We start from the raw sequence: 56,258 nt of genomic DNA, 5'->3' as shown, positions 1-56,258 counted from the left end.
CGCTGGTAATGGCTTTAGTGATTGCCCGTTGGTTGCGACTGGACTATACCACTGCACACCTGATCGGCTCGGGTAGCGCGATTTGTGGCGGTAGCGCCATTGCTGCTGTGGGTCCGGCAATGCGGGCCCGCGCCGATCAGATGGCCATAGCACTGGCTTGTGTGTTTGCGCTCAATGCTGTCGCCTTACTGGTGTTTCCGGTAATTGGCCGCTGGCTGACCCTGGACAGTTACACTTTTGGGGTGTGGGCAGCAATTGCCATTCATGACACCTCCTCGGTGGTCGGCGCCGCCCAGGCATACAGTGATGATGCGCTGGTTACTGCCACCACGGTGAAGCTGGCGCGGGCACTGCTGATTGTGCCCCTGGTATTGCTGACCAGCATGATCGCCCTGCGGCGTGATCCGGTCCAGGGCGCGAGCTCGGGCTTGCCTGGCATTCCACTTTTTATTTTCGGCTACCTGGCGGCCATAGCGATAGCAACGCTGTTTCCAGCTGGCGCGCCGCTCTATGACTTGCTATTCAGCGGTGGGAAACAGTTGCTGGTGCTCTGTTTGTTCCTGGTCGGCTGCAGCATCACACCCGCCCGGCTGCGCGCGGCCGGAGCTAAACCTATGCTGCTGGCAGTGCTGCTGTGGCTGTTCATTAGCATCGGTTCCCTGCTATGGTTACTCAACCGGTAGTCGGCAGGGGTCAGAAAGTTTCTATAAAGCTTTTCTTGAAGTAGCCGATAACTCGCTATTACGGGATTATTTCTAAAGGTACAGGTTGATATGGATTTTCCGGAATCGGTAAAGATGCAGACATGCCAGGACTGCCTGAGTGGCCAGGATCTTGGTTTCGAAATTAGGATGGCATTTCAGCCCATCGTCGATATTGAAAAGCAATGCATAATCGCCTATGAGGCGCTGGTGCGCGGGCCGGAAGGCCAGGGCGCCGGTTGGGTATTTGAACGTATAAATGATGATAACCGCTATTACTTTGACCAGGCCTGCCGGGTAAAAGCGATCGAAACAGCAACGCGGCTGCGCTGCGATACCCTGCTGAGCATCAACTTCCTGCCTAACGCTGTGTATAATCCGGAAACCTGTATTCAGGCGACTATCGAGGCTGCAGACCTCTATGGTTTTGATCTGACCAAAATAATCTTTGAAGTGACTGAGGGAGAGCAGATTCCCGATAAAGCTCATCTGCAGAATATCTTCCAGACCTATTCTAAGCGCGGCTTCTATACCGCTATTGATGATTTTGGTGCAGGTTTTGCGACCATGGACTGGCTGACCGACCTGCGGCCTGATTTTCTCAAGCTTGATATGGCATTGATCCGCAATATTGAGCAGCACCCGGGCCAACAACATGAGGTGCAGCAAGCGCTGGCGCAATGCCTTTTGCAAGGAACCCATGTGCTGGCAGAGGGTATCGAGTCGAAGGCTGAACTGGATTATCTGGCCGGCCTTGGCATCCGCTATTTTCAGGGCTACTACTTCGCCCGCCCCGCACTGGAAGAACTGGTTGGAGTTAATTTCAATTAAACGCAAACTTCCTTTGTAATTTGCCCTTAAAACACGTAGATTAGCGCGCTCAATTTTTATGCAATTCGTTTAGGTGTTGACTACGTGATTTCTGCTGCAAATATCACCATGCAATTTGGTGCTAAGCCTTTATTTGAAAATATCTCCGTGAAGTTTGGCCAGGGTAACCGTTACGGTTTAATTGGTGCGAATGGCTGCGGAAAATCTACCTTTATGCGCATTCTCAGTGGCGAACAGGAGCCATCCTCCGGCAACGTTTCGGTTGAGCCGAATATGCGCGTGGGTAAACTGCGCCAGGATCAGTTTGCCTATGAGAATTTCTCGGTGGTCGATACCGTGATCATGGGCCATGAAGAACTATGGGCTGTTAAGGAAGAGCGGGATCGCATTTACAGCAGCGCTGAGATGAGCGATGAAGACGGCATGCGGGTGGCAGACCTGGAAGTCCAGTTTGCCGAAATGGACGGCTACACCGCAGAATCGCGCGCCGGCGAATTGCTGCTTGGCGTCGGTATTCCGGTTGAACAGCATTTTGGGCCGATGTCAGCGCTGGCTCCGGGTCTAAAACTGCGGGTATTGCTGTCGCAGGTACTGTTCTCAGACCCCGACATCATGCTGCTGGACGAGCCGACCAACAACCTGGATATCAACACCATCCGCTGGCTGGAAAATGTGCTGTCTGAGCGCAACAGCACCATGATTATTATTTCGCACGACCGCCACTTCCTGAATAGTGTGTGCTCACATATGGCGGACATCGATTACGGTGAGCTGCGTGTGTATCCGGGCAACTACGATCAGTACATGTTTGCCGCCACCCAGGCGCGCGAGCAACTGCTGAACGATAACGCCAAGAAGAAAGACAAGATCGCTGAGCTGCAAAGCTTCGTCAGCCGTTTTTCTGCGAATGCGTCAAAAGCCAAGCAGGCCACCTCGCGCGCCAAGCAGATTGAAAAGATCCAGCTGGCCGAAGTCAAAGCATCAAGCCGGGTCAGCCCCTACATTCGTTTTGACCAGACCAAACAGCTATACCGGCTGGCGCTGGAAACCGTCGACGTGCGCAAGAGCTTTGGCGACAATCAGGTACTCAAAGGCCTGACTGCAACCATCGAAGTGGGCGAGAAAGTCGCTATTCTGGGTGCTAACGGTATCGGTAAAACCACCTTGCTGAAGTGTCTGATGGGCGAGTACACCCCCGACTCTGGCCTGGTTAAATGGTCGGAAAACGTCAACATCGGCTACTACGCGCAGGATCACGCTTACCTGTTTACCCAGAAGATCTCGGTGTTTGACTGGATGATGCAGTGGAAGCAACCGCAGGATGATGAGCAGGCGGTGCGCGGTGTACTGGGCCGTATGCTGTTCTCAGCGGACGATATCAGCAAGCCGGTGTCGATTTTGTCAGGTGGTGAGAAAGGCCGCATGGTGTTTGGCAAACTGATTTTACAGCGCCCGAACATTCTGGTGATGGATGAACCGACGAACCACCTTGATATGGAATCGATTGAAGCACTGAACCTGGCGCTTGAACAGTTTAAGGGTACCTTGTTGTTTGTCAGCCATGACCGTGAGTTTGTGTCCTCGCTGGCGACCCGGATTCTGGAAATCACCGAACGCGGCCTCAATAACTTTGACGGCTCGTACGATGACTACCTGCGCCTGCAACTGGAACAACAGAAAGATTGTGCATAACATCAGCCAGCGATAAGGATATACTGGCCTGATGATGACTTTTACCACTGACCTGCAGACGCTGTTACCGCAGCTCAGCCCCTGGCTGAGCGAAACGGAAGCGGCCCATGCACTTACCTACCAGCATCCCGCCCGGCAGCAGCAATACCAGGGCGGACGGGCACTGTTGCGTCAGCTGGTGTGCGAAACCCATGGTTATGCCCCGGAACAAGTTCATATCCGTCGTCAGCCCAACGGGGCGCCGCTGTTGCAGATAGCTGGCGTCAGTTGGTTCTGTTCGATCAGCCATACCGCCAACGCCGTTGCGGTAGCCGCCAGCCCCACCCAACCACTCGGCATTGATATTGAGCAGCTTAAGCCGCGCCGCCGGCAGGATGCCATTATTAAGCAATACCAGAATGGCTTCTTTGTGGACATTGGTCCCAATGATCTTGAAGGCTTTTATCAGCGCTGGACGCTGGCCGAAGCCGTGACCAAACTCGAGCAGGGTTTGTTACTGAAAACCCTTCGTCGCGACCCATCAAATTACCTTAAAAAGGCCGAATTTCAGCACCAGGATCACTGTCTCACCTGTCTGTATCGCCCCTGAACGCTATTTTAAAGCGCAATAAACTCCTTTTATGTCAACTGTTTAAGAATATTTAAGAAGCCTTCAGCCGGGCTTCAGGATCTTTAATAACGAATCGCCCATAGTTGCTGTCACTGCCGCCCCTGAAGGGCTGCGATGGGAGGAAACACAATGAACCTGATTCGTTTAAGTCACCACAACCCGGCCGCCACTGTCGTGGCCTTTCTGATTATCGGGCTATTAGGATTCGCCGGCCTGATGAAGATGCCAGTGCAGTTAACACCGGATCTTAATCGGCCCGTCATTACTATTCTTAATTTCTGGCGCGCTGCCGCTCCTGCGGAACTTGAAGCCGAAATCGTCGAACCCCAGGAGTATGTGATTCGTGCCGTTTCCGGCGTCGAGGAGGTTCGCTCGTCGGTGCGGGCCGGTATGAGCATTACTATCGTCGAGTTTGGTATTGGCGAAAATATGCAGCAAGCCTTCATCAATGTGATTAATGCGCTTAACCAGGCGCCGCCACGGCCCCGCGAAGCCGGTGAGCCCATAGTTGAACTCGGTGGGTTGGAAGAGAGCGTGGCGACCTTGCTGATACGCAAGACGGATCCCATGGCCGATGCTGACTTCACGAAACATCAGCAGTTGATTCGGGATTACGTTGAGCCGGAGCTGCGCAAAATTCCCGGCATTGCCGCGGTGACTCTGAACAGCGAGCAGGAACAACAGCTCCATATCACTATAGACCCCTATCGTATGGCGGCACTGGGCATCAATCTGGACACCATTACCCGGGCGGTTCAGCGCTCAGCCAATATGTCCGGCGGCTTTGCTGAAGTGGGCCGGCGTGAATATACAGTGCGCTTTAACGGTCAGTACACCCCTGAAACTTACGGCGACATGATAGTGGCCTATAACGATGGGCGCCCGGTTTATCTGAAGGAAGTAGCCGATATCAGTATTGGTCATGATAAGGCCCGCAGTTTCGCTTACCGCAACGGCTCGCCGGCATATTTCATTACCCTGTCGCGGGCGAATGAGTCGAATACCGTGACTATCATGGAAGAGCTGAAGAAAATAATCGATCAGCTAAACACAACCGTTTTAGCTGAAAACGGTTTACAGATGGATCTTAGCTTCGATTCTTCCGAGCATATTAAACGGGCGATCGAACTGGTCAAAGGTAACCTGGGTATCGGTATTATTCTGGCTATGGCGCTGTTGTACTGGATGGTTCGCGGGTTGCGCGCCACCTTGCTCATTGGCCTCACAATTCCGGTAAGTCTGCTGGCGGCGCTATTTGTTCTTAATGCCCTGGATCGCAGCATCAACATCATCTCCCTGGCCGGGCTGGCCTTTGCGGTTGGCCTGGTGATGGATGCGGCTATCGTGGTGCAGGAAAACTTTTTGCGTTGGCGCCAGCAGGGCTTATCGGTCAAAGAAGCAGCTATCAAGGGCACCACTGAGGTTGCTCCCGCGCTGTTTGCCTCCACCGCGACCACAGTCGCCATCTTCGCGCCGGTGCTCTTTATGGTCGGTGTTGAGGGGCAGCTATTTTTTGACCTGGCAGTCAGTATGGCCGTTGCCGTGGTGATGTCCATGTTAAGTGCGCTCTTCTTGTTGCCGGTAATTGCCACCATTGTGTTGCGTCATGCGAGCTCAACGCCCGCGCCACAACCGTTATGGGAAAAGCTTGGGCGCGGGTACGAGAAAGTCAGCCTGGCGCCGCGGCGCGCGCTGTTCTGGGTTGTGCTGCTGGTACCCGGAGCCATGGTGCTTATTCTACTGTTGATGCCACGCACCGACTTCCTGCCGGAGGCAAAATGGGAAGGTATAATGTCTATCTTCGTGGTGCCACCCGGCGCCAATTACAACGTGCTTGAACGCGAAGTCGGCCAGACGCTCAAACGCCGCCTGCAACCTTACCTTGATGGCAGCAAGCAGCCACAGATTGGCAGCTATAACATCGCCATGAGTGCCGGTGGCAATATTCTCTTCGTTTACCCCGAAGATCCAAAAGACGCAGCGGCAGTGCTGAACCTGTTGCGCACAGAAATCCTCGTCGATTTACCCGATACCCAAGCCTTTGCCTTCCAGGCGAGCCTGCTAAATATGGGGCTGAGTGCTGGTCGCAGCGTGTACATGAACTTCAACGGCAATATGGATGATGCCTCGCGGTTAATTGTTGAGCGCACCATGGACCGGATCCGTGATGAGCTTCCGGGTGCCGTGATCCGGCCGCTGCCCGGGGTGCGCGATGCCCGCCCCGAGCTGACCATGACCCCTAACAACTACAGCCTGGCGCAGGCCGGCGTGGATCGCGGTCAAATTGGCAGCATGATCCGAGCGATAACGAATGGGCTTTACGCTGGCGAGTATTTCGACGGTCATGAGCGTATGGACATTATTGTGCGCTCGCCTCAATGGGCCAATCCCGAGCAACTGCAAGCCACTCCACTATTTACGCCAAAGGCCGGGGTACAGACCATGGGCCAGCTGACCCATCTGAGTCGGGCGACCGGACCGACGCAACTGCGCCGCATCAACGGCAAACGCACTTTAACCCTGGCGATTACCCCGCCAGATAATGTCAGTCTGGATGAAACCATTGAGATTCTTGACAGCGTGATGGCGGAAACGCGCCCACAGCTTGGTAGCGGGATGTCCATCGAACTGAGTGGCGGCTCCGATGACCTGCAAAAAGCGATTGATGTGATGAAAGACAATTTCATTTTTGCGGTGGCAATTCTGTTCCTGTTGTTGACTGCGCTATTCCGCTCAGCGACGGACAGCATTCTGGTGCTGCTGTCGATGCCGGTCGCCATCGCTGGTGGCGTGCTGGGGCTGCAGGCGCTGAATCTGGTGACCTTCCAGTCGCTGGATCTGCTGACCATGATCGGCTTTGTGATTCTGCTGGGGCTGGTGGTGAATAACGCGATCCTGCTAGTCGATCAGACCCGGCGCGGGCAACGCTCAGGCATGAACATTGAAGAGGCCATCCGTCACGCCATTCAGACCCGGGTACGCCCGGTTTATATGAGTTCGCTGACTTCAGTAGTCGGCATGCTGCCACTGGTGGTTATTCCGGGCGTCGGCAGCGAAATATACCGGGGGCTGGCAGTGGTAATCGTCGGCGGTATGACGCTGAGTACAGTATTTATGTTGGTTTATATGCCGGCCGCGCTGCGGCTCGCTGACTACCTGCGCATTCTACCGCAGAAGGAGAAAAGTTATGCTTAATCGTTATCTTACAATTGGTGTAGTGGCCATAATACTTTGTGCACAAACTGGCGCCGCGCGCGCTCAACAGGAACCTGTGGTATCCGTCGTCCCGGTGGAGCGCGATATACTCGCGCCCACGGTGATGGTGACCGGTCAGGTTATCAGCCGCAATGACAGTTCGGTTAGCGCCGGTATCAAGGGAAAACTTGAGTGGATTCTCGAGCCCGGTATTCAGGTAGAAGAGGGCGATATTATTGCCCGGCTTGATGCCCGCCCTTACCAGTTAACCGTGCGTCAACTGGATGCCAAATTACGGCGTAAGACTATCGAAATTGAAACCCTGCGCCGAAACCTGGAGCGCTTTGAAACGCTTCATAGCCAGAACGCAGTATCAGGTCGTGATCTTGACGATCTGCGAGCAGAACTGGCGCTGGCGGAGACAGATTATGAGTTGCTGCAAATCCAGCTTGAAGAAGCGCAGGATAATCTGGATCGGACTGCGGTGGTTGCGCCGTTCACGGGCATCGTGGTCGAGCGTTTCCATCAACGCGGTGAGGATGTAAATGCCAATCAGTCACTGGTCAAGCTGGTGGATCCAGAGCAACTGGAAATTCGTTTCCACGGGCCGCTACAATACAGCGCGTTTACCGCGCAGGCGGAAGTGCTCGAGGTCTATGACAATAGCGGCAGCTCCAGCATGACGCTGCGGTCACTGATTCCCATGAGCGATGCCAATTCGCAAACTTTTACCGGCCATTTAGTAATACCTGAGCAGTCCCGAGTAAACTTTCAGGTCGGTGAGTTCGTCAGTATAGCTGTGCCAGCCGCATTCCCGGACGAACGCTTCGTGGTGCCGCGCGATGCCATTGTGCTGACGGAAAATGGCGCACAGCTGTTCGTACTCGACGCCGACAATAAAGCGTCATCGATACGCGTACATATTGATGGCGGGCAGGGCGATTATGTCAACGTGAAAGGCAACTTGAACAACGGGCAACGGGTTATCGTTCGTGGCGCTGACACGCTTCGCAACGGGCAGACGGTGCGCGTACTGTCGGCAGCTGAATTCCCGCTGGCAACCCTTATCCGTTAGATGCAGTCAGAGGAAAAACCAATAATGAAGGTGCTCATCATTTTGTTATCGCTAGGGATTTTGGTGGCCCAGGCCGCCGAACCCGTCCATTACAAAAACGGTTACTGGTACCAGAACGGAACATTCAGACCCATGGACTGGTACGTCAAAGATGGAATACTTGTGGAATCTGTGCAGGAACCGGTAGCTGAAGTTGTGGACCTGGCAGGTGGGTATGTGATCCCGCCTTATGCTGAGGCGCACAATCACAACCTGCAAAGCCCATGGCTAGCGGAGAACTTTGCGCCTGCATATCACCAAAAAGGGATCTTCTATGGCGCTATGTTGTGCGGCAATCACGGTACCGCTGGAAAAACCCGGCAAACATTAGAGGATTCTGCGTTGGTCGATGTGGTGCTGGCGGGTGCTTGTATCTCCAGCTCCGATGGTCATCCGCTGCGAATGGCGATAAATTCGCGTCGCACAGATGGTTATGAGCCGAATCCAGAAGACCTCTATGACCGCAGTTATATTGTGATCGACAGTCCGGACGAGATAGAGCAAAAATGGGAGTTAATTAAATCAGGTAGCGACGATCTGGTAAAGATTATGCTGGTCCATCATGAGCTCAATGAGCGCCGCAATAATCCGGAATTTTTTGGCGTAAATGGCTTAACTCCAGAAACGGTAAAAGCGCTGGTACCCTTTTTGCAGGAGCGAGGTCGCCGGGTTGCTGCGCACACCGAATCGGCGGCTGATTTTGCCCTGGCTGTAGCTGCCGGAGTGGACTGGATTGCCCATTTACCTGGTTATACCTGGTGGGAGGGGCGCACCGCAGCCGATTATCGTCTTAGCGATCAGGCAATTGCGTTGGCGGCGAAAAAAAATATCGCGGTGATTCCAACTGCTGGAGTGGTGGCTTTGATGGGTAGTCAGCCACCCGAGCGTCAACAAGCCATTGCTGCATTGCAGCGTGACAACTTGCAGCGGCTTCGCAACGCTGGAGTAACCCTGTTGACCGGATCCGACCGCTTTGACGCGGACGTTCTGAGCGAAGTCGATTATCTGGTAAAGCTGGATATGTTCACCCGGCTGGAACTACTGGATATGCTGGTGCGCATTACACCGCAGGCCTTATTCCCCAAACGTCATATTGGAAGACTCACCACTGGCTACGAGGCCAGTTTTCTGGTGCTTGAGGGAAATCCATTGGTGGACTTTAAACACTTAAAAAATATCCGGTCGCGGGTCAAGAAGGGTATTCGCACCGTGGTCCCCTAATTCATTAGCATTGTTTTAATGCGGTATTTTAGCCAGCAACGCCTGGAAGCCGGGGTGGTTGCGAATGGGGTCGTAGTGGGGGTCAACATGGGTAAACAGGACCATTGCCTGGCGCTCGGCAACCCCTTGTTCCAGCCAGTGCACCGCTTCTTCAGTGCGACCTGCCACCACGGCATAGCGCGCCCATGAAATTGGTGGCACATACTGGCCAAGATTGAGTTCTGTCTTTTCATCAAGTAACTGGCTGTAGAGGGCTTTGATGCCGCCACGCTGAAAAGTATTTTGATAGCCGGCTACAGTTTCCGGCGCCAGATCCTGCTGTCGGGCAATAATCAAAAAGTGCTCCATGGCCAGATCGTCATCGCCCATAATTACGCCAAGGCGCTGCAATGAGTAATTATGAGTATCTGAAGCTATTTCCGAGTTGATCAGGCGCTGCGTTTCAGCCACAGCCCGCTCCGGTTCACCGCGCATCATATAAATCAGGGCAAGGTTGAGGTACCGGTAGTAGTCAGGTTGACGGCGGCGTAATTCCTGTAGCAGAGCCTCGGCATCGTCAAAGCGGCCTCGCGCGATCAAAAACTCAGTGTAGCCCAGGTATAGTGATGCGTTGTCAGGCATGGCTTCGAGCGCGCGGGCGTAGTAACGCTCGGCTTCGTCGAGTTCCCAGCGGGTACTGAATAAGGTTTTCGCCTTCAGTATCAGTGCCCGGCCGTGGGTTGGTTCGCGCTCCAGAATATAGTCGGCAATAGAAAGGATTTCGTCATCGTGCTGTGACAGTACCCGGTATCCTGAAGCAACCCCGATATTATATTTGGCTTCGGCAATGCCGAGGTGGGCATCAATCGTGTCCGGATATTCTTTCAGAATGTCGCGATAGATTGCGATGGCCTGTAGGTAGTCATCTTCTTTGGTGCCAGACCCTGGGCCAGGTTCGGGTGACGTCAGCAAGGTACTCGCTTTGAGTAATTGCCCCCTGGCGTCAGGGCTTAACAATTCATTTGGGTTCACAGCAAAAAGGCCGGCGTCGCGGCCGTAGGTAAACCAACCCGTTAAACCGAAAACCACGATGACGATGGCCAGCATTGTCGCCCGCAGGTATTCCTGTTCCAGCCAACCTTTTTTACGCTGGGTAATGACGGGATGTTCCTCTTTACAGTCTACTTTTTCCACTTGCGGCAGCCACTGATAGCCAACGCCGGGGATGGTTTTGATGTAGTGCGGATCACTGCGGTTGTCGCCAAGAATCTTGCGGAGTTTACTTACCGCCACCGACAGGCTGTCCTCATTCACTACGCGACCCGCCCAGACTTCCTGCAATAAGGTTTCTTTGGTAAGTGGCTGTTGCGGGTGTCGGCAAAAATAGTCTAGCAGGGTGGCAATACGATATTCGAGGACACGATCGCCGTCGGGCCGGCAAAGCTGGCTCTGAACCGGATTAAATAAATAATCATTAAATTGGTAGCTACAGTCCGTCACTGTGGTTCTGATAGGTTGCGATTAACACTAAAATACTAACGGCTGCGGAGGCGATTGTAAAATTAGCGGGCGATTAAAGAATGTGTAAAGAGCTTACTTTGTTAGGTCTAATAAATAAGTTAATGTGCTGGGGGCACCGTATTATGACTATAGTTGGCCTTGCCTGCTATTCACTCTCCTAAAGCCACCAACATCGGGCCCGCTGCTCCCCTAGGTCAGGTTTTTGACGGGATCTGTTATCTCCAAAGGGCTAACGACCGTTTCCGGACCTCAAAAGTATAGTCTGTGTTTCTAATCAGGTGGGGATGAGTTGACTATGTAGGCTTTTCTTTTCTTATGTCTTTTTCCATAGCCACTTCACGGGTACGTTTTTCGAGTTGCCCTAATCCTGAGCTGATCGGCCGTGATCGGTGTCGCTTTGGGGCTCTCCCCACCGAGCTCCAGCCGAAGCTGGCGAACCCATTTATTCATAGTCGAAATACCGACATTCATCGTTTCAGCAGCTTCGAGCCGGAATTCAGTACTGAAATTGCACTTTGGTCTTCTTTTAATGTTGTCACCTAATTGTCTCTTGGCGCATGATAGTACCTCTAATTAGGTGGCTAAATTAACTATGCCACTACAGTTACACCTCGCAAAACGGGATAGCTAATGCAGTTCCGGTGAAGCGCCGGGCTTGTTTCCGTGGAAGAAATTACGACTTGTTGACTAGCAGGTATTCGTTTCGTTCAGTCGTCTTTTTACAAAAATTTCATTGAGCCTAGAAGAATGCTTCGCTTGAGAAAGCTTTTCTGCGATATTCGTGGATTAAATGTGAGCAGCAAAATAAGCAGTAACGCATACGACAAACCTAACGCTGTTTATTTCCGTTAGTTGAGTATATAGAAATAGATGCATCGGCGAAGCGCATGCAAAAAAATTACAAGACTGATGCCCTTGGCATGGTTAGCCGCGCCGATTTTTGACTAAAAGCCCATTTCGACTGCTGTAAAGGCGATAATTGTAATTACCCCGTCATAAACAGTTCAGTTCATTCTGTGAATGGTTCTAAAAATTGGCGTGAGGCCATCAAGGGGGCAAATTTAAACTGCCGTTGACAATGAGACTTATATACCTTATTGATAACGCTATTATATTATTTTTCGGTGCTGAAAATCACTTCATTCAAAATCTAACTATTAAAGGGATTTAAATTGAACTTAAAAAAATGGATGTGCGCTGTATCATCAGTGCTTTTAATGACAGGCTGTTCAGTTTCCGTTGACCGTTACCACGTGACAGCCGATAACCAGGCGAAGATTAAGCAGTTGGACCAGAAGTTCCAAGTAGAAGAGTTCACTGCTACTACAACCGATTATAAGGTCATGTGCCGGTTAGCTAATAACGTAGCTTTGACTGATCGGCACTCATTTGAAAGTTACATACAGGAAGCGCTAGTTGAAGAGCTGAAAATGGCTGAAGCGTATACAGAAAATGGTGGAATCATTATAAAAGGGCATTTGAACGATACTGCTGTTAGTTCTGGTGTCACTGATGCGCATTGGACACTAGATATGACTATCAGTAACAGTGAAGGTGAGAGCTTTGATGTACGTCACAAGCGTGAATATGATGCGAGTTTTGCAGGTGGTATTGCCTGTTCCCGCGATATGCCCAGTTCGCTCGCTCCTACAGTGCAAGAGCTTATTGGTAAAATATTAAGTCACCCTGAGTTTGATCGGTTGTTTTTATCTGCTGATTAGCTCTGTCAAAGCAGGTATATGACGAGAAAAGCGACGGTTACTAAAATAGCCATCGCTTTTTTAGTGTGAGTCAGGGGATTAACACTGCTCGGCGCACCATTCAACTAGCCCTGCAAGCTCTTCAAACCAATCATTCCAAAGCATAAGCGCTTCTAACTTCTCACCTCGGTAGTCGTGCAATCATGTTTCGTCGATATATTGTTGAGAGAGTGGTGTTGAAGCCGATCTAAAACCTCTTTTCAGCTGATCTTGCGCTTTGTCATTAAAGTTTTGCCTGTGGTTCGAATATCAGGAGAGGCTATGGCTTCAGTTATTTCTGCTCTATTGCAATAGCGAGAAAAGGATTGAGCAACTGAATCAGTACGACCGGATTTATTTGCATGCCTTGAGCTTTGGAAAAGATAGGGGCCCCTCCCCTCCTCTGGCAGGATAGTTGATACTACTTGAAATTTAATCATTTGGGGTGTCAAGATTGTGATTGTGCCACGCTATTCAGAATTACGTAAGCAGACTATCCTAAGTAAAATGATGCCACCGGTGACATGACGGTAGCAGAGGTATTTCGGGTGAAAGGCTTTAGGCTCCAAACTTTGTATAATTGGCGAAATAAAGCCAAATTGCAGAGTCGTCCAGTTGAATTGTTATTAGTTCACGCATGCAAGTTTACCGGGGCTATTTTCGCTTCCCTATAAATATCAGCATTTTGGTTGGCAATTTATTGGGTCAATTTTTTTTCACGAATTCATCGCATTATCGCCAATTTTTTAATCGCTATTAAATGCCTTTAACATTTAACAGATATTTTGCAGAAATATGCACCACCAAGGAAATTCTGTTGCGACGAATCAGCCGGACAAGTATATTGTGCCCGTTTAGCATTCCCATCCATAAGATTAAAATATAAGGATATAAAGAATGAAACTTACCCTAAAAGCTTTTTCGTTTGTCCTGTTGACGGTAGTATTCTTAGCGGGCTGTCGCAGTACAGCGCCTATCATGCAGGTCAAAGACACGGTTGTCAGTAATTCGCTGAACAAAGAAGACGTACGTACGGCAATCATCGAAGCTGCTTCCAAGCGTGGGTGGGTGATCTCAGAACCGTCGGAGGACGAGCTACATGCGACCCTAAATATTCGCACTCATCAAGCGATTGTACGCATTCCCTATTCAGCTGACAGCTATTCAATCATTTATGTAGATTCTAGTAATTTAGATAAAAAAAATAACCGTATTCACCCAAGTTACAATAGCTGGGTCACTAATCTGAATAACGATATTAATGCTTTATTACAGATCGAGAGACTATCGAGATAAGCGATCTGCCGGCGCGCGCAGTAATTATACTGTGCGCCTACCTGCTGTATCCGGAATCCCGCCAAAACAAGGTAAGTCTCTCTGAGATTGACCGGTTATCAGGGCGTTACAGAAATGGCTGATAAAAACATCCAAATTAATTGTTAGATTTTTGAAAAGATGCGGCATCTTGTGTATTATCGAGCCTACATTTCGTCAGCGTCTTCTCCACAGCAGAATTTTTAAATCATGAATATTTTCGTTGCTGCCAGCGCAGTTTTACTGGGCCCGGCCGAAGCAGTCTCTGCACAAACACTTGCAATTATTCCGGCAGCTACGCGCCGTCGTTTGAGCGGCTATGCAAAAATGATAATGGCTGTGATTTTTGAAGTGCTAGACCAGTATCCTTCCAGCCGCGGCGTACCGGTCGTTCTTGCGAGTCGTCATGGTGATTTGCACCGAACTATCGACTTGTTAAAACAGTTAGTTGCCAATGAACCTCTTTCTCCGACACAATTCTGCTTATCGGTCAATAATGCTGTTTTAGGTCAGCTGAGCGTGATTACCAACAATCAGCAGGGGATGACAACTATTAGCGCAGGGGAAGATTCTTTTGCTGCGGCTTGGTTAGAGGGTTATTTACAGCTACAAGACAATCCCGCGGTACTTGTCGTATATGCGGACGAGCATCCACCGGAACCTTATAGCCTGCAGTGCGACAGTCCTGCCCAAGGAATCGCTTTCGCAGCATTGCTCACGCTCGAAAATAATATAAACTTTCGCTCGGTCACCCTGCAGCGTAAATCGAAACACGGAGCTGCTGCCCACAGTGAAAGAAGTAATACCATTTTGGTTGCGAGAGCTCTGCATGAAGCGCTGCAGGGCAGTTCCACTCATGTCCGGATGAAGACAGAATTGAACGACTGGAGTTGGCATGTTCAGTCGTAGCCCTCAATTTATAGAACGTACCTGGCGTAGGTTAATGACTGGCTTTTGTTTTGCAGTTTTTGGTTTGGGCGGTATCGTCTTGTCTGTTACCGCATTGCCGTTACTTCGGTTACGAGCTAAAGGGGATGAAGACTTGCGCCAACGGCTCGCTCGCCAACTCGTAAAGAAAAGCTTTGTTGTTTTTATTAAACTTATGCGTTTTAGCGGGGTGTTCAATTTTGATTTTAAGGCTCTTGAGGAAACCAAAAATATTCGGGGAAAGATAGTTATCGCCAATCACCCCAGCCTCATCGATGTGGTAGCGTTAATTTCCTTGGTGCCCAACGCAGACTGCGTGGTAAAAGCACATTTGTGGCGCAATCCCTTTATGCGGGGCGTGATCAGATCAACTGGATATATTAGTAACGGTGACCCAGAGGGCCTAATTGCAGACTGTAAACGGTCGTTAGATCAAGGTAATAACTTAGTCATTTTTCCTGAGGGTACACGAACTGCTCCAGGTAACTCCGTTCGCTTTCGGCGTGGAGCTGCGAATTTGGCACTACGTACTCAAAAGAATCTGATCACATTTAGGATTCTTTGTGACCCTCCAACGCTGTTAAAAAATGAGCCTTGGTATTGCGCGCCTATTCGAAAACCCACGCTGGCAATTCAGTACTTGCGAGAGTTTGATATTACGCAATATCAAACAGCCAACAACAAAGTGAGTATAGCGGCACGTCGGCTGACTCGCGATTTGCAAACTTACTACGACAAGGTACTAGAAATTAATGAACAGCCTGAACCAGGAAATCAAAGCACTCATTATCGAGTCGCTAGATCTTGAAGATGTGAGCGCCAGCGATATTGATGATAGCGCCCCACTGTTTAGTGAATATGACAATGGGCTGGGCCTTGATTCAATTGATGCTCTTGAATTCGGACTAGCCGTTAAGAAAAAGTTTGGCGTTAAACTGGACGCCAATGCTGCCGAAACTAAAGCACATTTTTATAGCGTCAATAGTCTAGCTGACTTTATATTAGCCAACGAGGATAGGTAAGAAAAGCAATGCAAACCAAAGATGAAATATACGCGCAACTTAAACAAATTCTCTCCGAAGACTTTGAGATAGATGCAAAAAACATCAGCTTCGACGCGAATCTATACGAAGAGCTTGATCTCGATAGCATTGATGCAGTAGACCTCGTTGTTAAGCTACGTGAGATCACGGGCAAAAAGATCAGCCCGGATGCGTTTAAAACGGTGCGCACTGTCGGTGATATCGTAGACGAAGTTTATAAACTATTTCATGGCTAATTAGTGCCTAACCTTCTGCGTCTTGCCACCACTGGTCTGCTCATTGCGTACCCTCTAATAGTATGGGCGTTCGTGCAACATGGTTACATCTATTCGCTGTTTTTCGTGTTAGCTACTGCTCTAATATTACAGGTACTGAGTTTCGGCCTAGGAAACCCTCGTAGTTACATCGCACTTTCAGCACTAGCTATGATTGGACTGATGGCTTGGTTATTTGACCCTTTAGTCAGCGTTATGTATTACCCCGTATGGATGAGCGCTATTATGCTCTTTATTTTTGTTGGAACCCTGATAAGGCCACCGGCCATTATTACCCGTTTGGCTCGCTTGATGGATGGCGAACTGTCTCCTGCAGCAATTCGCTATACCGAACGGGTAACGCTTGTGTGGGCAGTCTTTTTTGCGTTCAACGGCGCGATTGCCTGGTGGACGGTTCAATCAGGAAACATGGCGCTGTGGACAATTTATAACGGTATCATCTCGTATGTCTTGATGGGTATATTAATGGCTCTTGAATGGAGTATCCGCCGTGTGGTTAAGCACCGACACTAACAATTGGCGAATTAACCTGCCGCGGGGGCCCAACTGGGAGAGTTTTGCGCATCAAATTGCTTCGGCCCGTGCGTATCTTACTGCGCACCAGGCGCAACGATGGTTACTTCACCAACCGCAACGAAACGACTTTTGTGTTTGGCTAATTGCTTTGCTATGCGAAAGTAAAACTCCGATTTTACCTAGTAATGGGCAGCCTGACACGCTCAAAAACCTGCGTGCATGCGCAGATGCTGTTGTTCCCTCGGGGCCACCTGATCCTTATAGTGCTTGGGGAGGGTCGCTTGAATTGCGCGGAGCGCTGACCTCGCAAGTCGTGTTTTATACCTCCGGCTCCAATGGTGAGCCTAAAGCCGTGCACAAAACATTGCGGCAGTTATTCTGTGAAGTGCAGACATTAGAAGCTACATTCGGGAAGCAACTCGGCACCAGTGAAGTCGTCACCACCATAACTCATCAACATATTTATGGTCTGCTGTTTACTGTCCTTTGGCCGCTTTGTGCAGGACGCAATGTTGCCAGAACTCGGATCGAATACCCCGAACAATGGCAGCGGTATCACCGGACTGCAGAGCGCTCTTATGTGATGGTCAGCAGCCCTGCGCACCTCGAGCATTTTAGTCAGGCGATATGCGTATGCGAATTTCCTGGAGCCTTGCAGGGAGTCTTTTCGTCAGGTGGGCCGTTGCCATCCGAGATTTCAGAAGCCTTTATTACTGCACAAATTCAGCCGCCTATTGAGGTCTATGGCAGTACGGAAACAGGCGGCATAGCATGGCGTCAAAGCTATACATTTAACCAGCCGTTTCATGTGTTTGAAACCATCGAGATAGCTAGTGGGAAGGATCAGTTGCTGCGGGTTCGTTCCCCTCATCTAGCCGGACCAGAATGGTACACCACGAGTGACAAAGTAAGCTTACTTAGCAAGGCCGAGTTTGTAATACTCGGGCGCGCTGATCGCGTTATAAAGCTTGCGGAAAAGCGTCTGTCACTTAACGAAATGGAAGCATTGGCCGAACAATTGCACTGGGTAAAGCAAGCGAAGTGCTGCGTGCTTGAAGGGCAAACACGCGCCGAACTCGGTTTGGTTATCACGTTAAACGACGCGGGGGAGGCCATGTTGTACCGCGAGGGACGCTTTGGGATCCGGCAGATGTTGCGGCATCATCTTAGCCATCGTTTTGAACCAGTGGTATTACCGCGCAGGTTTCGCTATGTTGAGAGGATGCCGTACAACGATACAGGAAAAATAACACAGGCGGCACTAAGTCGCTTGTTTGTGGAAAATCCAGAATGTTGAACCCTATATATCCGAAGTTCGAGAAAGTTAATATCGGGGTGACCGAGGATAACCATCCCTTACTTACCTTTTCATTCACTTTAGCCCCAGACACCATCTATCTACAAGGGCATTTCCCCGGAGCCCCAATTCTACCCGGTGTCACGCAATTGGACTGGGCCATCCAGCTGGCGGCTGATCATTGGGGCACCGATCGCTCGGTTCAAACGGTCGAAGTTTTGAAGTTTAATGACATGATCCTGCCCGAAGCTCTTATCACCTTAACTCTTCAACTGAAAAGAGAAAACTGTGTAGTGTTCCGTTATAGCGGGCGCGATGCTTCATTTTCATCCGGACGGCTGATTTATTCAGATGGTAAGACAGTATGATACAATGCTGTTTTGTAATCCCAATTTATAACCATCACGAGACGATTCGCGCAACCGTCGAACAATTACTGCGTTTCGATATGCCCATTCTTATTATCGATGATGGTTCCGACATAAGTACAAAATACGCACTGACCGGTCTAGTGAATGATTATCCGCTTAGCGTTAGACTTTTCAACCTTCCGAAGAATTTAGGTAAAGGTGCAGCGGTCATGTTTGGGTTTCATCAAGCTGTCACCGCTGGTCTGACCCACGCGTTGCAAATTGATGCCGATGGCCAACACAATCATGACGATATACCGACTTTTCTTGCCGCCGCTAATAACAGCCCGCTGGCGCTAATCAGCGGCTGGCCGCAATATGATGAATCCATGCCCTTATCACGTAAAATTGGTCGTCAGATCACCCACTTTTGGGTACATGTCGAAACGCTTTCGTTCAAGGTTAAAGACACTATGTGTGGATTTCGGGTTTACCCTCTTGAGGCGACGCTTGCAACTATGGAAACAAAAACAATTGGTAGGCGAATGGACTTTGATATCGAACTCATGGTGCGTATGTATTGGCGTCAAACGCCAATTATTTTTATAAAAACACCGGTCATCTATCCTAAAGGAGGCCGCTCCCATTTCAGGCCACTGGAAGACAACTGGCGTATTACTAAGATGCATACGCGTTTGTTTTTCGGAATGTTGCTACGATCCCCCGCGCTGATCGCCCGTAAATTAAAGCGGAATTGATGATGCAACATTGGGCTAAAACTCAGGAACGCGGCAATTACTGGGGCATTATATTTGTCCTTCGCGCCTACAAGTATGGTGGTCGCTGGATTATGCGTTTCATGCTGATGCCAATCATTTTCTATTTCTTTTTGACGAGCAAAAAGGCTCGACGAGCCTCAAAAAACTATTTAACTCGTCTGCATATATTTAGTGGTGACGCCTCGCCCTTTACAAGCGCACCGACCTCGCTGAACAGCCTGCGCCATTTTTGGCAGTTCGGCTTGTCAGTGGTAGAAAAAACTGATGCCTGGATTGGTAAAGTAAACAAACGCGGAATAAAAAACTGTGGGAGCATACATTTTACCGACTTAGAAAACAGTTCCCGCGGCGGTATACTTATTGGGAGTCATTTGGGCAATATCGAGGTGGCTCGAGCGGTGGCTAATCAAACTTATAAAAAACGCATGAACATCTTGGTTTTTACACAACATGCTCAGTCATTTAACCGCGCCTTGCAGGAGCTTAACGGCAACGTAGCAATCGACCTGATCCAAGTTACTGAAATTGACATGGCTTTGACAATCATGCTGCGTGAACGCGTTGATCAAGGTGAATTGGTAGTTATTGTCGGTGACCGCGTTTCTGTGACGCGACCAGAACAAAGTGTTCGTCACCACTTTTTGGGAATGCCCGCCGATTTTGCTATCGGTCCTTGGGTTTTAGCCAGCATTCTCGAGTGCCCGGTATACTTCTTTTTTTTCTTGCGCAGCCCCCACCAGGCTAATTATCACTTGTACCTCGATTTAGCCACTGAGCAGCTACGACTGCCTCGCCGTAATCGTCACCAGCTATTACAGCGGGTTCTAGGCCAATACGTGGCGCAGCTCGAATACCTGTGTCGGCTCTATCCGTATCAATGGTTTAATTTTTATAACTTCTGGCAACAGCATAAGGATAGCTAGTCAATGTCTACTCGGACCATTCCAGTTGGTGGGAAACGCCTTACCATCGAAGACATCATCGCGCTTACTCAGCCCGAATGCCGGGCACGGCTGAGCGATGATCCCGCCATGCGCGCCCGCATTGATGCGGGGATACGGTTTTTAGATGCTCTGCTCGAAGAGGATGGTGTTATTTATGGCGTCACTACGGGCTATGGAGATAGCTGCACCGTCACTGTTCCCGCTCACCTCGTTTACGAACTGCCTGTTCATTTGACACGCTTTCATGGTTGCGGACTCGGCGAGCACTTTGATCAACCAACCTCGAGAGCTATTCTGGCGACAAGATTATGCTCCCTCGCACAAGGTTATTCTGGGGTAAGCTGGGAACTGCTGGAACGCTTGACCTTAATGTTGAATGAATCAATCTTACCCGTTATTCCGCAAGAAGGTAGCGTTGGCGCCAGCGGCGATTTAACGCCTCTGTCATATGTGGCAGGCGCATTGATTGGCGAACGCGATGTCTGGTTTAAAGGTAGCCAAATTAATAGTAGTGAAGCCTTTCAACAGTTGGGTCTCTCCCCCTTAAAGCTACGGCCGAAAGAAGGCCTGGCAATTATGAATGGGACGGCTGTAATGACCGCATTGGCCTGCCAAGCTTGGCATCGTGCCGAATATCTGACTAGGCTGTCAGCACGTATTACGTCTCTTGCAAGCATTGCACTTGATGGTAATAGCAACCATTTTGATGAGTTGCTTTTCGCTGTTAAACCGCATCGGGGGCAGCAACAAATTGCGCGCTGGATTCAGCATGACATTAATCATGTAGAACACCCGCGAAACTCCGATCGGCTGCAGGACCGTTACTCCATTCGCTGTGCCCCGCATGTTACTGGTGTGTTGCGCGATGCACTACCATGGTTCCGTGAAACCATTGAAAATGAACTTAATAGTGCGAATGACAATCCGATTATTGACGGTATAGGCGAACACGTATTGCACGGGGGGCATTTCTACGGCGGCCACATAGCCATGGCTATGGACTCCATGAAAACCGCCGTTGCAAATCTTGCTGATTTGCACGATCGACAGATGGCGTTATTGATGGATACAAAAATGAATAATGGACTACCAGCCAATTTGTCCGCGGCTAGCCCGGAGCGGCGGGCCATTAATCACGGATTTAAGGCCGTCCAAATAGGCTGCTCGGCATGGACTGCTGAGGCCTTAAAATTGACCATGCCTGCCAGTGTTTTTTCACGTTCCACTGAGTGCCATAACCAAGACAAAGTGAGCATGGGAACCATTGCCGCACGAGACTGTTTGCGTGTACTGGAGTTAACCGAGCAGGTTATTGTCGCCACACTGTTAGCGGCTTACCAAGGTGTCCAGCTACGGCGTCAACAAGCCGACGAGCTGCGCAAGCCAGCTGCTGCTGTCGAGAGCATGTTAAGTGATATCGCCAAAGAATTTGAGTTGTTGACTGAAGATCGCCCGCTTGAACTCGAGCTGCGTTCATGGCTTAGGAAGATCCGGCAACAGCCCTGGGCTTTATACGAGGATTAATATGCATCAAGCTAAGCTGAATATAAATGTACCTTTTTTTGACGTCGATGCTATGCATGTAGTCTGGCACGGGCATTATGTAAAATATATTGAGATGACACGCAGCGAGTTGTTGCGCTTATTCGATTACGATTATCCGACAATGCGCGCCAACGGTCATATATGGCCAATTGTCGATTTGCGCTTAAAGTATGTGGCCTCGGCGATTTACGGTCAGGAAATTGAAGTAACCGCAACCCTGGTGGAGTGGGAGCACCGTTTACGGATTGACTATATTATTCGCTGTTGCGTAACCCGCAAGGTGCTCACGAAAGCCACTAGTATTCAGGTTGCAGTTGATATTAAAACACAAGAGATGTTATTCGAGTCACCGGATATTCTGTTAAAAAAACTGGGTGTGGAGCGTTGCACATGAAATTAGCATTTTTGGCTGCGTTTACACTGATTTCGGGAAGCGTGGCAGAACCACTGCCCGCAGAAAAACCATCCTTGTCTGAATTTATCAAAGAACAGCAGCTAACATTACCCGCTCTGTTCCGCTTTGAGCAGACGCGGACTATCCAGGGCCTACCTCGCCCGCTAATAAGCAAGGGAACGCTGAACATTAGTGAGGACAACATTGAATGGCGAACAACACATCCCGTACAGCAGCTTTTAGTAGTGTCAGCAGAAGGTATCGTGGATAAACACAGCGATACTAACTTCCGCGGTAGTGAAATTATCGCAAGGTTGCTTATGGCTGTCTTAAGCGGTGATGTGAAGAAAATTGAGCGAAACTTTTATTATGCCATTCGCCAACCTTGTATTGAGCTTAAGCCGCGTAACGAATCGGTTGCTCGCTTTATTCAAAGTATTGAAAGCTGTGGCTCACCGAAATTGGATACCATCAGGCTAAAAGAGCCTGCCGGAAATAGCAGCGTCATTCAGCTCTACTATAGTGATGAGGCCAGTTCATAATATGCGTAGCCGTGGGCTGAGGTGGGCTCTGATACCCGGTATTCTAATCATGATGCTCTTCATGTATGGCAACCAAAAAGCTAGTTGGCAGAGCAGCTTGCTAGGCACTTTACCTGACGACACCAACCCTTACCATCAGGCATATCAAGATAGTCAGCAACCCAACGAACAGCAGCTATTGCTTTGGTTCAAAATATCTGACCAGAAAGCTGACGAACTGCAACAGCACCTACTTGGTGAGATGCTACCCAAGCTAGCAAATGGCTCGCCGGCTATTAGCCCAAACCGACAACTTTCTCTTGAACCGCTTCTTGCATTCTATCGCCAGAATTCTGGACGCTATGCTACTAACAGTGACCTTAACCGTCTTCAGACACACCCCGCAGAGATTGTTGAAGCGGCACAACGTCGCTTGCAGCAGCCGTCACCAATTTTGACTGATATCGTCCGTGACCCCTTGTTGCTTAGCCAAAATTTTATAGAACAGTTGCCGGATCTGTTGCCTGGATTCCATTACGAAGCGCCGCTACATTTGCGCAACAATGACCAGCGCCGGGAATTCATACTGGTCCTTTCAAGCGGCGCAGATATGCTGAGTCAGTCACAATCTCAGGAGGTGGTTGAACGGATAGAAGAAGAATTAAAGGCGGTTGCCGATGCGTTTCCTGAAGTCCAAATAGCGCGCAGCGGTTTAGTATTTCATGCCAGTGCCGCAGCAACGCAAGCAAAATACGAAATGGCGCTGTTCGGCGGCCTGTCCATCTTTTTTGTAGTACTCATGCTTATATGGGTATTTCGCTCCATCCAGCAATTACTGTTTACATTCGCTACACTTTGCGCTTCCAGCTTTGTCGGCTTAACAGCGTTACTGATTACTTTCGATGAACCGCACGTTCTGACATTAGTTTTCGCAACTACGCTTGTAGGTCTGTGCATCGATTATGTATTTCATGCCAGCATCGCTTCAAGCCACGGACCGAAAAGTTGGCGTAATATCCTTCCAGCCCTCTGGTTGGGCGGCCTTACAACTATTTTTGGTTATATACTGCTAATACTGTTACCACTCCCTTTGCTGCAGCAACTCGGCGTATTTATGGCGAGCGCATTATTAACCGTACTAGTACTTGTCGTGGTTATGATCCCGCGAATGAGTAAATTAAAACCTCCAGCGCCCGTATGGAAGAAGATCCATGATTGTGTTGAGCAAGGCTATCGCCGTTTGCAACACCCACTTTCCCCGTTTGTTCTTGTAGCGATTGCCTTTTCAGCCGCCGGCTTAACGCTGTACCACTATGAGAGTAATGACTCCGTCCGACAACTCGCCAGCTCTCCCCCCGAGTTGCTTGCACAAGAACAACACCTGCGTCAGGTTACCGGGGTATATTTTGACGCTGATGTTTTACTGATTACGGCACCCGATCAAGTACAGCTGTTGGCCCGCTATGCCGAAATTGCCGGGCTGCTACCTGAATGGCGACAGCAGGGCCTGCTTAACCGCTGGCAAAGCCTATTTGACTATGTTCAACCCGCAAGCCAGCAACAACGTGCACTTCAAGCACAGCGCCAACTTTGGAACGAGCCTGCTGGTCAAGCTTATCTGGACTGGCTGGGCCTCGATACAGTGCCACAGGCAGGACCACTTCCTGCCCCTGAAACGCACCCACTGTTTGGCATGTTCGTATACGCCTTGCCGGTGCAGGTCCAGCCAGACGGCTACCTAGGGGTAATTCGCCTGGCGGGTGTTCAGCAGTATGAAATGTGGGAGCGAGAACTTACCAAGCATCCGCATGTTGAACTTTTCAATCCGTTGCAGGAGGCATCAACTGCTCTTGGTAAATACCGCGGTAAACTTGAAGAATGGCTCTTGGTCCTACTCATGATTTCGTGGTTAGTACTCATCCTACGCCTGCGTCCGCAATGCAGCTGGTTTCAGCGCGCGCTGCTGAGTACGCAAGTGATTGCTGTTGTGGTAACAGCGCTAAGCCTAACGTTATTTATTGCCATGCAGACACAGGCGCTTAATGTGTTTCACTGGGTGGGCGCGATTCTGGTTCTCGTTTTGGGGCTGGACTACGGAATCTTTTGCGCGAGCAAAGCAGAACGGGGCCATGTTTTGCAGGGCATTAGTTTGTCGGCGCTAACTACTGCAACCGCATTTGGCGCACTGAGTTTCAGCTCTACTCCGGCGATCGCAGCTTTTGGCCACGTGGTATTATGGGGGGTATTGTTCAGTGCGCTACTCGCACCATGTATTTCTCAGCCAGAAATTCATCGAATTAATAATGTGGGTGCGTAAAAATGGAATTTAAGTTGTCTGACTACGACGTTATCATCATTGGAGCTGGCCCCGCCGGTGCGACTGCCGCTGCTATGTTAGCCCAAGCGGGGAAATCGGTGATTGTACTTGAGCGCCAACATTTCCCGCGCTTCTCTATCGGAGAAAGTTTACTACCTCAATGTATGATTTACCTTGAAGAGGCCGGTCTACTTAACGCAGTTAATACTGAAGCCCTCGCTTTAGGGTTCCAGTTAAAGAATGGTGCAGTATTTCATCATAAAGGAGAGCATGTTTTTTTCGATTTTGAAAAAAAATCCTCACTTGGCCCCGGCACTACTTATCAGGTAAAACGCGAGTTATTCGACAGTCTGCTTGCTAATGGAGCGGCGGATTACGGTGCGGAAATTCACCACGGCTATACTGTGAAGGCGGTTGATTTTTCAGATCCAGATTTTGTTGCTGTAGAGGCTGAGCATGACAGCGATGGAAGTACGCACCTTATCCGGGGGAGCTACTTGCTTGATGCCAGCGGTTTTGGCCGTGTTTTGCCTCGCTTACTTAAGCTTGAATATCCATCGGACTTCCCGGTTCGTCAGGCCGCCTTCTGTCATGTTAAGACTGACTTAAGTGGCGGAGCTTTCGATCGTAATAAAATTTTAATTACCGTTCACCCAACAAAGCCGGAGATCTGGTTCTGGCTGATCCCATTCGCAGACGGTACCGCAAGTATCGGCGTCGTAGGTGGTGTCGAGTATTTTGCCCATAACCGGGATGCAAAAGATGCTTTGTGGCAACGGATTAATGAAGAAACTCATTTGCTCGAAGTGCTTGGTGATTACCGGGTCATTCGACCTGAGCAAATGATTACTGGCTATTCAGCCAATGTGCGCACTCTTTACGGAGACCGTTTTGCGCTACTTGGCAACGCCGGAGAATTTCTCGATCCTGTATTTTCATCGGGGGTAACAATTGCTTTGAAGTCTTCATCTCTGGCAGTGCCATTAGTGCTGCGCGAGTTGAATGGTGAATTTGTAGACTGGGAAAAAGATTACAGCGTAGCGCTTCGAAAAGGAATATCAACCTTTCATAGCTTCGTGAAAGGTTGGTACGATACCCGTTTTCAAAAGGTTATTTTCTATAAACAGCAACAGACGGAAGTGAAAGCCATGATCTGTTCCATCTTAGCTGGTTATGCTTGGGATACAGACAATCCTTACGTTCGAGAGAGCAAACGGCGCTTGAATGTTCTCGCTGAGTTATGTAGCAGCTGATGAGAGTTCGAGTCGCAATACTTATAACAAGTCTCATGCTGATCCAAGGCTGCCAACTCGCGCCAGATAATCTGTCGGCTCACGTAGCGCTGACTAAAGATGTGCAGCTACAGCTGCTTAAGCATTGGCCCCACACACCAGTTCAGCAATTGCACCAAGTGACATGGTCGCACCCGGCATATATGCCGCGAACTATGTTGGTCACTAGCGCACTAGATGTCAGTCGCGTTCTTCTGATTGGCTTGTCGCCGCTTGGTCAGGAGTTGTGGCGGGTAAAAATGACTCCTGGCAGCCCGCTGCAAACGAGCGGTTTGGAACCTTTTAACCAGCCCCAGCTGGCAAAAGCTGTGGTGGCGGATATGCAGCTTCATCAGTGGCCGGTCCCTAGTCTGCAGCAGCAACTTAAAGGTGGGTATATTAACCAAATAAGCAATAAAAGAACGGTGATAAATGCGAAAGGTGACGTCATCTGGCTGTCCACCGTGGATGTGGGAGGGGTAGTTATTGAAAACATTGCGGGAGGCTACACATTGCGGGTGGTATTGCTTGAAGAACTTAAATTAGAACAAGCGGAACAGGATCATTGATTTATGGTGTTATCCAAACTCGGTATCATTTGCGCACTTGGAAATGGCCCGGAGCAGGTCTGGCAATCGGCGATAGAGGGCTCGCGCAGAGGGATGCGCAAGTGCTTGTTAACGGTTCATGGTGGTCAGCTGCAAATCGCCGGCCAGGTCGATGACACGGTTTTAACCCCCTTATCAAAATTTCCGGATAATATGGCAACTCGCAACAATCAACTTGTTGCTGCAGCGTTCGAGCAAATTGCCACACAGGTTGACCAACTTAAGCAACGTTTTGGTTCGGATCGTATTGGCGTAATTATCGGTTCTAGCACTTCAGGTATTCGCGAGGGCGAAGCCGCATTGGCTCAATATCAGCAGAACCAGATGCTTCCCGAATCGTTTCACTATTCTATGCAAGAGATGTATGCACCCGCGGCGTTTATTGCTCAACTTGCAGGTGTCGATGGCCCCAGTTACAGTATTTCAACGGCTTGCTCCTCAAGCGCACGTGCATTGATGAGTGCGCGTGCTATGCTCCGATCCGAGCTTGTTGATGCGGTTATCGTTGGAGGCGTCGACTCCCTATGCCGGTTGACATTAAATGGTTTCTCGGCGTTGGAGTCGGTTGCTTCAAAATATTGCCATCCCTTTAGCCGTAACCGGGATGGTATTAATATCGGTGAAGGTGCCGCGCTTTTTATCGCCACCAGAGAGCCCATTGATCTTACGCAACCACAGGTCATACTTAGCGGTGCCGGTCACAGCTCTGACGCATACCATATGACCGCTCCGGAACCCGAGGGCCGCGGTGCAGTCATGGCCATACAGACGGCCTTGGCCGACGCCGGCATTGAGGCTGCCCAGCTAGACTACATTAACTTGCACGGTACGGGTACGCCGCTAAACGACTCCATGGAGAGCAATGCCATTAATGCTATTGGCGCAGACCAAGTTACTGCTAGTTCAACGAAGGCCGTTACCGGCCATACCCTTGGAGCTGCCGGCGCTATTGAAGCAGCAATATGCTGGCTTACCTTGCGCGCCAATTCCGGAGCACGCCCGCTCCATGTTTGGGACGGCCAGCTAGACCCTGGCATTACACCGATTAACCTTTACCACACAGCTACAGAAGAACTAACTCCAGTGCATCACTGTTTAAGCAATTCTTTCGCATTTGGTGGTAATAATGTTGCCTTGGTGTTTAGTAAACAAACTTCTCTTCGGAACTTAGTCAACGCAGAAGCATATACAACTGCGGAGTGCATCTGAGTATGAAGCCACTAAACGACTATATTAAGCACCAGCCTCCGATGCGGTTCATCGACTCTTTAGTCGAAGCGAATAACGCGAAAGCTCATTGCCAAGTCATAATCACAACTGACCATTTATATTTTCGAGACTATCTAGACGGCTTGCCTGCCCACGTTGGTATCGAACTTATGGCTCAAACTATCGCAGCGGCTGCGGGGTATCGTCACCACGAAGTCGGTGAGCCAATAAAAATTGGTTTTTTGTTAGGCTCCCGCAAATATACATGTGCGGTGCCGGTATTTAAAAATAATCAATGTTACGATATATATGCCGAAGAAATACATGCCGAACCAACGGGCCTCAGCGTGTTTAACTGCCGTATTGAGCATCAAAATAAAGTGATAGCTGAAGCACGTTTAAACGTGTTCCAGCCGCCTGACGAAGACGCTTTTATTAAGGAAAACTATGAGTAAACGAGTTTTTGTCACCGGCTCTAGCAAAGGCATTGGCCGCGCTATAGCCCTGCAGTTAGCGAAAGATGGCTTTGATATTACCGTACATTGCCGGAGTAATAAGATCGCCGCTCAGGCAGTGGTTGATGAAATTAAATCTCTGGGGCGGCAGAGCTCGCTATTAGCTTTTGATGTAGCTGATCGTGCCGCTGCATCAGAAGCTATCCTTGCAGACATCGAGACTCATGGCGCCTACTATGGTGCGGTCTGTAACGCAGGCATTACCCGGGATGCCGCGTTCCCCGCACTGACCGAAGAAGACTGGGACTCAGTAATCGATACCAACCTGGGCGGCTTCTACAACATTTTACAGCCGCTGATTATGCCTATGATCCAATCGCGAAAAGGTGGTCGGATCGTTACTATTACGTCAGCATCGGGCATTGCGGGCAATAGAGGGCAAGTAAACTATAGCGCCTCAAAAGCTGGGCTGATAGGCGCTACAAAGGCACTTGCTTTGGAACTCGCGAAGCGGAAAATCACCGTAAATTGTGTGGCACCAGGATTCATCGAAACAGATATGACGGAGAAGATGGTACACCAAGAGCAGATTATTTCGATGATTCCTATGCAGCGTCCTGGTAAGCCTGAAGAAGTTGCCGGTTTGGTTGGATACCTTTTCCAAGATTCCGCAGCGTATATTACGCGACAAGTATTCTCGGTTAACGGTGGGTTAATATAATGAAACGAGTGGTCGTGACGGGCTTTGGTTGTTTAACTGCTTTCGGTAATACTTGGACTGACTTTAAAAGCAATGTGGACGCGGGTAAGAACGCCGTAACCACAATGCCGGATTGGGATCGCTTTGAAGGGTTGAATACGCGCCTGGCTGCGCCTCTCCAGCCTCCATTTAATCGACCCGAGCACTATTCACGTAAAGATGTTCGTTCCATGAGTGCGGTTAGCGTAATGTCTACGCGCGCCACCGAAATTGCCTTACTCGACGCTAATTTGCTTAACGATCCAATGCTTCGTGATGGCCGGTGTGGGATTGCATATGGCTCGTCAACCGGCAGTACCGATGAAATGATAGTGTTAGGTAATATGCTCGCTCATAGTGATATGTCTGGTGTGAATGCCACCACTTACATTAAAAGTATGGGGCACACCACAGCAGTAAATGTCGGCGTTTTTTTTGGACTTAAAGGTCGTATGCATACGACCAGCTCAGCATGCACCTCTTCGTCGCAAGCACTCGGATACGCCTATGAGGCAATAAAATACGGCAAGCAAAAAATAATGGTAGCCGGTGGAGCCGAAGCGCTATGCCCGTCAGAAGCGGTAGTTTTTGACACTTTATATGCAACTAGCACAAAAAATGAAAGCCCCTCGGCTACCCCCCGCCCTTTTGATCGTGACCGTGATGGTCTTGTCATTGGTGAGGGTGCCGGCACTTTTATTTTAGAGGAGCTTGAACACGCTCAGGCACGAGGAGCGAAAATTCATGCAGAATTGGTTGGTTTTGGCACCAACACGGATGGGGTGCACGTAACACAGCCGACTGCAGCAACTATGGAAGTGGCAATGCGATTAGCTCTTGAAGATGCGCACTTATCTGCCGACGCTATAGGCTACGTAAATGCTCACGGCACCGCGACGGATCGTGGTGACATCGCAGAAAGCCAAGCGACATCGGCGGTATTTGGCAAGCTTATGCCTATCAGCTCACTAAAAAGCTATTTAGGTCATACGCTGGGTGCTTGCGGTGCCATTGAAGCTTGGGCGAGCATACACATGATGAATGACAATTGGTTTGCACCAACGGTGAATCTCGACAACGTCGATCCGGAGTGCGGCGCATTAGACTATATCCAGTTTGAGCCACGTGAACTTGAAGCTGACTATGTCATGTCAAATAATTTCGCTTTCGGGGGCATCAATACGTCACTTATATTTAAACGTTGGAATAAATAAATAAATGAAATGTCCCTTCACAAGTGATGCTGAGAGCTTTAGCTATAGAAAGTCAGGTTTTCAAGCAAGCTTTAATCTTAGGCCGTGCACCCCCACGAAAAATCGGCGCAGTTATAAGTAGAAGATTTCATCAAAACAAAAGTAAGGATTTCTATACGCAAATCAAGATACACAAATCTAATCAACGCTATGCGATGGGCCAAATTAACTATGCCACTACAGTCCTACTACTTCTGATGCAATATGGCGATGACTTAAATATAATGCGGTTTAATATACTGCCTATTAGCATGACGACGGAGCGCTGCGAATGACGCCTGAACAAGCCCAAAAACTGGTTACTATGCAGATCGCCTTTAACCAGGTCATTGACCCCAAGTATCCGGAGCAGCCGCAGGTTAAGCGCGACGACGTAAAGGCCATTCTGGTTGAGCTGGGCGAATATTTTGAGCACACCGCGTATAAGTGGTGGAAGAAACAGTCAGCAGACTGGGCGCAGGCGAATATGGAGCTCATTGATATTCTGCATTTTGCGATTTCTGATGCGGTGGAGAATGCCTGTAGCGATGGCAAAGACCGTTCCCAGGCGACCAGCGAAGTCGCCCGGCTTATTACTGATGGCAGTAAGGCATCAGTGACAGCAGCAGACGGCAAAGAGCTGATTGTCGCCTTGGCTCAGGACGGTTCAGGCAGCAAGCCCTTGCGGTGTGGAAAAGTATTTTTTGAACGGCTGATGGCGTTATTGGTGAAAGCCTATGGCGATGCCAGTACGGTATACCTGACCTATGTAGGCAAAAACGCCCTTAACAACCTGCGGCAACAGCGCGGCTATAAGCAGGGCACTTATATCAAGATCTGGCATGGTGAAGAGGACAACGAGGTGATGATGCGGTTGTTAACGCAGCATGCCGAGCCGATCGTTCAGGCTGAGAACCCGTTGACCCATGCTCAGCAACTGCTGCTTGATCATTATGACCGTGAAGTGATGGTTTAACGCCTTTATTTATAGCCGGGCATCAGGAATATCTCGCGGATACAGTTCCGCGGGTGCGCGTTCAGGGCGTGCAACACAGCGTCGGCTACGTCCTCCGGGTCAAGCTTGTCCGGCTTTGGTTCGTCGAAAAACGGCGTATTGACCATGCCCGGGGCAATGGTGGTGCAGCGCCCATCCCACTCTTTCATTTCTTCGGCCAGGTTCTGGGCAAAGCCATGCACAAACCACTTGGTTGCGCCGTAGACCGAACCTTTAATGGTGGTGCGGCCAGCTGCTGATCCTGTCATCAGAAAATGCCCCGTGGTTTTGCGCAAATGGGGGAGGGTGAGCTTGGCGGTATGCAGCAAGCCAGTAATATTGACGCCAATCATGGTTTCCCATTCCTGCGGATCACCATCTTCAGTGCCGGCCGAGGATACGCCGGTACCAGCATTGGCAAACACCGCGTCGAGTTTTCCGAACCGTTCAACGCCTTTGTTAACGACCTTTTTGAGCTGCTCATAGTCACTCACATCAGACGCGACGGCGAGCGCATTGTCTTTACCCACATCTTCTACCAGCTCATCCAGCAACTGCTTGCGCCGGGCCGTTACAATCACCTTATAACCATCCTTCACCGCCGTAATCGCCGTGGTTCTGCCAATACCACTTGAAGCACCGGTGATCAGAAGTACTTTCGACATGCAAACCTCCTTAACGTAAAAATCAGACTCCCCCTAGTGTAGCTGATCAAAAAATGCACAGGGGCTATTGCATACATAGAGCTGCGATGTATACTGCTGCTATACATAAGTGTTCTAGGTATAAAAATCAGGAGGCCGGGTGAACCTTTCAAAAGACTTAATGGCAGCTTCGTCAACACCGCTGGTACTGGGGATTATCGCCGAGGGCGAAACCTACGGGTACGAGATCGTAAAACGGGTTGAGGAATTGTCTGGCGGGGCGCTTAACTGGACCGACGGCATGATGTATCCGCTGTTGCACCGACTTGAGCACCAGGGCTTGCTGGAATCGCGCTGGCGCGTCGCAGATAGCGGTCGCAAGCGCAAGTACTACGCAATTACTACCCAAGGCCGCAAGGCGCTGGCAGAACAACAACAACAATGGCAAGTCATCAATGAAGCCCTGAGTCGGATCTGGCACGAGATGAAAGCCACCACACGGAGCAATGACGATGGTTACCAGTTCGCGTGATATAGAGAACCAGGACGCTGGATTTAATATGGAAGCACGCATTGAAGAATGGAAAACTTACCTGGCTAAACATGCCGCCATCGACGGGCAGGATATTGATGAGCTAGAAGGGCATCTGCGTGATCAGGTCGATGAGCTAAGAGCTGCCGGGCTGGATGAAGATGAAGCTTTTTTGGTTGCCACCAAGCGCATCGGCAATCTTAACGCGGTGTCGCGGGAATATGCTGAGGTGCACTCAGGTCGGCTCTGGCGCAACCTGGTGCTTGCAGACGGCGTGCCGGGCCTGAATTTCAGTCGCGAGCTCATGGCGGCGCTTTTGTTCGCTGTGGCTGCGGCGATCAGTATCAAATTGCCCGCCCTGTTCGGCATTGGCATGGAGGATGACGCGGGCGCCTGGTTCTATCAGCGCAACATTACGTTATTCTCGCTACCTTTCCTTGGCGCCTTCTTTATCTGGAAGCGTGAACTTGGGTTTAGGGGTTTGCAGGTACTCGCGATCGGCATTCTCATCGCGGCGGTCACAATGAATGTATACCCGCTGGAAGTCAGCGACTCCACCGCGATACTGGCATTTATCCACCTGCCCTTGGTGTTCTGGTTCGTGATAGGCGTGCTCTATACCGGCGACTGGTGGCAGTCACAATCGCGACGCATGGACTTCATCCGCTTTTCGGGCGAGTACGCGATCTACTACGTACTTATCGCGCTGGGGGGTGCGGTACTGACAGCCTTCACTTTAGGTATGTTTGCCTTTATCGATATTGACGTAGAATGGCTGGTACAGACCTGGGTTATTCCTTGCGGAGCGGTAGGTGCCGTCGTGATCGCCGCTTGGCTGGTCGAAGCCAAGCAAGCGGCTATCGAAAATATGGCACCGGTGCTGACCCGGGTATTCACGCCGCTGTTTACCATACTTCTGATGGCATTTCTCATCACCATGTCGGTTACCGGGAAGGGCTTCGACCTGCAGCGGGAGGTGCTTATCGGCCTAGATCTGATGCTGGTACTGGTGCTGGGCCTGGTGCTCTACGCCGTATCATCACGTGATCCAGCAGCGCCTCCGGGTATTTTCGATTTGTTCCAGCTGTTGTTGGTTGTTGCCGCCCTGCTGGTTGATGTGCTGGCGCTGCTGGCTATTGCCGGACGCATCTCAGAGATGGGCTTCACGCCAAACCGGGTCGCCGCTCTGGGCGAAAATCTCGTGCTGCTGGTCAGCCTCAGCGGCTATGCCTGGCTGTATTTGCGATTCCTCCGTCGGCAGGCCGGTTTCACCAGCCTCGAGCGCTGGCAGACCAACTACATTCCGGTATATGTGATCTGGGCGCTGATTGTAGTGGTCGCGTTCCCACCGCTGTTTGGCTTTGTGTAAGAGCACCGTTTTTTTTTGCACTGTTCAGGAAGGCCCGTTTTCCTCTCCAGGCATCCAATTTTGGGTGCCTGATTCACTATTATTGCCCTGAATTCTTTGCTGATAACTGATGCTTGCCCAATAAATAACATTCCTGTAACTTTGATCCTAAATAGTAATAGTTACATGGAGAATGAATATGAAAGGGATTTTAGTCGTTCTATTTAGCCTGCTCCTGCTGGGTTGCGCGAGTATGCCGATAAGCACCATGTATAAACTAAACTCAATGGATGAGACGGACTTATTCAAGCTGGATCCGGCCGGTGTGCGCGCTAAAGTTCAGCTAAGTGAGCCTTTTAAGCTTAAGCTATCCGAAACTGAAATGACGTTTGAGCTCGAATCAGATAACGGGGTTAGTCACTATCAGTTCCCGCTGATCGTAGAGTCAGAACACGCTTTACCCGCGGAAAGTGGCTGGTTTAGCGACCGTCCGGCGAGTAGTGAATACATACTTGCGCTTTCCGAAGAAGCCAGCAAAAATTTTCGTGAGCTTCAGGTCCGGCTTGCTGATGAGAAATTTAGTAAGTACGAGTTCTCAGTTAATACTAATTTCGGAGCAGCCCCTGAAGCTAAAGCCGAAGACGTTACCCTATCAATATTCCTGAAGCTATCTCAGGACGAAGGCTACATTGCCTTATTAGAAGACTATGTCGTAGAAGTTGAAAGTGACAAAAAATCAGGTAGCTGGTGAAATAGCTAGTTGTCGGATAAATAATCAAGCATTGCCGCGGCGATATGCACGATCAGCAGAATTGGTAGTATGTATATTCCTGCCAGCTTGTGGATTTCTTCAACCGGTTCATGGATCGCCGCCAACGCCGTGAGATCAAGGTTAATGCTAAACCAGTTAAAAACCGTTAGCGCTTCGTTTTCAGTAAACAGATACAGTGGTCCCGTGAGAATAAGCACGATCAAAATGAGCAAAATCAGGTAGTGAATACTGCGAGCAACCGCATTCTTTAACTTCGACGAATGTGTTTTAGGAAAGCCCTGCCGCAGGCGGTAAACCGTGCGCCACAGTATGAACCAGAAGGCGAAAAAGCCGATACCGATATGCGCCGTTTCGGCGTAATTGCCGGCGGCACGATCAGTCGCAAAAAACATCATGTAGCCGAGCGTCATCATGATGACGACAAAGATGAGGCCCAACCAATGGTTGATTCGGGATAAACCAGAGTAGTGCGTATCCATAGCCAGTCCTATAAGTGTTCAATAACCTGAATGTAAACACATTACATCGGGAAACCATTAAGGTCGATTAGGTAGGCTAAAAAACAAAGGATTTCATGTCCGCCATCAAAAAAAGTGGTCGTGCTTTGTTCATAGTCCGGCGCTTTGCCTCGAGGCCGTGCTGGTAAACTTTCAAATATTATTTATCTTGCCGTTTAAAAAGCACTCCTGTAGCTTCGATCACAGATCGTAATATTCATTACGACTATGAGGCATCAATCATGACGCAAGATGATATTAATTCTCAAGAATGGCATGACGCTAAAAATTGGTTAGGCCCCCGCTGGTTAGGTATTTATTTCAGTAAAAAAGATGCGCGCAGCTGGGTGCCAAAGCCGGGTCCGATATTAGGCCGGGCTATTAACCTCGGGAATCCCGCCGGAGCCATGTGGGCAACAGGAATCGTGTTAGTTCTGATCGTTCTGTCGTTCCTCACTGGGGTGTATGCCGGAGCTTAAAATCAGGACGTGAACTAACAGTTCAGATCACTCACGGCCACCGCTTTAATGCCGTTATCCCATAAGCCGAGGTAGAGCAGCGTCGGGCCACCGCTGGCTACTACCTTCAGGCTTTTGACGCCCCCACGAGGGACTTCCGCGGACAAGTCATTGATTTTCCAGGACTGGCCGATATCCGTGCTACATTCAATGATCAGCGGCTGTTCGGGGGTTAGTTTGTCGTAACGGGCAGTATATAAGATGCCGGCACTATCCATCACGACATCCCAGTAGAAGCGATGACTGACGTCCCCGAGGGGAGTTGTCCAGGTATCGCCATAGTTAGTACTACGCACCAAACCACCCTCAGCACCGAAAATAACCGTATTGCTGTCGGTAGGATGGATAAGTCCATCAAGATAGACCGCCGGGTCAGGCAATAGGTTATACCAAGTTGTCACATTCCCGGAGCTCAGGTCGTAACGACTGAGGTAACCATTCTCGATAGCTCCCTGGCCACCGAACCATACCGTGCGTTTGACGGCATCGACAATTAACAGACGAAGCCCCGATGCGAAGCTATCCCACGAACCGGAAAGTAAGGTCCAGGCTGTGGCATCAAGGTTGGCAACGGCGAGCGCCCCCAGGCCAATGGCATAAACACGTCCGGTACTGGGGTCATAGGCCAGACCCTTTATTACGCCATTAAGCTCTGCCCCGAAATCATGATCAATTTGAGTCCAGGTTTGACCGTGGTCCTGGCTCGCAAAAAGGGGATAAGGTTCAGAAAAGTCGTCTGCCTGCTCGCGGGCAACGGCGATGAGATAATGGCCCTGACCGAGCACCACGAGCCCGGTAACCGCAGTTGTGGTCGGCGAGCGCAGTTGCCATGAGGCTGATGCATCACTGCGCCAGTAAAGCCCCTGCGTAGTGCCTGCTAATTGGGCATCTCCATCAGACTGAATGTACTCAACAGTATGATTTCCGGCAAGGATGGTGGTTATTACCGTGCCTACCGGCGGTGGGGTTGGTTTAGGAGCCGTTTCATCGCCACCACCACAACCGCCCAGCAGAGCAGAAATTAAGATCAGTACCAAACACGCTTTATTGTTCATTTTATTTGTTCAGCCGTCCGTTGTTGTTTCCTATAAGAGGGAAGCGGACGACAAAACGTGACTAAAGCGTTGAATTTAACCCTGGGAAACGATCGGAAACGTATTCCCCATGACAGGCAATACAGGCACGGCTCATCTCGCTGTAGAGTTGACTCTGTTTTTCAGTATTTTTCATTTTACCGGCTTCGGCCAGTTCTGCGGCGAGCTTATGAAATTCCTTATCCAGTTTAATAAAGCCATTTGGAACGGCAGCCATTAAATCCTTGCGATCCTGCTCAGTCATCGACTGCTTGAGAATGAAACTGTCATGAATCTGTTGTGCGTTCCGGGCAACGGCTTCATGTTCGCCTGTGACCATTGCGGTGTGAATAGTACCCATCGCAGCTTGTATTGAACGCATTTCCTGCTGCAGCAGTCTGCTCAGCTTGTCCGTCAGCTTGGGTGTTACCGGTTCGGCCGCCAATGCGACTGTGGCTACTGCCAGACTGATTAAAATAGCGGCAAACAATTTATGCTTCATAAAAACATCTCCTTCACCTATTCGATTACCATCAACCTTAGCACATTGACCTTGTTAGTGGCTGACAACGGATAAAGCCCTTGAATGATGCTATGCTTCTTCGTAACACCATCGATATACAGGAGTGTTCGTATGAGCAGCATCATTCGAAAAAGCCCGTCAGCAGGAGATCAGTCTCCAGATGTATGGGGAGTGTACGAGCAGGATACCGGCTCAGTGCAGTACATTGTGGCTGATCCTAAGACCAGGCAAGCGGCACTGATTGATGTGGTGCAAAACTTTGATCCGCGTAGCGCGAAAACTTCCTTTGATAGCGCCAATGAAATTATTGACCTGGTTGAAACCAATAGATTAACGGTTAAATGGATATTAGATACGCATCCCCACGCAGATCACCTGATGGCTTCGCATTACCTTAAGTTGAAGACCGGCGCACCCAACGCGATTGGTGAGAAAACCTGTGATATCGCCGAGCTGTGGGCTGACTATTACAATATGCCAGGATTATTCGATCCGAACAGTGACTTTGATTATCTGTTTGCCGAGGGGGAAACCTTTAAAATCGGTGAGCTAGATGTCCAGGTTTGGTTATCCCCCGGACATACCCTGGGGTCTGTCAGCTACATTGTCGGCGACGCTGCATTTGTTCATGACACCTTGATGTATCCGGACAGCGGCACTTCGCGGGCTGACTTTCCTGGCGGGTCTTCAAAAGATCTTTGGAATACTGTGCAGCGTATTCTCGGCTTGCCGAATAACACACGTATATTCGTCGGGCATGATTACGGTAAAGGTGGGCGCGAACCCCAGTGGGAAGCGACTGTCGCACAGCATAAAGAGTCTAATATTCACTTATCCGGAGATGTCAGTGCAGCGGAATACCGCAGGGTCCGGGATGAGCGGGATGCAACGCTCGCGCTACCGGATCGCATGTTGCATGCCTTGCAAGTGAATTTGCGCGCTGGGCAATTACCGCCGGCGGAAAATGACGGAAATCATTATTTTAAAATTCCGGCCAATAAGTTTTAAATATTGTGCAATGTAATTATTTTTCGTTCTTTTTCATTCTGATGAAGAGCCGCTTTAAAGCATCGACGCTACTGAATAGCAGAGCGTAAAAAAAGCCGGCTACCGTAAAACGAATGTGCTCATCGAGCGTAAAATCGCGTTGATTTTCCCAGTCCAGAACCATCGCTGCTATCGTTATAAAATGAGCCAGGCCTAAAAATATCAGCAGCCATATAACCGTATCCTTGATAAAGCGAAAGAACCAATTATCCAGCAAACGAATCATGAAGCGAGCAGCCCTCTTGAGTAGTAAATTGACTTATGGCGGCCTTAATGTTAATAAAATTTAAGTTTGAGGTAAATAATAGTTTTCTCAGACGGCGTAGAACTGACCGTCTGTTTCGCATGAGGATAAGTCCAATGAAATACATCTTAACGTTGGTGGCTTTAAGCATTTTTTCGGTGCCTGGTTTCGCCGCCGAAGACGCAACCACCTCTGCCGATGCAGAAACCGTGGAAGTTAACTTAGCTTTTCAGGTGGGAGATGACGAATTCACTGATCTGCAAGCTGTGGCCTATGTTGGTAAGCCAATGAGCATCTACATTACCCATCCGGTAAGCTCGATTGAGTACAAGGCGAGCTTCACCGTAAATACGCTAAGCCATAACGATAAAGACGCTGCCCAGGTCTATCTCAATGTACAGAAAAAGCTAGCTGGCGCCTGGAGTAACGTTGAGTCTATCGAAACGCTTCAGTACATGAATGATACCGCGAGCTTCTCTATTGGTGGACAAGATGCGGTAAAATTGGCGGGCCGAATCACCGCTAAAGCGTCTCCGGGGAAATAGCCGGGCTGCAGCGGTGTCAGCGATCCACGTACTCCAGCAAGTCGCCGGGCTGGCAGCCGAGCTCGCGGCAAATCGCCTCGAGCGTACTAAACCGGATCGCTTTCACTTTGCCTGTTTTAAGCAGCGATAAATTTGTCATCGATACCCCAACTCGCTCCGAAAGCTCGGTCAGCGACATTTTGCTCTTCGCGAGTTCCACGTCGAGATTAATCCGAATAGCCACGATTGCTCCTTCTTTGCATTACACCACTTCGACAGTCTGATCACCCGCCAGGAAATGAAAAGCTAACACCAGCATCAGGATAGGAAAGAGCACGATGTTGATCACAGCAAGTACTACCGTAAGCTGAAGCAATCCAGCCACTAAGGCCCCACAAGCGAAGAGTTTGAGTGCCGGTGGAAGCACAGTGAACCTTGCGAGCAAGCCGATGGAAAAAGCCAGTAGAGCAAAAGCGTATAGAAATAAGGTGACCACTGAGGCGATAAGTGCCACGTCGATAATCATGCCGCTGTGTTCGGTATATAACCCAAGACCAAGCAACAGATCGACGATTACCGAGCTATGGAATAGCGCGACGAATAAAGCCATAACGATCAGCATATTGGCAAGGAAGCCGCCGTTTATCTGATCCCGGAAGTACCGGCTGAGAGCCAGGTACACGCCAATCTCCAGCATACCAGTCACTACAAAAAGTAAATCCCAGGCATTGATCTTAAGAAAGTCAGCACGGAACGCGAGTTCCGGATCGCCTGCGGCCAAGCTGAAGGTTGCAACCCAGTAAATGGGGAACAAAATGGCTAAGAGTATCGCGGCAACGCCGGCGTATTGGTAAGGGCTATCATTCATGGCATATCTCCTTGTAGCAGTGACAAGGAGAGTAGGACAAAATTTTATGATATGCAATCAAAAGTTTATGATAAACGTAAAAAACAGCCTAGCCCCGCGAAAGTGTTTTTATCAGATGCCAGCCGAATTTGGTTTTGACCGGTCCGTGTACCTCAAGGGTAGGCTTGCCGAACACCACCTTGTCGAACGCAGGCACCATCTGGCCGCGCCGGAACTCGCCTAAGTCACCGCCTTTTTTGCCTGACGGGCAAAGTGAATGTTTACGGGCTAGATCACCAAATTTTGCGCCCTTACTTAACTGCTGTTTCAGGGCGTCGGCTTCTTCCTGTGTTTTTACCAAAATGTGTAGGGCGTGAGCGCGCGCCATGGTTCTTTCCTAATTAAAATCGATAGCCAAAGTGCACATCCACGCTGGCATCGGATCCACTATTTTTATTGGAACCCATTATATCGACGCCAGCGTGAAAGCCAGGCTTGGTTAGCTCCTGGAAATAATACGTATAAAACACACCGCCGCCGTATACGTCGTCTCTTTCATAGTAACCGTCACGTAGCAACATCTGCGAATCTATAATTCCCAGATACAAGCCAAGCGAATGCTGCTTTGAGTTAGTTGAAAACAAATCTGTTCGTTCATACGAAATACCCACGCCACAATGGTCACTATCAAAACTAGCCAGATGAACACAGCCTGCTGACAAGCCAACAGCCGAAGAACCGGAGACAAAATATTTTGAGGACACCCCTAAGCCGCTATATTGCGGGCCGAGGCCAATACCAAAATCAAACTCCGATGCCTTTACTGCTGAGCCAAACAGTGCAATACCAGATAAAGCTACTAACAGAGGAAACCGCATAAAACTTCCTTTATGTGTAAACCAGCATTTGTATATTTAAAGTTGATCTTATCATCCTGCTCTTGCCTAGAGCTAATAAAAAATCAGGTCTGCAGCCGGTATGACAGCCAACTGTCATACGACAGGCTTAAAATTGACGTCACGGTATTTTTCTGACAGTGATAGCTTTATTCCACCCACGAAGGGTGTAACCTTTGCAACAGAAGAAAAAGGCAAATCACATGAAGCAATCACTGACTGAAAAAATGTACTTAGCGTTCAGGTTTGAATTTGAACATGGTGGTCACATCATCACTGCAGTCGCCTCAGGAATGACGGGAAAAGAAGAAGTGCTCGTTGATGGCGAACGGGTGTCTGGTAAGCGTAACTTCGGGTTATCCGGTCGGCATCCGTTTGTGTTAAATGGCACTGAGTATGAGGTGCGCTTTGACGTTGGCGGATTTCTGCTTTCCCAGATCGATTGCACACTATCGGCAGACGGGCAGGTCATCGAAACCAAAACGCGTTCGGCCACCGTCAACAAGAAAACTTTTATCCGCAATCTTATTGTGTTCTTTCTGATCGGTATGGGCTTTGGCTATCTTGCTGCCACCATAGCACTGGATTTTATGGGGTAAGCTATGCAGATTGATGCAGCGAAAATCATCGACCTAAGGAATAAACAGGGCTGGACCCAACAGCATTTAGCCGATGCGTGCGCGTTAAGCCTGCGCACTATTCAACGGGTAGAAAAGGACGGCATCGCCTCGCAGGAAACGGTAGCGGCTCTATGCAGTGTATTGGAGACTGACCGGCAGCTTATCGAAGTCAGCGTGACGCCGAGACCAATGAGTAATAACATGGTGCATGCAGAGCGGCCTGCGGGTTGGCTGCATGCCTTGCCCATGTTAGTCACTTTATTGTTGGGCATGGCTATAGGTATAAGTTTAACCCTTTGGTTAACAAACCGCTAAGGTATACTTCAGGTATACTACGCAGAGTCTGAACAGAGGTAGCTTGCGCTTATGAAAAAAGGGATCTGGATAATAGCCACCGGCATCGTCGCAGTAGCTGGCGCGACTGCGCAAGCACAGGACGTTTCGGATATGCAGCAGTGCCTGCTCGACAGACTGAGGGATGCCGAAGCCGGTACCACTGTTGAAGCTATCCGGGCTCAGTGCGAAGAGCAGTTGTCCATAGAACCTGCTCAACCCGGTGCCTTAAGCAACCGCTTAAAGGGTGAGCAGGCGACGCAATTTGACCCTTATGTGTTAACGCCCCACCGGCGTAATTATTTGCTGCCGGTAATTACCACCAGCAATGTCAACCGGTTGCAGTACGCTGATGTTGAAGGTTATAAGGAAAGCCTGGAGAGCTACGAGGCAAAATTTCAGGTTAGCTTTAAGGTACCCTTTAACAGGGAAAGCCTGTTGTTTGAAAATGACAGGCTGTTCTTCGGCATGACGTTCGAAACCTGGTGGCAGGTCTATTCTGATAATATCTCTAAGCCCTTTCGCGAGACCAATTACATGCCCGAGCTTTTCTATGCGGCCCCTACTGACTGGCACCCTTTTGGCACCAACACGACGGTACTGGTCGGCGCCGAGCATCTGTCCAACGGCCGCAGCCAGCCGCTGTCACGAAGCTGGAACCGCTTTTATGCCCAGCTTATTGTTGAAAAAGGTCCTTTTGTCTTCTCACTAAAACCCTGGCTCAGGTTGCAGGAAAATCCAAAAACCGACCCACTGCAGGCCAGTGGCGACGATAACCCCAATATCACCGATTACGTGGGCGATTATGAGTTCGCCACCGCCTATAACAACGGTGGCTTCGAGTATACCTTCCGCATCCGCCACGCCATTGAAACGGGCCGGGGCTCGGCCGAGCTGAACTGGACCTTCCCGATTGCCGGTAAATTTATTGGTTATACCTCAATATTCACCGGCTACGGCGAGAGTCTGATTGATTACAATCACAAGCAGACCCGCTTCGGTATTGGTATCGCGTTAAACAACGTCTTATAGCTTCCGGTTTACTCTTTGGCCTGGGCCAGCTCGCTTCGCACCAGTTGCAGGAGTTGGTCCGAGCCAAAGCTAGGCAGTGGTTTGCCGTTGACAAAAAACGTTGGCGTACCGCGTACACCCAGGGCTTTTATATCTGCCATGTCGGTTTGCAGTACTGTATCAAGCTCAGGCGAATGCATATCCTTGCGGGCTTGCTCAATATCCAGGCCCGCAGTGGCAGCTGCTTCCCAGGCTGCAAGCACGGCAGGATCATCATGCCAGTCAGGCTGGGTCATAAGAACGGCTTCCAGCACTGGCTGGTAAAGATCCTGCTCACGCGCCGCTTCCAGCATGCGTGCTACTTCTTCTGAGCCACGATGAAACAGTGCGTAGCGTATGACCAGGCGCACATCGTTTTGATGCTCCCCAAGTATTTGCTTAACAAAGGGATAGAAAGCCCGGCACGCCTCACAGGAAGGATCGAAGAACTCCATAATAGTGACCGGCGCATCGTCTGGGCCAAAGGTCGGTGAATGCTCCCTTACCAGCAGGTTTTGCTCGGGTTTCTCTGCGGTTGCCTGCGGCTCCGGTGAAGTCGAATTGAACTGGAAGAATGCAGCTACGGCAAATGCCGCGACCAGCAGCACGCTGATACTCAGTACTAAAATACGTTTGTTCATGAGGGCAACCTTTGATTCTGACGAACGATAAGAAGGAGGACAATAATAGTGCTAAATGCGATCAAAGCCAGCAGCGGTAATGGCAGACCACCCAGGATGGTCATATCAGCCCCTGCGCAGGACGGGCCGGTTGCGCTGCAGGGCTGGATACGCTCTGGAATCACGCCGACATAGAGCAGGGTATGCCACAGCGCTATGAGGGCGCCGATTCCCGCCAGCGGCACCGCATAATGCCAGACCGCAAAATCCGAACGGTAGCAGGCAATAGCCAGGATTACCGCTAAGGGGAACATAAAGGCGCGCTGAAACCAGCACAGCACACAGGGCGTCTGCCCCATCACCTCGCCGACAAAAAGCACGGCCAGACTAGAGAGGAATGCAATCAACCAGGCGGCCAGTAGCAGCCACCAGGCAGTAGAAGTTTGTCGTGCGATCATGAGCATTTGTCTCCGGTGACAGGCGCGCTGGCGGTCCATTCCTTTAGGGCATCCCGGATAACATCCCGGGCTGAGTGTAAAAATAATAAGGCGATAGCTAAACCGACCAGAATGTCAGGCCAGAGGCTGTTCGTATAGGCGACCACTAGCGCCGCGACAATGACGCTGCTATTAGCCAATAAGTCGTTGCGGGAGCAAAGCCAGGTCGAGCGCATGTTTATGTCATCGCTACGATGCCGATAAAGTAACGCGAAACAGTAACCGTTAGCAATCAGCGCCAACGTGGCGACCATACCCATCCAGTCGGCGTCCGGGACTTCCGGTACGATCATTTTGCGAATGGCATCGGCAATCACCAGCACGGCAAACAGCAGCATGAAGCCGCCTTTGACCATAGCCGCACCGGCGCGCGCCCGGGCGCCCCGATAGAGTACAAACAGCGTGAGTGCGTATACCGAGGCATCGCCAAACATATCCAGTGAGTCAGCAAGCAACGCCGTCGAGTTCGCAATCCACCCGGCGGTAAATTCAGTAATAAACATCAGGGCATTGACGATAAGCACAATATACAGCACCCGGCTCTGCCTGACGCGGAGTTGTGCCAGTTCGTCAGTCTTGTTTTCGCAGCAACTTTTCATTCAGTGGCTCTTTACTTAGCTTGAAATTTCACCAATGATAAAGCTTATAGTAACTATAAGGTCAAAGGCTATGAATAAAAAATTCACCGTGGGCCAGTTGGCCACCGCCACCGGCACCAAACCAGTAACGATCCGGTATTATGAAAAGGTCGGCGTGTTGCCTTCGGCATCCCGGGATGAGTCAGGCTACCGGCGCTATTCGGTCGCCGAACGCGATCGCTTATTATTTATCCGGCGCAGTCGCGCCCTGGGCTTCAGCCTTGATGATATCCGTGAGTTGCTGGAACTTGCCGATCAGACGGAAGATTCTTGTGCGGCTGTGGACGCAAAAGTACAGGTGCAACTCAGTGAGATAAGGCGGCGAATAGAAGATTTACGCGCTATGGAAAATGAGCTAAAGCGACTAAGTGCATGCTGCAACGGTGGAGTGATTGAAGAATGCCGCATCATTGAGTCATTGTCGGGCCGCAGCACAACTGTAAAATGAAAGCCCGCTGGCGGGTACTTCAGCCAGCGGGCCTTATCGTTAGCGATGTAAGTCGAAGCGGTCGTTTTCCATGACCTTGACCCATCCTTTGACGAAGTGGCCAAGCATGTTCTCCTCGCCACCGGCCGCGGCGAATTCCTCCGCGATGGCGCGTAACTGCGAGTTCGAACCGTAGATCAGATCGACGCGTGTCGCCGTCCACTTTTTCTCGCCGCTCGCACGCTTGCGGCCTTCAAAGCGATCTTCGTTCTCGTCGGTCGGCTCCCAGACCGTGCCCATGTCGACCAGATTAACGAAGAAGTCGTTGGTCAGCTGGCCCGGTCGATCCGTGAGGATGCCGTCCTTGTTATCGCCGGCATTGGCGCCAATGGCACGCATTCCGCCGAGCAGGGCGGTCATCTGCGGTACGCTCAGATTAAGCAGAAACGCGCGGTCGACCATAAGGTGCTCGGAAGGAATCGAAGTCGTCTGCTGCTGCAGGTAGTTGCGAAACGCATCATGCTTCGGCTCGAGGTAGGCGTGGGTGTCGACCTCGGTCATATCCTGACTGGCGTCCGTGCGACCGGGTGTGAATGGCACTTTGATGTCATGGCCGGCGGCTTTCGCTGCCATTTCGACGCCAACGCTACCACCGAGCACGATCATATCGGCCAGAGAGATATTCGCGTCCGAATCATTTTTGATCCGCTCCAGACGGTCAATGACCTCAGCCACGCCAGCTTTTTTGTTCACATCCCAACTGGCCTGCGGCTTAAGACGAATACGGGCGCCGTTCGCGCCGCCACGATGGTCGGTCTGCCGGTAGGTGCAGGCCGAAGCCCAGGCGGTTCCCACCAGCTGTTTAGCGGTGAGGTCTGAGTCAGCGATCTGTTTCTTGAGTTTGGCGATCTGGTCGTCGTTTACCAGCGGGCCTTCATGTTCGGGTACCGGATCCTGCCAGATTAAAATCTCGTCTGGCACCTGCGGGCCCAGATAACGATCGCGGGGTCCCATGTCACGGTGCAGTAACTTGTACCAGGCACGGGCGAACTCATCGGCGAGCACATCCGGATTTTCATGGAACTCTTTGGAGATTTTCAGGTAATCCGGGTCGGTGATCATGGCCATATCGGCCGCGGTCATTACTGGTGGATTCTTTTTCCCTTCAACATGCGCGTCAGGAACCCAGTAGCCTTCTTTAACCTCGACAGGCTCCCACTGATTCGCTCCGGCGGGTGACTTTTTCACTTCCCATTCGTGGGCGAAGATGGTCTCCAGGTAGGAATTGTCCCACTTGGTGGGTGTCGGTGTCCACGCGCCTTCAAGGCCCGAGGTCACGGTATACTCGCCGAGTCCGGTCTCGTTCTTGTTCGCCCAGCCAAAACCCTGCTGGTGGATCTTAGCGGCCTCCGGAGGCTCGCCAACGGCTTCTGCCTTGCCTCTGCCGTGCATCTTACCGAAGGTATGCCCGCCGACGGTCAGAGCGACAGTTTCCCGGTCGTTCATGCCCATGCGGGCGAAGGTCTCGCGGACATCCTGAGCGGATTTCATCGCGTCCGGAACGCCGTTGGGGCCTTCCGGATTAACGTAAATCAAGCCCATTTGCACCGCAGCGAGCGGGTTATCCAGAACCCGGTTGCCATCTTCGAAGCTACCGGTGTAGCGCTCGTCTTCAGTGGACAGCCACTCGGTTTCGGGGCCCCAGTAGATGTCGTCCTCAGGCGCCCAGATATCAGAGCGGCCAAAGCCGAAGCCAAAGGTACGAAAGCCCATGGTCTCAAGCGCGCGATTGCCCGCGAACACCATCAGGTCAGCCCAGGAGATCTTCTCGCCATATTTTTGTTTGATCGGCCATAGCAAGCGGCGGGCTTTGTCGAGGTTGCCATTGTCGGGCCAGCTGTTCAGCGGCGCGAAGCGCTGGGCACCGGTACCACCGCCGCCCCGGCCATCCAATGCGCGGTAGGTGCCGGCAGCATGCCATGACATACGAATAAAGAACGGACCATAATGGCCCCAGTCGGCTGGCCACCACTCCTGCGAATCGGTCATCAGCGCATCAACGTCGGCGCTCAGTTCATCGACATCAATCTCTGCGAAGGCATCGGCGTAGCTGAAGTCAGAACCAAACGGGTTCGAGTCGGGATGTTTCTGGTGCAGGATATTGAGCGTAAGTTGATCGGGCCACCAATGCTCGTTGCCCTGCAGACGAGGGGTCGTACGTGCGCCCCACTCAGGGCGTTTCGGTTTTATCTCAGACACGTTAATCTCCTATACTTTTCGTTTATCGGTATTTTTTTCAACAGCGCACCTTAATCCGCGCTGACTTCAGCTTCCATCACAATGCGCTTGCCCTCTACCGAATCCACTTGCTGCGGCGGGAGAATACGCACCCGCTCCGCCGCGATACCGGTTTCATCATCAGGCTTGAACAGCGCTTCCCGTGCGGCTTCTGCGCGGGCGTTGCCGATGGCCTTGAGTTCAGCCTCGGAAACCGATTGCGCGGCAATAATCTCTTTGGCCAGGTAGTTGCGATAAGCCAGGGCGTCGAACTGAGCTTCCTCACCGGCCTCGTCGGGTAGCTCAGTGAAATAATCCCTTAATACCTCCAGCCCTGATTCCGGGTAATGGCTGCGGAACATGGTCTCGACCATATCCTGGTTGGCCTCGGCGGTCAGGCTGGGCTCGGAAGCCTCACGGCCTGCCTCTTCAAGACGCTGTTGCAGGGCTTGAACGGCTTTTTCTTCTTGCAGCACTGGCCCGTCGAAACTTCGACTGAACGGACCGGCAAATTCAAGCACCAACTGCGGGCGCTGATTGAGCGCTTCGCGCAGGTTAGCAATGCGCTGCTGCTGAGGCGGCAGCAAGTCGGTACGTCCGGCCCCGAATTCAATCTGGCTGAGCTCTTCCGAGTCGACCCCAAGCAGGTTGGCCAGAAAACTGAACGGCGCGGTAACCACCGAGGTAATGGCGTTGCCGACGGCCTGTTTAATGATCTTGCTGAAGTCGAATTGCGGGTTGCCCACATTTCCGCTTATCGGCACCGTGAGATCGATGACGCCATTGCTGTCCTGAAGCAGTCCGATGGCAAGCTCCAGCGGCAGGTCCATGGCGCCGGTGGATGCCACCTTTTCGCCCAGTTTCAGATCATGAAGTAATAGCTGGTTTTTGCCGTCGAGCTGGTTCTCGTCGATGCTGTAGTCAAGGTCCAGATCCATGGTTCCGCCCGCGATCTTACGACCGGCAAAATTCACGGTATAAGGTGAGTATTCGGGCACTTTCAGGTTACGGAAGCGCAGATGCACATTGGTCTCACGCAGCGGATCCCAGGCATGGATTGCCCCATCCACCTGCAACAAACCGTACTCTGCAACTTCGCCTTCCAGCTTCACCTCTGCAGGCTCAGCCGAGATCGAACTTAACGTTGAGATCTCCCCGCCAAGCGAATGGATACGGGTCGAAAACGGCAGCGGCAACGAGTTATCGGTAAACTGAAGGCCGCTATCGCTCAGCTCAATACGCTCAATCCTAATGGTGAACGGGGTGGCTTCGCTTTTGTCTTCCTCGTTGGCAGGGCGGTTAATCACCACCTGCCCGAAGTTGGTGGTCCGGTTCTCATGGATAACGACGCGCCCGGACAGGCCTTTGACTATTATGGGGTCGGTCTCTATTTGCTTGTCTTTGAGACTCAGCTCGAGTTGTGTCGTCTCAAGACTTTGCCAGCCGATGAGAGATTCATCATTAGTGCCTTCGGTAATATTTAGCGAATGAATACCGCCAGAGCCCTGAAAGGCAAAAGGTTGCTGCGCATCGGTATGGATTTGACCGTTCAGGGTCAGGGTTCCGCTATTGAGCTGTGCGTTCGCGAACAGCCTCAGGTACGGGTCAGCCTGCTTCAGCGCCAGTTCACTGATGCTGGCACTGGTGTCCAGCACGAAAGTGGGCAGCAGTTGCAGTTCACCGTCGAGGCTCAGCTTACCGCCGCCGGCAAGTTGCCCCTGGGCCTGAACCGGAAAGCGCTGGTCTTTCTGCAAGGTAAAATCTTTCACGGACAGCGCAAGATCTTGCAGTGCCAGCGAAACCTGCGTTGCTTTATCCCCGCCCGGGGTTTGCAGGTTGTCAGCGAAGCCCAGAATGCCGTTTTCTACCTGCAGTTCATTAATCCGTAAGTCCGGCAGAGGTTCTTTTGGGGTTGGCTCCGCATCAGTGCCGAACTCCGCCGCTAATCGGGAAAAACGGGTTCCGCCTGAGGCAAAGCGCTCTTCCTGAACCACAGGCCTGGTTAGCCGGATTGTCTCAAAGGTCCAGGCCGTGTTGGTGATGCTCGACCAGGTAAGGTCAGCGAATAGCTGCTCCCAGCCAAGCAATTTTTTGTTGTCGACATCATCAAGCTCAAGGCCATTAATGCGCAGGTTCAGAGTAAAGGGATTGGTTTGCACTGACTCAATGCGAAGCTCGCGGCCAAAATCCTCTTTGGCAGTACTTTCGGCAACGGACTGAATAATCCACGGCAGGGCGAAAAAGCCCAGCAAGCTGTATACAACCACCAGCACCAGAAGCCAGAAGCGAATCCGTCGTGGCGAGGCCCATTTTGTTTGCAGATAACTACCGAACCGGGGCGTTGAACCGCTATCCATAAGCCAGTCTCCCTTTGATTAATAAACAATGGGTAAGTGTAGTCTAAATTGAGGTTAGCGTATCGCATGCCAGGTATTAAAAAGGGCTATCGCTTTTACCGATAACCCTTGGGGAAAGCAGGTTGTTGCTTAACGCTTCAGTTCACCTGATGCGGATTCAAGATGAGCGCGGACGAACCACTGGTATTGCTCAAGCTCAGCCAGTTGCCCGGTCAGCATATCTTCTGAAACCGGATCCAAATCGGCAAGCTTTTCCAGCGCTGCGCGGTGATCGGAGTTCACGCCATCGTACACTTTATCAAGCGCGACCAGATGGTCTTTGACCAGGGCCCGGCCAAGGGAGTAATCGTCCCAGCGACGGCGGTCGACCAAATATTTTGGCGTTCCGTTCGGAACGCCGCCAAGGGTCGCGATGCGCTCCGCGATGGTATCGGTCATTTCGCGCACTGAATCGACCTGAGGATCGAGCATTTCATGTACGCCGATAAAGTTGGGGCCGACCACATTCCAGTGAATGTGCTTCAGTGTCAGTTGTAAATCAATCAGCGCCACCAATCTGTCGTCAAGCAACTTAATGGTTTCGTCGGCGGCCTTGTCTTTCAGGCCAGGCGCGGTAAATTTTGCAGTTTTCTTAGTTTGGTTTGCATTCGACATCAATAACCTCCCTAACGATTTAGTCATATATAAATACGCTTCGTTAGCAAGTATAGATCACTCAGGCTGGTGTCAACTGAGCGTGGCCCGGTGTAGCCTGTCCCAGATATCGTCCCAGCCTTCAGCTTTCGGCGGCATCTCGATCCAGATCGCGCCGGCGTTGCGTTGATCGGCCAGGTAAAGAGAAGCATAGAGCGCATGGCGATAACCCACGGCGTCAGCAGGCATGGCAATGCCTTTGAGATCGCTTTGTTCTGAGTGCCATTGGCTGAGTTCGTCAGAAAAGTAGAGGCAGACTAAATCGCTTCGTGCCCCCGCATTCATGATTTCTTCGCAGGATTTAAGGTAGACCGGTGTCGTGGGGCGGTAATGCACACGCTTGTTACCCGGCACTTGCTCCTGATGGTATGCAGGGGCGACCACGGGAACCGGGAACAGGGCTTCAAACTCGCGTCGCTGCAGCGGGCCGGCGCGTAGAACCGTTACCTGATTTTCACTTATGCCGACGATGGTTGATTCGGTACCTAACTGGCACCGCCCACCATCCAGAATCGCCGCAATCCGGCCATCCAGTGCGGCGCGCACCTGCTCCGGGGTAGTCGGGGTGAGTTGCTGATATAAATTTGCCGAGGGAGCGGCCAGCGCCAGTTCGCCGGTTTTCATCAGCTCGAGAAGGGCCGGATGCGATGGCACCCGCAGGCCGATAGTATCTAAACCGCCGGTCACTGTGTTGTTAATCCATGGCTGTTTGCGCAGCACCACGGTCAACGGGCCGGGCCAGGCGGTTTCAAGCGCAGAATAGAGCCATGCGGGCGGGCGTTGGGCCCAGAAATCAAGTTGGCCCAAATCGCGGATATGCGTGATCAGCGGGTGGTTTTTCGGGCGGCCTTTGGCTTCGAAGATCTTTTCGACCGCAGCCGGGTTGGTCGCATCGGCCGCAAGGCCATATACGGTCTCAGTTGGTACCGCGACCAGCTCACCTTGTTTTAACCAGTCAGCGGCTCGGGATAAGTCAGCAGGGCTGTCAGCCTTTAAGTATTCGGTTTTCATGGATTACATACCTGGCAATGCATGGGGTCAGCGTATTTTTCCGCGACGGGTTGTTCTACAGTGAAGTCACAAGCGGAACAGGATTTAATTGTTTTGTTGGTCAGCTCGGTGGGCAGCCCACACTGCTGACAAGGCAAGCCGCGGCGCACATCCGTCAGCCAGAAGTTGACCTCGCCACACTCCGGGCATAGCGATAGTAAGCGCTCACGTAACTGTGCCGCGGCAGACGCTATGAAGCGCTGGCGCTCAGGGCAGTTCATCGCGCGATAGTCCGGTTGAATTCGTAGGTATTCACCATAAAACTTCTCACCATCCCATAGGTTATGCTCTCGCAGTAGCGCGTAAATTGCGGATGCGGAGTACATATCCTTAAAGATGCCTTTGTCGGTATGTACCATCCAGGCCTGACCTGACGCGAACTGCGCTAATTTACTCGTTAATTCCGGCAAGTCGTTATCACTAAAGTCCCGCAAGCTGATCGCGGCGGACGCAACGGCGGTTACGTAAAAGTCTTGAGAAGCATCGTAAAGGACTAAAATTTCCTGATCCCAGTTCATCAATCCCGGCATCGGCCCACCACCAAAGCTACCCTCACTGCCTAAACCCAGCCGCAGCCCGGTCAATTCGCAGGCGAGGGCCGCTTTGCGCTTTGCGCATTCGAGCGGGCTGGCCGTACGCTCCTGTTCGCCACTAAAAGTGCCGAATAAGTCAGTGTCGAACGCTTCTGTCGGCACCACCGCTAAGCCCACGTTTGCCAGTTCAGGCGCTATCCACTGAGCCTTTCCATGCTTAGTTAAAAGTGCAACTTGCTGGGGTTCGTAACGCGTCACTATGCTTTTCTTACCACTATTTCATCAGATAAATTTCTGCGAATAATATCTTACTTATCTGCTTGCCAAATAGAAATTTCACCGGCATTACTGACCATAATTAAGCGGTTATCGGTCCAGATTGGCGAAGCCATAAAACCACCACTGGCAAGAACCCGTGCCATTAAGCCGTATATGCCGTTGTAGTCAGCTGCCCTTAGCTTGCCGTCTTCGCTCATAATCTGATAGGTGTCGTCCTGGTAGGCACCGAGCTCCTGTTTCCATATAGTCGCTCCGTCGGATCTGTTAAGCGCCACAACCTTACCCAGCATCGAACTGAACAGAACGCTGTCATTGAACAGCAGCGGCGAACTGTAATTCCAGCTGTTGATTTCATAGCGCCAGCTCTCGATGCCATCGTTGCGATTAATCGCAATGGCCAGTCCGGTATCAGAACTACCGACGTAAACCTGCTCATGATCAACGGCAACTGTGGTGACCACCCAGGACTTCGCCATGTCATAACGCCAGATTTGTCCGCCAGTTTTCGCGTCCAGGCTATATAGAAAGCCGTCGCGGCTACCAATGTAAACTTTATCATTAAAAACCGCCGGGCTAGCCTGCACACCGATCCAGAGACTGTATTTTTGTTCCGATTCAGTTTCGTGTTTCCAGACCAATTTCCCGGACGCCAATTCCAGTGCGTACACATTGCTGTCCCAGGAGCCGACAATGACATAGTCTTCCCACAAAGCAGGAGAACTGTGAACCACGCCGCCGGTTTTAAACGACCAAACCCGCTCGCCGGTCGTTCGGTTTAATGCATAAATATGGCTGTCGCCGCTTCCAAAAATGACTAATTCATCGGTTACTAATGCAGAAGAGGATAAGTAGTCCCAGGGATCGACTACAGGCTTGTTTTCTTCCATGGCGTTATAACCGTACGCGGCAAAGCGCTGCTCGCCCAGGGTTTCGAAGCGCCACTGAATGCGGCCGGTGACTAAGTTAAAAGCATAGAAAAATCCGTCTTCGCTTAATACGTAGCCATGCGACTGATCTGTGGTCGGTGTGGCGCGGATGCTTCCTTGGGTGGCCAGCGTCCAGTTTATGGTGTGGGTATCCAGGTCAAACGCATAAAGCACACCGTCAAGGCCACCGATGAGCAGTTGCTCATCAACCACGACAGGCGAGGACGTGACTTTCGTGGGGATACGATGCTGCCAAACCGTAGATAATTCAGTTGGGAAGTTCAGCGAAACGGATCCACTGCGCTGATTACTCCCCTTAAAGGTGTGCCAATTTTCTGCAGAAATGGCTGCACTACTGAAAATCATTGCAATGACGCATAGCGCGGCCGTGATTTTGTTCTTCATGACTTTGTTCCCTGAGGTGAAAAGTCATGAGTCTTGATTAGCTGCCGTAGTATGTCCTGAAGATTAAGTAAATATGACCTTAATTTATGTTAATTCGCACGAGTGATATTGCGGAACTCGTTCGCAATGGCAATGAAATCGGGATGTTCATATAAAGGTGCGTAATGCGGGTCAACAAGCAACCATAAGGCTTCCCATTGACGCTGTTCAACGGCTTGCGCTATATAGCGGATAGCGCGTTCGTGATCACCGGCAACCAGGGCGTGCCGTGCGCTCGCGATGGGTGGGCGATAATGGCCCAAATCACCTGACACCAGGTTATCCATGAGACTGCGATGGACTGCAGCAAGACCGCCCCTGTCGAAGGCCTGCTGTAGCCGCGTTCTGTCAGCTTCATTTATCTGAGTTAGCGCCAATAAAGCGTCAAGATGGAACCAGGCCGTGTTCATATCGCCGGCCTGATAAGCAACATGTTGCGCCGAAACGTGCAAATTGAAGCTCGCTGGTTCAGCCGCCAGAATACGCTCGATCTCCTGCTGAGCTGAATCCGGGTCGCCTAACAATAAGTGCAGCCAGGCGAGTGTTGGCGCTGCATAAAATTCCGGATGATGGCGGCGTAGTTCATGTATGGCGCGTTCGACCCAGGCGGCCTCTCCCAGCGCCAGCATCACTTCGGAGAATTGCTGTAAGAACCTGGGCGAGCGATTATCCCGGTTGAATTCGGCCACCAGCATGGTTTTAGCCCTCGCAAAATCCCAGTGCCCGTAAAAATGGATCATGCCCAGTAGCCATTCAGCTTCCGGTAATGCTGGGTCTTCGTCGAGCGCACGCTCTATTAATCCGGTTAGTTCGTCGGCGTGTAACGGGATCTCATGGGGCGATATGCGTGCCAGTTTGGCCTGCGCCAGCCCGTAATATGCTGCCGCATTCGGACCTTCCGCAAGCACATCGCGATATAACCCTATGGCTTTATCTATATCACTTTGGTTGGCCACCAGTTTAGCGGCGTGATTTAACTGCTCAATAAAAGCCGGCGGCGTGGTTGCTGCGTTGGGTACCCCTGACTTTGGCCACCACAAGACTGCGCTTATCACTACCATTGCGCTGGCCACAATACCCGCAGTCAGCCATCGGGTCGTTCTGGTATTGCGCGTCGATGTAGCTGCGATGGACGTAGCTGCCTTAGTGTCAGGCTGCCAGGCATAGCCACGTCCAGATATGGTTTTAATAAGCCTGGTGGAGTCTGTTTGCCGCAGGTATCGCCGCAGTTGACTAATGGCAACAGTCAGGCTTTCGTCAGAAACGATGCGCGGTGCCCATAACTCCGCAATAATGTGGTCACGACTAAGTACCTGCCTCGGATTCAGGCAAAACATTTCCAGCAGTCTGCCTAGCCGGGGCTCAAGCTGAATGCTTTCGCCACTGCTATGAATCAAAACGTAGTCGTCAACCCGATACGTCCATTCGTCGAACTGAAAGCAAGTAATCACTGAATTTTTGCCATTTTTAGGGATGGGTGAGGCAGGCGCCCCGCCGTTATTTGAGTTTAAATACTATTTTTTAAGGAAGAAGACTTATCTTTCATGTACGTAAAGAACTTACATAGACACAAAATAGATAAATATACGGCTGTAAATAACGAGATGTCTCGCAAAAAAGAGTAAAACGAGAATGGTTCTCTAATCAGGTTGTAATCAATCCCATAGTAATAAGAAATTGCACTATGAATGATTATGGTAACGAGAACGATAATTACATTCTTCATAAAGGCGCCTTAAGGTTTCGCTTCAGAGGGCGCTTCCCATTGTGGAAAAAGCCCCTCATGAACTGAACTTATAGTAGCGAATCGCTATTGTGTGGTCTACCGGCAAGTTGAGCGTATAAAAAATAACCGGCAAACCAGGTCGTTACCTTGCAAAAATGCGTTTCGCCTGCAAAGCTGAATACTCTTCTGTATTAGCGCATAGGGGAGTGCTGACACGTGATATGGTTTCTATCGCTTCATATCATTGCTTTGTTATTCTGGGCTGCCGGGATTTTATATATTCCTGTATTGCTGGCCGGGGCGGCTAAATCAGCCGACGAGTTTGAGCGTACCCCCGGCAACCATGACTCCATCGCGCATGTTGTATTCACTTATATAGCCACCCCTGCGGCACTGGTTGCTATGGCGGCGGGCGCCATTGTTGTAATGCTGACCGACGCCGTCGAATTCTGGTTAGCCGCTAAACTCACGCTGGTCACCATCCTGGTGATTATTCATGGGTTGTTAGGGATGTTAATTACCCGCGCGGAACGTCAGCAATACCAGGATCTGCGACTTCTGAGCAGGCTCTCTTCTGTGATTCTGATTCTGGTGATGGTGGGTATTGTCTGGCTGGCATTGTCCAAGCCGGACGCGCCGGAGGCTTTCGCGTGGCCACTATGAAAAAGACATTAGCAGCAGCCACAGTCGCCGCCAGCCTAATGCTCTTGAGCGGCTGCAGCGGGCCTTATTCAAGCCTCGATCCGGCCGGACCCGCAGCCGGGTCAGTGGCCGCGCTGACCTGGGCGATGCTCATCGGTGCCCTGACTATTTTCATCGGCCTCATCTTGCTGTGTTGGTATGCGGTACGTCGTAACAACGAGGAACTCAGCGACGCTGAAGCTCAGCGGATACAAAACCGGTGGATCCTGGCCGGCGGGATTGCCCTGCCGGTGGTCACCATCACCGCGCTGCTGACGTTCGGTATTCCCATTGGTCACAGTTTATTGC

At 50.7% G+C, this 56,258-nt stretch carries 61 protein-coding genes and 1 pseudogene (2 of these 62 cut by a window edge); 41 read left to right on the top strand and 21 right to left on the bottom strand.

Annotation, left to right across the window (positions count from 1 at the left end):
• The 7 genes from IDSA_RS06800 to IDSA_RS06770 all read left to right on the top strand — a co-directional run.
• A protein-coding gene (locus IDSA_RS06800) for a YeiH family protein (protein WP_034775388.1) crosses the window boundary here: on the top strand, positions 1-683 show its 3' portion. The gene continues 256 nt to the left of window position 1, outside the view; 683 of the gene's 939 nt are visible here — the last part of the coding sequence; the start codon falls outside the window, past its left edge; the stop codon is at positions 681-683.
• Positions 684-773: 90 nt separating this feature from the next.
• A complete protein-coding gene (locus tag IDSA_RS06795; RefSeq protein WP_034775387.1) occupies positions 774-1,532 on the top strand; it encodes an EAL domain-containing protein in 759 nt (252 codons plus the stop codon).
• A gap of 84 nt (positions 1,533-1,616) precedes the next feature.
• Complete coding sequence (locus IDSA_RS06790) at positions 1,617-3,224, top strand: ABC-F family ATPase (protein WP_034775386.1); 1,608 nt, start codon at positions 1,617-1,619, stop codon at positions 3,222-3,224.
• A gap of 31 nt (positions 3,225-3,255) precedes the next feature.
• Positions 3,256-3,813 (top strand): 4'-phosphopantetheinyl transferase family protein, encoded by a 558-nt coding sequence (locus IDSA_RS06785; protein ID WP_034775385.1) that lies wholly within the window; start codon positions 3,256-3,258, stop codon positions 3,811-3,813.
• Between the two features lie 150 nt (positions 3,814-3,963).
• A complete protein-coding gene (locus tag IDSA_RS06780) occupies positions 3,964-7,029 on the top strand; it encodes an efflux RND transporter permease subunit (protein WP_051986148.1) in 3,066 nt (1,021 codons plus the stop codon).
• The gene (locus IDSA_RS06775; protein ID WP_051986147.1) at positions 7,022-8,104 is read left to right on the top strand and encodes an efflux RND transporter periplasmic adaptor subunit; all 1,083 of its coding nucleotides are present in this window, start codon (positions 7,022-7,024) and stop codon (positions 8,102-8,104) included. Before IDSA_RS06780 ends, IDSA_RS06775 begins: the two co-directional genes overlap by 8 nt.
• 24 nt (positions 8,105-8,128) lie before the next feature.
• Positions 8,129-9,364, top strand: a complete 1,236-nt coding sequence (locus IDSA_RS06770; protein ID WP_034775384.1) for an amidohydrolase family protein — start codon at positions 8,129-8,131, stop codon at positions 9,362-9,364.
• Between the two features lie 15 nt (positions 9,365-9,379).
• On the opposite strand, the gene IDSA_RS06765 is transcribed toward IDSA_RS06770, so the two are convergent.
• Both IDSA_RS06765 and IDSA_RS12290 read right to left on the bottom strand, forming a co-directional pair.
• Complete coding sequence (locus tag IDSA_RS06765; RefSeq protein WP_034775383.1) at positions 9,380-10,843, bottom strand: tetratricopeptide repeat protein; 1,464 nt, start codon at positions 10,841-10,843, stop codon at positions 9,380-9,382.
• Between the two features lie 369 nt (positions 10,844-11,212).
• Positions 11,213-11,335, bottom strand: a pseudogene (locus tag IDSA_RS12290) (IS3 family transposase); the annotation flags it as partial.
• A gap of 701 nt (positions 11,336-12,036) precedes the next feature.
• Between IDSA_RS12290 and IDSA_RS06760 the strand changes: the two are divergent.
• The 22 genes from IDSA_RS06760 to IDSA_RS06655 all read left to right on the top strand — a co-directional run bounded on the left by IDSA_RS06760 (position 12,037) and on the right by IDSA_RS06655 (position 31,315).
• The gene (locus IDSA_RS06760) at positions 12,037-12,585 is read left to right on the top strand and encodes a hypothetical protein (RefSeq protein ID WP_126760556.1); all 549 of its coding nucleotides are present in this window, start codon (positions 12,037-12,039) and stop codon (positions 12,583-12,585) included.
• A gap of 915 nt (positions 12,586-13,500) precedes the next feature.
• Positions 13,501-13,899, top strand: coding sequence for a hypothetical protein (locus IDSA_RS06755; protein ID WP_034775382.1), 399 nt, complete (start codon positions 13,501-13,503; stop codon positions 13,897-13,899).
• A 228-nt stretch (positions 13,900-14,127) separates the two neighbouring features.
• The gene (locus tag IDSA_RS11850) at positions 14,128-14,826 is read left to right on the top strand and encodes a beta-ketoacyl synthase chain length factor (protein ID WP_051986145.1); all 699 of its coding nucleotides are present in this window, start codon (positions 14,128-14,130) and stop codon (positions 14,824-14,826) included.
• Positions 14,813-15,652, top strand: coding sequence for a lysophospholipid acyltransferase family protein (locus IDSA_RS12010; protein WP_084694066.1), 840 nt, complete (start codon positions 14,813-14,815; stop codon positions 15,650-15,652). Before IDSA_RS11850 ends, IDSA_RS12010 begins: the two co-directional genes overlap by 14 nt.
• Positions 15,597-15,866, top strand: coding sequence for a phosphopantetheine-binding protein (locus tag IDSA_RS06745; protein ID WP_034775381.1), 270 nt, complete (start codon positions 15,597-15,599; stop codon positions 15,864-15,866). The genes IDSA_RS12010 and IDSA_RS06745 overlap by 56 nt, the downstream gene beginning before the upstream one ends.
• An 8-nt stretch (positions 15,867-15,874) precedes the next feature.
• Positions 15,875-16,123 carry an acyl carrier protein gene (locus IDSA_RS06740; protein WP_034775380.1) on the top strand — a complete coding sequence of 83 codons (249 nt, stop codon included), beginning with the start codon at positions 15,875-15,877 and terminating at the stop codon, positions 16,121-16,123.
• A 189-nt stretch (positions 16,124-16,312) separates the two neighbouring features.
• Positions 16,313-16,675, top strand: coding sequence for a COG4648 family protein (locus IDSA_RS06735; protein WP_232221276.1), 363 nt, complete (start codon positions 16,313-16,315; stop codon positions 16,673-16,675).
• Positions 16,653-17,975, top strand: a complete 1,323-nt coding sequence (locus IDSA_RS06730; RefSeq protein WP_157980780.1) for an AMP-binding protein — start codon at positions 16,653-16,655, stop codon at positions 17,973-17,975. The genes IDSA_RS06735 and IDSA_RS06730 overlap by 23 nt, the downstream gene beginning before the upstream one ends.
• A complete protein-coding gene (locus tag IDSA_RS06725; RefSeq protein WP_051986143.1) occupies positions 17,969-18,343 on the top strand; it encodes an ApeI family dehydratase in 375 nt (124 codons plus the stop codon). Before IDSA_RS06730 ends, IDSA_RS06725 begins: the two co-directional genes overlap by 7 nt.
• Entirely contained in the window at positions 18,340-19,083 is a 744-nt protein-coding gene (locus IDSA_RS06720; protein ID WP_034775378.1) for a glycosyltransferase family 2 protein, read from the top strand. Before IDSA_RS06725 ends, IDSA_RS06720 begins: the two co-directional genes overlap by 4 nt.
• Complete coding sequence (locus tag IDSA_RS06715; protein ID WP_232221275.1) at positions 19,083-20,027, top strand: LpxL/LpxP family acyltransferase; 945 nt, start codon at positions 19,083-19,085, stop codon at positions 20,025-20,027. Before IDSA_RS06720 ends, IDSA_RS06715 begins: the two co-directional genes overlap by 1 nt.
• A gap of 3 nt (positions 20,028-20,030) precedes the next feature.
• The gene (locus IDSA_RS06710) at positions 20,031-21,572 is read left to right on the top strand and encodes an HAL/PAL/TAL family ammonia-lyase (protein WP_034775376.1); all 1,542 of its coding nucleotides are present in this window, start codon (positions 20,031-20,033) and stop codon (positions 21,570-21,572) included.
• A gap of 1 nt (position 21,573) precedes the next feature.
• Positions 21,574-21,987: an acyl-CoA thioesterase gene (locus tag IDSA_RS06705; RefSeq protein WP_034775375.1), complete on the top strand. Its 414-nt coding sequence runs from the start codon at positions 21,574-21,576 to the stop codon at positions 21,985-21,987.
• On the top strand, positions 21,984-22,529 hold the full coding sequence (locus IDSA_RS06700) for an outer membrane lipoprotein carrier protein LolA (RefSeq protein WP_034775373.1): 546 nt from the start codon (positions 21,984-21,986) through the stop codon (positions 22,527-22,529). The genes IDSA_RS06705 and IDSA_RS06700 overlap by 4 nt, the downstream gene beginning before the upstream one ends.
• A 49-nt stretch (positions 22,530-22,578) precedes the next feature.
• Positions 22,579-24,825, top strand: a complete 2,247-nt coding sequence (locus IDSA_RS06695) for an MMPL family transporter (RefSeq protein ID WP_051986142.1) — start codon at positions 22,579-22,581, stop codon at positions 24,823-24,825.
• 2 nt (positions 24,826-24,827) lie between these two features.
• A complete protein-coding gene (locus IDSA_RS06690) occupies positions 24,828-26,078 on the top strand; it encodes an NAD(P)/FAD-dependent oxidoreductase (RefSeq protein WP_034775372.1) in 1,251 nt (416 codons plus the stop codon).
• A 35-nt stretch (positions 26,079-26,113) separates the two neighbouring features.
• Positions 26,114-26,665: a DUF3261 domain-containing protein gene (locus IDSA_RS12005; protein WP_157980779.1), complete on the top strand. Its 552-nt coding sequence runs from the start codon at positions 26,114-26,116 to the stop codon at positions 26,663-26,665.
• Between the two features lie 3 nt (positions 26,666-26,668).
• Positions 26,669-27,913, top strand: a complete 1,245-nt coding sequence (locus IDSA_RS06680; RefSeq protein ID WP_051986141.1) for a beta-ketoacyl-ACP synthase — start codon at positions 26,669-26,671, stop codon at positions 27,911-27,913.
• Positions 27,914-27,915: 2 nt separating this feature from the next.
• A complete protein-coding gene (locus IDSA_RS06675) occupies positions 27,916-28,368 on the top strand; it encodes an ApeP family dehydratase (protein ID WP_034775369.1) in 453 nt (150 codons plus the stop codon).
• Positions 28,361-29,089, top strand: a complete 729-nt coding sequence (gene fabG, locus IDSA_RS06670; RefSeq protein WP_034775368.1) for a 3-oxoacyl-ACP reductase FabG — start codon at positions 28,361-28,363, stop codon at positions 29,087-29,089. Before IDSA_RS06675 ends, fabG begins: the two co-directional genes overlap by 8 nt.
• Positions 29,089-30,321, top strand: a complete 1,233-nt coding sequence (locus IDSA_RS06665; RefSeq protein ID WP_034775367.1) for a beta-ketoacyl-ACP synthase — start codon at positions 29,089-29,091, stop codon at positions 30,319-30,321. The genes fabG and IDSA_RS06665 overlap by 1 nt, the downstream gene beginning before the upstream one ends.
• A gap of 310 nt (positions 30,322-30,631) precedes the next feature.
• The gene (locus IDSA_RS06655; RefSeq protein WP_051986140.1) at positions 30,632-31,315 is read left to right on the top strand and encodes a dUTP diphosphatase; all 684 of its coding nucleotides are present in this window, start codon (positions 30,632-30,634) and stop codon (positions 31,313-31,315) included.
• A 5-nt stretch (positions 31,316-31,320) separates the two neighbouring features.
• On the opposite strand, the gene IDSA_RS06650 is transcribed toward IDSA_RS06655, so the two are convergent.
• Positions 31,321-31,998, bottom strand: coding sequence for an SDR family oxidoreductase (locus tag IDSA_RS06650; RefSeq protein WP_034775365.1), 678 nt, complete (start codon positions 31,996-31,998; stop codon positions 31,321-31,323).
• 139 nt (positions 31,999-32,137) lie between these two features.
• On the opposite strand from IDSA_RS06650, the gene IDSA_RS06645 reads away from it, so the two are divergent.
• The 3 genes from IDSA_RS06645 to IDSA_RS06635 all read left to right on the top strand — a co-directional run bounded on the left by IDSA_RS06645 (position 32,138) and on the right by IDSA_RS06635 (position 34,608).
• Positions 32,138-32,509 (top strand): PadR family transcriptional regulator, encoded by a 372-nt coding sequence (locus IDSA_RS06645; RefSeq protein WP_034775364.1) that lies wholly within the window; start codon positions 32,138-32,140, stop codon positions 32,507-32,509.
• Positions 32,490-33,878, top strand: coding sequence for a permease prefix domain 1-containing protein (locus IDSA_RS06640; RefSeq protein WP_126760555.1), 1,389 nt, complete (start codon positions 32,490-32,492; stop codon positions 33,876-33,878). Before IDSA_RS06645 ends, IDSA_RS06640 begins: the two co-directional genes overlap by 20 nt.
• Before the next feature lie 178 nt (positions 33,879-34,056).
• The gene (locus IDSA_RS06635) at positions 34,057-34,608 is read left to right on the top strand and encodes a hypothetical protein (protein ID WP_034775362.1); all 552 of its coding nucleotides are present in this window, start codon (positions 34,057-34,059) and stop codon (positions 34,606-34,608) included.
• A 5-nt stretch (positions 34,609-34,613) separates the two neighbouring features.
• On the opposite strand, the gene IDSA_RS06630 is transcribed toward IDSA_RS06635, so the two are convergent.
• On the bottom strand, positions 34,614-35,108 hold the full coding sequence (locus tag IDSA_RS06630; protein WP_034775361.1) for a cytochrome b: 495 nt from the start codon (positions 35,106-35,108) through the stop codon (positions 34,614-34,616).
• A gap of 260 nt (positions 35,109-35,368) precedes the next feature.
• Between IDSA_RS06630 and IDSA_RS06625 the strand changes: the two genes are divergently transcribed.
• Positions 35,369-35,605, top strand: a complete 237-nt coding sequence (locus IDSA_RS06625) for a hypothetical protein (protein ID WP_051986139.1) — start codon at positions 35,369-35,371, stop codon at positions 35,603-35,605.
• 14 nt (positions 35,606-35,619) lie between these two features.
• Here IDSA_RS06625 and IDSA_RS06620 read toward each other — a convergent pair whose 3' ends face one another.
• A complete protein-coding gene (locus tag IDSA_RS06620) occupies positions 35,620-36,699 on the bottom strand; it encodes a beta propeller repeat protein (RefSeq protein ID WP_034775360.1) in 1,080 nt (359 codons plus the stop codon).
• Between the two features lie 61 nt (positions 36,700-36,760).
• Positions 36,761-37,219: a cytochrome c gene (locus IDSA_RS06615; protein ID WP_034775359.1), complete on the bottom strand. Its 459-nt coding sequence runs from the start codon at positions 37,217-37,219 to the stop codon at positions 36,761-36,763.
• Between the two features lie 132 nt (positions 37,220-37,351).
• Here IDSA_RS06615 and IDSA_RS06610 point away from each other — a divergent pair, with 132 nt between their 5' ends.
• Positions 37,352-38,248 (top strand): MBL fold metallo-hydrolase, encoded by an 897-nt coding sequence (locus IDSA_RS06610; protein WP_034775358.1) that lies wholly within the window; start codon positions 37,352-37,354, stop codon positions 38,246-38,248.
• 16 nt (positions 38,249-38,264) lie between these two features.
• Here the strand turns inward: IDSA_RS06610 and IDSA_RS06605 are convergent, their stop codons facing one another.
• Positions 38,265-38,513, bottom strand: coding sequence for a hypothetical protein (locus IDSA_RS06605; protein WP_034775357.1), 249 nt, complete (start codon positions 38,511-38,513; stop codon positions 38,265-38,267).
• Between the two features lie 134 nt (positions 38,514-38,647).
• Here IDSA_RS06605 and IDSA_RS06600 point away from each other — a divergent pair, with 134 nt between their 5' ends.
• Positions 38,648-39,076: a hypothetical protein gene (locus IDSA_RS06600; protein ID WP_034775356.1), complete on the top strand. Its 429-nt coding sequence runs from the start codon at positions 38,648-38,650 to the stop codon at positions 39,074-39,076.
• A gap of 16 nt (positions 39,077-39,092) precedes the next feature.
• Here IDSA_RS06600 and IDSA_RS06595 read toward each other — a convergent pair whose 3' ends face one another.
• The 4 genes from IDSA_RS06595 to IDSA_RS06580 form a co-directional block, all read right to left on the bottom strand.
• The gene (locus IDSA_RS06595) at positions 39,093-39,299 is read right to left on the bottom strand and encodes a helix-turn-helix domain-containing protein (RefSeq protein WP_034775355.1); all 207 of its coding nucleotides are present in this window, start codon (positions 39,297-39,299) and stop codon (positions 39,093-39,095) included.
• A gap of 18 nt (positions 39,300-39,317) precedes the next feature.
• Positions 39,318-39,923, bottom strand: a complete 606-nt coding sequence (locus IDSA_RS06590) for a hypothetical protein (RefSeq protein ID WP_034775354.1) — start codon at positions 39,921-39,923, stop codon at positions 39,318-39,320.
• A gap of 88 nt (positions 39,924-40,011) precedes the next feature.
• Complete coding sequence (gene ppiC, locus IDSA_RS06585) at positions 40,012-40,290, bottom strand: peptidylprolyl isomerase PpiC (protein ID WP_034775353.1); 279 nt, start codon at positions 40,288-40,290, stop codon at positions 40,012-40,014.
• 13 nt (positions 40,291-40,303) lie between these two features.
• On the bottom strand, positions 40,304-40,780 hold the full coding sequence (locus IDSA_RS06580) for a hypothetical protein (RefSeq protein ID WP_034775352.1): 477 nt from the start codon (positions 40,778-40,780) through the stop codon (positions 40,304-40,306).
• 221 nt (positions 40,781-41,001) lie between these two features.
• Between IDSA_RS06580 and IDSA_RS06575 the strand changes: the two genes are divergently transcribed.
• The 3 genes from IDSA_RS06575 to IDSA_RS06565 are packed head-to-tail and all read left to right on the top strand — an operon-like array spanning position 41,002 to position 42,783.
• Positions 41,002-41,397 carry a hypothetical protein gene (locus tag IDSA_RS06575; protein WP_034775351.1) on the top strand — a complete coding sequence of 132 codons (396 nt, stop codon included), beginning with the start codon at positions 41,002-41,004 and terminating at the stop codon, positions 41,395-41,397.
• A gap of 3 nt (positions 41,398-41,400) precedes the next feature.
• Complete coding sequence (locus tag IDSA_RS06570; protein WP_034775350.1) at positions 41,401-41,733, top strand: helix-turn-helix transcriptional regulator; 333 nt, start codon at positions 41,401-41,403, stop codon at positions 41,731-41,733.
• A gap of 51 nt (positions 41,734-41,784) precedes the next feature.
• Entirely contained in the window at positions 41,785-42,783 is a 999-nt protein-coding gene (locus IDSA_RS06565) for a phospholipase A (protein WP_034775349.1), read from the top strand.
• Positions 42,784-42,791: 8 nt separating this feature from the next.
• Here IDSA_RS06565 and IDSA_RS06560 read toward each other — a convergent pair whose 3' ends face one another.
• Genes IDSA_RS06560 through IDSA_RS06550 form a run of 3 tightly spaced genes read right to left on the bottom strand, consistent with a single transcriptional unit; the run spans position 42,792 to position 44,517 of the window.
• Positions 42,792-43,442 carry a DsbA family protein gene (locus tag IDSA_RS06560; protein ID WP_034775348.1) on the bottom strand — a complete coding sequence of 217 codons (651 nt, stop codon included), beginning with the start codon at positions 43,440-43,442 and terminating at the stop codon, positions 42,792-42,794.
• Positions 43,439-43,879, bottom strand: a complete 441-nt coding sequence (locus tag IDSA_RS06555; RefSeq protein ID WP_034775347.1) for a disulfide bond formation protein B — start codon at positions 43,877-43,879, stop codon at positions 43,439-43,441. Before IDSA_RS06555 ends, IDSA_RS06560 begins: the two co-directional genes overlap by 4 nt.
• Positions 43,876-44,517 (bottom strand): cation diffusion facilitator family transporter, encoded by a 642-nt coding sequence (locus IDSA_RS06550; RefSeq protein ID WP_051986138.1) that lies wholly within the window; start codon positions 44,515-44,517, stop codon positions 43,876-43,878. The genes IDSA_RS06555 and IDSA_RS06550 overlap by 4 nt, the downstream gene beginning before the upstream one ends.
• Before the next feature lie 70 nt (positions 44,518-44,587).
• Between IDSA_RS06550 and IDSA_RS06545 the strand changes: the two genes are divergently transcribed.
• Entirely contained in the window at positions 44,588-45,004 is a 417-nt protein-coding gene (locus tag IDSA_RS06545; protein ID WP_034775346.1) for a MerR family transcriptional regulator, read from the top strand.
• A 39-nt stretch (positions 45,005-45,043) separates the two neighbouring features.
• On the opposite strand, the gene katG is transcribed toward IDSA_RS06545, so the two are convergent.
• The 7 genes from katG to IDSA_RS06510 form a co-directional block, all read right to left on the bottom strand.
• Positions 45,044-47,233, bottom strand: a complete 2,190-nt coding sequence (katG, locus tag IDSA_RS06540) for a catalase/peroxidase HPI (protein ID WP_034775684.1) — start codon at positions 47,231-47,233, stop codon at positions 45,044-45,046.
• Between the two features lie 59 nt (positions 47,234-47,292).
• The gene (locus IDSA_RS06535; RefSeq protein ID WP_034775345.1) at positions 47,293-49,617 is read right to left on the bottom strand and encodes a DUF748 domain-containing protein; all 2,325 of its coding nucleotides are present in this window, start codon (positions 49,615-49,617) and stop codon (positions 47,293-47,295) included.
• Positions 49,618-49,746: 129 nt separating this feature from the next.
• Entirely contained in the window at positions 49,747-50,271 is a 525-nt protein-coding gene (gene dps, locus IDSA_RS06530) for a DNA starvation/stationary phase protection protein Dps (RefSeq protein WP_034775344.1), read from the bottom strand.
• A 72-nt stretch (positions 50,272-50,343) separates the two neighbouring features.
• The gene (locus IDSA_RS06525; protein ID WP_034775343.1) at positions 50,344-51,321 is read right to left on the bottom strand and encodes an L-threonylcarbamoyladenylate synthase; all 978 of its coding nucleotides are present in this window, start codon (positions 51,319-51,321) and stop codon (positions 50,344-50,346) included.
• A complete protein-coding gene (locus IDSA_RS06520; RefSeq protein WP_034775342.1) occupies positions 51,318-52,151 on the bottom strand; it encodes a DUF6671 family protein in 834 nt (277 codons plus the stop codon). Before IDSA_RS06520 ends, IDSA_RS06525 begins: the two co-directional genes overlap by 4 nt.
• Before the next feature lie 50 nt (positions 52,152-52,201).
• Positions 52,202-53,503 carry an outer membrane protein assembly factor BamB family protein gene (locus tag IDSA_RS06515; protein WP_034775341.1) on the bottom strand — a complete coding sequence of 434 codons (1,302 nt, stop codon included), beginning with the start codon at positions 53,501-53,503 and terminating at the stop codon, positions 52,202-52,204.
• Positions 53,504-53,592: 89 nt separating this feature from the next.
• On the bottom strand, positions 53,593-54,993 hold the full coding sequence (locus IDSA_RS06510; protein WP_034775340.1) for a winged helix-turn-helix domain-containing protein: 1,401 nt from the start codon (positions 54,991-54,993) through the stop codon (positions 53,593-53,595).
• A 491-nt stretch (positions 54,994-55,484) separates the two neighbouring features.
• Between IDSA_RS06510 and IDSA_RS06505 the strand changes: the two genes are divergently transcribed.
• Positions 55,485-55,931 carry a CopD family protein gene (locus IDSA_RS06505; protein ID WP_034775339.1) on the top strand — a complete coding sequence of 149 codons (447 nt, stop codon included), beginning with the start codon at positions 55,485-55,487 and terminating at the stop codon, positions 55,929-55,931.
• Positions 55,928-56,258: the start of a cytochrome c oxidase subunit II gene (gene coxB / locus IDSA_RS06500; protein ID WP_051986136.1), read on the top strand. The gene runs 380 nt beyond the window's last position; 331 of the gene's 711 nt are visible here — the first part of the coding sequence; the start codon lies at positions 55,928-55,930; the stop codon falls past the right edge of the window. Before IDSA_RS06505 ends, coxB begins: the two co-directional genes overlap by 4 nt.

The organism is Pseudidiomarina salinarum (genome assembly GCF_000753715.1).
Taxonomy (GTDB): domain Bacteria; phylum Pseudomonadota; class Gammaproteobacteria; order Enterobacterales; family Alteromonadaceae; genus Pseudidiomarina; species Pseudidiomarina salinarum.
The sequence above is the reverse complement of the archived record's forward strand: the minus strand, read 5'-3'. Positions and strand labels throughout refer to the sequence as shown.

What these genes read in the sequence shown, in the direction of transcription:
- IDSA_RS06615 (WP_034775359.1), bottom strand. Translation starts at nt 37,219, where the DNA reads ATGAAGCATAAATTGTTTGCCGCTATTTTAATCAGTCTGGCAGTAGCC.
- IDSA_RS06580 (WP_034775352.1), bottom strand. Translation starts at nt 40,780, where the DNA reads ATGCGGTTTCCTCTGTTAGTAGCTTTATCTGGTATTGCACTGTTTGGC.
- IDSA_RS06610 (WP_034775358.1), top strand. Translation starts at nt 37,352, where the DNA reads ATGAGCAGCATCATTCGAAAAAGCCCGTCAGCAGGAGATCAGTCTCCA.
- IDSA_RS06755 (WP_034775382.1), top strand. Translation starts at nt 13,501, where the DNA reads ATGAAACTTACCCTAAAAGCTTTTTCGTTTGTCCTGTTGACGGTAGTA.
- IDSA_RS06690 (WP_034775372.1), top strand. Translation starts at nt 24,828, where the DNA reads ATGGAATTTAAGTTGTCTGACTACGACGTTATCATCATTGGAGCTGGC.
- IDSA_RS06625 (WP_051986139.1), top strand. Translation starts at nt 35,369, where the DNA reads ATGACGCAAGATGATATTAATTCTCAAGAATGGCATGACGCTAAAAAT.
- fabG (WP_034775368.1), top strand. Translation starts at nt 28,361, where the DNA reads ATGAGTAAACGAGTTTTTGTCACCGGCTCTAGCAAAGGCATTGGCCGC.
- IDSA_RS06545 (WP_034775346.1), top strand. Translation starts at nt 44,588, where the DNA reads ATGAATAAAAAATTCACCGTGGGCCAGTTGGCCACCGCCACCGGCACC.
- IDSA_RS12005 (WP_157980779.1), top strand. Translation starts at nt 26,114, where the DNA reads ATGCTGATCCAAGGCTGCCAACTCGCGCCAGATAATCTGTCGGCTCAC.
- IDSA_RS11850 (WP_051986145.1), top strand. Translation starts at nt 14,128, where the DNA reads ATGAATATTTTCGTTGCTGCCAGCGCAGTTTTACTGGGCCCGGCCGAA.
- IDSA_RS06655 (WP_051986140.1), top strand. Translation starts at nt 30,632, where the DNA reads ATGACGCCTGAACAAGCCCAAAAACTGGTTACTATGCAGATCGCCTTT.
- IDSA_RS06565 (WP_034775349.1), top strand. Translation starts at nt 41,785, where the DNA reads ATGAAAAAAGGGATCTGGATAATAGCCACCGGCATCGTCGCAGTAGCT.
- IDSA_RS06575 (WP_034775351.1), top strand. Translation starts at nt 41,002, where the DNA reads ATGAAGCAATCACTGACTGAAAAAATGTACTTAGCGTTCAGGTTTGAA.
- IDSA_RS06720 (WP_034775378.1), top strand. Translation starts at nt 18,340, where the DNA reads ATGATACAATGCTGTTTTGTAATCCCAATTTATAACCATCACGAGACG.
- IDSA_RS06705 (WP_034775375.1), top strand. Translation starts at nt 21,574, where the DNA reads ATGCATCAAGCTAAGCTGAATATAAATGTACCTTTTTTTGACGTCGAT.
- IDSA_RS06740 (WP_034775380.1), top strand. Translation starts at nt 15,875, where the DNA reads ATGCAAACCAAAGATGAAATATACGCGCAACTTAAACAAATTCTCTCC.
- IDSA_RS06620 (WP_034775360.1), bottom strand. Translation starts at nt 36,699, where the DNA reads ATGAACAATAAAGCGTGTTTGGTACTGATCTTAATTTCTGCTCTGCTG.
- ppiC (WP_034775353.1), bottom strand. Translation starts at nt 40,290, where the DNA reads ATGGCGCGCGCTCACGCCCTACACATTTTGGTAAAAACACAGGAAGAA.
- IDSA_RS06560 (WP_034775348.1), bottom strand. Translation starts at nt 43,442, where the DNA reads ATGAACAAACGTATTTTAGTACTGAGTATCAGCGTGCTGCTGGTCGCG.
- IDSA_RS06665 (WP_034775367.1), top strand. Translation starts at nt 29,089, where the DNA reads ATGAAACGAGTGGTCGTGACGGGCTTTGGTTGTTTAACTGCTTTCGGT.
- IDSA_RS12010 (WP_084694066.1), top strand. Translation starts at nt 14,813, where the DNA reads ATGTTCAGTCGTAGCCCTCAATTTATAGAACGTACCTGGCGTAGGTTA.
- IDSA_RS06675 (WP_034775369.1), top strand. Translation starts at nt 27,916, where the DNA reads ATGAAGCCACTAAACGACTATATTAAGCACCAGCCTCCGATGCGGTTC.
- IDSA_RS06795 (WP_034775387.1), top strand. Translation starts at nt 774, where the DNA reads ATGGATTTTCCGGAATCGGTAAAGATGCAGACATGCCAGGACTGCCTG.
- IDSA_RS06695 (WP_051986142.1), top strand. Translation starts at nt 22,579, where the DNA reads ATGATGCTCTTCATGTATGGCAACCAAAAAGCTAGTTGGCAGAGCAGC.
- IDSA_RS06700 (WP_034775373.1), top strand. Translation starts at nt 21,984, where the DNA reads ATGAAATTAGCATTTTTGGCTGCGTTTACACTGATTTCGGGAAGCGTG.
- IDSA_RS06780 (WP_051986148.1), top strand. Translation starts at nt 3,964, where the DNA reads ATGAACCTGATTCGTTTAAGTCACCACAACCCGGCCGCCACTGTCGTG.
- IDSA_RS06735 (WP_232221276.1), top strand. Translation starts at nt 16,313, where the DNA reads ATGATTGGACTGATGGCTTGGTTATTTGACCCTTTAGTCAGCGTTATG.
- IDSA_RS06600 (WP_034775356.1), top strand. Translation starts at nt 38,648, where the DNA reads ATGAAATACATCTTAACGTTGGTGGCTTTAAGCATTTTTTCGGTGCCT.
- IDSA_RS06710 (WP_034775376.1), top strand. Translation starts at nt 20,031, where the DNA reads ATGTCTACTCGGACCATTCCAGTTGGTGGGAAACGCCTTACCATCGAA.
- IDSA_RS06525 (WP_034775343.1), bottom strand. Translation starts at nt 51,321, where the DNA reads ATGAAAACCGAATACTTAAAGGCTGACAGCCCTGCTGACTTATCCCGA.
- IDSA_RS06515 (WP_034775341.1), bottom strand. Translation starts at nt 53,503, where the DNA reads ATGAAGAACAAAATCACGGCCGCGCTATGCGTCATTGCAATGATTTTC.
- IDSA_RS06650 (WP_034775365.1), bottom strand. Translation starts at nt 31,998, where the DNA reads ATGTCGAAAGTACTTCTGATCACCGGTGCTTCAAGTGGTATTGGCAGA.
- IDSA_RS06605 (WP_034775357.1), bottom strand. Translation starts at nt 38,513, where the DNA reads ATGATTCGTTTGCTGGATAATTGGTTCTTTCGCTTTATCAAGGATACG.
- IDSA_RS06630 (WP_034775361.1), bottom strand. Translation starts at nt 35,108, where the DNA reads ATGGATACGCACTACTCTGGTTTATCCCGAATCAACCATTGGTTGGGC.
- IDSA_RS06775 (WP_051986147.1), top strand. Translation starts at nt 7,022, where the DNA reads ATGCTTAATCGTTATCTTACAATTGGTGTAGTGGCCATAATACTTTGT.
- IDSA_RS06640 (WP_126760555.1), top strand. Translation starts at nt 32,490, where the DNA reads ATGGTTACCAGTTCGCGTGATATAGAGAACCAGGACGCTGGATTTAAT.
- IDSA_RS06680 (WP_051986141.1), top strand. Translation starts at nt 26,669, where the DNA reads ATGGTGTTATCCAAACTCGGTATCATTTGCGCACTTGGAAATGGCCCG.
- dps (WP_034775344.1), bottom strand. Translation starts at nt 50,271, where the DNA reads ATGTCGAATGCAAACCAAACTAAGAAAACTGCAAAATTTACCGCGCCT.
- IDSA_RS06785 (WP_034775385.1), top strand. Translation starts at nt 3,256, where the DNA reads ATGATGACTTTTACCACTGACCTGCAGACGCTGTTACCGCAGCTCAGC.
- IDSA_RS06555 (WP_034775347.1), bottom strand. Translation starts at nt 43,879, where the DNA reads ATGATCGCACGACAAACTTCTACTGCCTGGTGGCTGCTACTGGCCGCC.
- IDSA_RS06535 (WP_034775345.1), bottom strand. Translation starts at nt 49,617, where the DNA reads ATGGATAGCGGTTCAACGCCCCGGTTCGGTAGTTATCTGCAAACAAAA.
- IDSA_RS06745 (WP_034775381.1), top strand. Translation starts at nt 15,597, where the DNA reads ATGAACAGCCTGAACCAGGAAATCAAAGCACTCATTATCGAGTCGCTA.
- IDSA_RS06550 (WP_051986138.1), bottom strand. Translation starts at nt 44,517, where the DNA reads ATGAAAAGTTGCTGCGAAAACAAGACTGACGAACTGGCACAACTCCGC.
- IDSA_RS06770 (WP_034775384.1), top strand. Translation starts at nt 8,129, where the DNA reads ATGAAGGTGCTCATCATTTTGTTATCGCTAGGGATTTTGGTGGCCCAG.
- IDSA_RS06635 (WP_034775362.1), top strand. Translation starts at nt 34,057, where the DNA reads ATGAAAGGGATTTTAGTCGTTCTATTTAGCCTGCTCCTGCTGGGTTGC.
- IDSA_RS06570 (WP_034775350.1), top strand. Translation starts at nt 41,401, where the DNA reads ATGCAGATTGATGCAGCGAAAATCATCGACCTAAGGAATAAACAGGGC.
- IDSA_RS06590 (WP_034775354.1), bottom strand. Translation starts at nt 39,923, where the DNA reads ATGAATGATAGCCCTTACCAATACGCCGGCGTTGCCGCGATACTCTTA.
- IDSA_RS06725 (WP_051986143.1), top strand. Translation starts at nt 17,969, where the DNA reads ATGTTGAACCCTATATATCCGAAGTTCGAGAAAGTTAATATCGGGGTG.
- IDSA_RS06715 (WP_232221275.1), top strand. Translation starts at nt 19,083, where the DNA reads ATGATGCAACATTGGGCTAAAACTCAGGAACGCGGCAATTACTGGGGC.